This window comes from Bacillus cereus group sp. BfR-BA-01453 (assembly GCF_022662915.1).
GTDB lineage: Bacteria > Bacillota > Bacilli > Bacillales > Bacillaceae_G > Bacillus_A > Bacillus_A paranthracis.
In genome coordinates this window covers 1-57,671 of the sequence record NZ_JAKUEN010000015.1, presented here as the reverse complement: position 1 = coordinate 57,671, position 57,671 = coordinate 1, and the positions used below count along the sequence as shown (strand labels likewise).

Sequence of the window (57,671 nt, the reverse complement as noted above, 5' to 3'; positions counted from 1 at the left end):
ATCCATTCTCCCATAGGCAATCGAGCTAATATATGTCAGGCTAAACAATGTAAGGAATTGTAACAAGTAGTTAGACCGATCATTATTTTTTCTACCGTTATAAATTATTATAAATAGACAACTACTAATAAATATTAAGTAATATAACAACGGCATAAACAAATGATATGTAAATTGTTTATCACCCTTTTCATACATTACATTATATTTCCTTTCAGTTTCACCTTGTTGAACATGAATAGTTTGTACCTTTTCTACTCTAGAAAACATGTTTACAGATGAATTGAATTCCGGGGGTTCTCTATCTAAATTCTTTATAATATCTCCCCTCTTAATTCCTTGTTTTGCAGCCCATTTATCATCATCCAAATCTACTATTTGATAATTTCCATCTATCTTCTCTACTTCAATTCCCAGCATTGGATATTTAACAATAATAGTCGAAAAATAAACTACCAACAAAAAAGAAATAAGTATAAAATTTATTTCTTTTTTATAACTATGGATATTTTTCATCAAAACCCTCCCAGAATAAGAAATCTTGCGAGTATACAACAAAAAAAGGAGTTATCTATATAACTCCTTTTCAGAACTGCATTTGTTTATGGCCATAACATATTACGCAGTGTAGGCAGCGCCACTACTAATACAACAAAGCTAGAAGTCATATACTTGAAATATAAATTATAATTAACTTTTTTCATAATTAATACCCACTTTCTATTTTTTAATTCTATAATTTGAAATCGATATAATCTCTTTTAATATTATATTATAAATATATATATATTCTCCCGAAAAATATATGCGTCTTTCCGAAATTCTTTTTTCGGAAAGACGCATATATTAAAAGACCCCACACTACATTTCAAACTACTTCTAAAATCCCTTTTTACACATCCTCTTCCCTAACAAAATACACTTTCTCATAAGCTGGTCTTAATGTCGATTCATCCCTTTGATCAATTTCTTTAAAACAAGGGTTTCCTTGTTTTTTTCTACGATCTTCATATTCAGTACGCAATTTCGCTGTACGATTTTGTTGATTTTCAAAACTACTTTTTGATATTTCTAATTTCACAGCAAAGCCATTTATAAATCTAACAATAACATTTCCATCTTTTGACTCTTTATTACTTTCAATATAAAAATGAGACAACCAAGCGCACTCTTTTCTAGAGTAAGAATAAGTAGGGAAAAAATAAAGTTGATCTGTTGGACTAATCGCAATGGGTGCTTTATGTGTAATATGGGTTAACTCTTTCGTTCCTTCTTTTCTGCCTAAGAAACTAGAGCCATGCTTGCGGCAACTTCTTTCTATAATATCTAGAGGCTTTTGAAATACGAAAAAAGAATCTTCCATCTCAACAACTCGTGTAACGATTTTCTTTTCACTTAGAATAACAGGAAGTAAGGCCATTGTATTTTTATTTACCACATAGTTTTCAACATAACGTTCTACTTTACTTTCCATATTCTACTGTCTCCTTTTTTCCATTTATATTAGCAGCTGCATCTATAATTTTAGCATCTATGAAAAGGAAGTGGCTTACAGATTCCGCTTTTTTACAATACTTTATCATTTATCAAACACTCTTTAAATTATAAAATAATTATATAGTGATTTTACAATAAAAATCCTATATAAAATGTATTTATATTACCTATAAATATTTACAACCGCTTCCTCATTTCGCATCATTACGACAATTAACTTTGCTATAATTAAAATGAAAATCCAATATATGGAGGTCCGCTATGGAAGAAAAAGAAATACAACCAACAATTCACATGAAAAATAACAACATCGTAATCGTGAAAAACTCAGCTAGCATTATATTCGCTTTATTTTTCATTCTATTATTTTTTGCAAAGCCTTTTCGTAAATCGAAATGCTCTGAATACCCCTAGTAAGGAGCAAGAACAAATGTTAGAAACATCGTCTCAAGACGAACAAAATTCTAACAACAATGCTAACAAAAAAGATGTTACTCAAGGTCTATCTGGAAAAGATTTCCCTATTTCAACAGAGAATACAAATTTATAATTATTTACTATCATACGCAGCAAATGCTCTTGCTGAACTAATTCTTCTACAGAAACTAATACGCATTCCAGATAATTTTTCACCCGTTGTAACATAGAAAAAGAGATTTAGATATAAAAACAGGCTCTGGGAAAACTTTCTCCACAACCTAAAAAAAGGATGGCATTAGCCATCCTTTTTTCCATCATCAACTATAAAATTATAGTTTGATTACGTTTTTAGCTTGAGGTCCACGGTTACCTTCTTCGATTTCGAAGCTAACTTTTTGACCTTCTTCTAGAGATTTGAAACCTTCAGTTTCGATTGCAGAGAAGTGTACGAATACGTCGTTTTCGCCTGGAACTTCGATGAAACCGAAGCCTTTTTCGTTGTTAAACCATTTTACTTGTCCTGTTACTGCCATGATTATTTCCTCCTAAGAAAATACATTTTTTAAAATTTTTAGTTTTCCTATCTAAAAAAAGAATCCACACATTATCAAATACGAAACATAAACTAGTTCTCACATACTTTTTCTCGTTCGTTTTCAGCACTTGATAATATATGGATTGCTTAATTTAACTATTCAACTGATATTATCATAGCACATTAAAATAAAATGTACAATCTTTTTTGAAAATAACTGACACATTAAATCACGTATGCAATTATCAATATCTTATTTGAATAAAAATAAACAAGTCTTTCGAATGCCACTATATTCCTTTTTCTAAGTGTTAAAATGTAATCTAACAGTACTTACTGGAGGGGATGAAATGTCAAACTACACAAACGAAGAAAAGCTTACAGGGGGAAACGTCTCAAACGTATATCGTTCTAAAAATACTGTTCGGCGAGAATTGAAGCCAGACAGTGTAAAAATTCATAAGTTATTACAGCATTTAGAAAACAAAGGTTTTCATTACGCACCAAAGTTTTTAGGTATAGATGAGAAAAATAGAGAGATTTTATCTTTTATTGAAGGAGATGCTGGAAATTATCCTTTAAAAGAATATATGCGATCTAATGATGTGTTAAAAGAAATAGCACAGATGCTTCGCCTTTATCATGATGCTGTAAGTGACTTTCCGTTATTAGATGATTGGAAACCTATGGACCATACCCCAAATAATATTGAGGTTTTATGCCACAATGATTTTGCTATATATAACATTATTTTTAATAACGAGAAACCTGTAGGTATTATTGATTTCGATGTTGCTGCTCCTGGACCAAGAATTTGGGATATCGCTTATACACTGTATACTTGTGTGCCTTTAAGTAGAGTGTATTATACAGAATCAGGCGAGGCAATTCATTATGAATCGGCACAACATGCTGACCGTATGAAAGAAAGAATAAAATTATTCGTCCAGTCCTACGGTAAAAGTATGGATGAAGATTACTTAGGTATGGTACTACTACGTCTAGAAGCATTATGTACATATATGAAAAGAAAAGCAAACGAAGGCGACATAAATTTCCAAAGAATGATTGACGAAGGACATTTAGAGCATTATGAAAAAGATATGAAGTTTATTCGTGATCATGGAGCTGAGTGGATTTGATCATATTGTCTTTTTTGTCGGTAAGTCGATATCCTTTGTCGAATCGTTGATAAATTTTAAGTTATGATAGATATGTCGAAAAAAATCGTTTATATAACTTCATTCACACTTGAATGGTTTAGAAAATAACAAGGGGCACCATTTAAACAGGTGCCCCTTCCTTTTATTTCGTAAACTGCGCCTCTTCCGTAGATCCTTTTAATGCTGTCGTTGATGAAGTACCACCTGTAATCACCTGTGCTACTTCATCAAAGTAACCTGTTCCTACTTCTCGTTGATGGCGAGTTGCAGAGTAGCCGTATTTTTCTGCTGCGAATTCTGCTTGTTGTAGTTCAGAGTACGCTGCCATGCCGCGCTCTTTATAGCCGCGTGCTAATTCGAACATGCCGTAGTTTAATGAGTGGAATCCAGCAAGTGTTACAAACTGGAACTTATAACCGTAAGATGCGATTTCTTTTTGGAAGCTCGCAATTGTTTTCTCATCTAGTTTTTGTTTCCAGTTAAATGAAGGTGAACAATTGTATGCAAGCAATTTCCCTGGATGCTCTTTATGAATTGCGTCCGCAAATCGTTTTGCATCTTCTAAATTTGGTTCAGATGTTTCACACCAAACGAGGTCTGCATAAGGAGCGTATGCTAAACCACGTGCAATCGCTTGATCAAGACCTGCTTTCGTACGGTAAAATCCTTCTGGTGTTCTTTCTCCTGTAATAAACGCTTTATCAACAGGATCGATATCGCTCGTAATTAAATCTGCTGCATCCGCATCTGTTCTTGCAACGATAATTGTCGGCACTCCCATTACGTCTGCAGCAAGGCGTGCCGAAATTAAATTACGTACCGCTGTTTGCGTTGGTAGTAATACTTTTCCACCTAAATGACCGCATTTCTTCTCTGAAGATAATTGATCTTCAAAGTGTACACCAGATGCGCCTGCTTCAATCATACCTTTCATTAGCTCAAATACGTTTAATTGTCCGCCAAATCCAGCTTCTGCATCTGCTACAATTGGTACGAAATAATCTGTATCACCGCTTCCTTCCATATGCTGAATTTGATCCGCACGTTGAAGCGTTTGATTAATTCGTTTTACTACAGCAGGTACGCTATTTGCTGGATATAAACTTTGGTCTGGATACATATGTCCAGAAAGGTTTGCATCTGCTGCTACTTGCCATCCACTTAAATAAATTGCTTTTAACCCAGCCTTTACTTGCTGCATCGCTTGGTTTCCTGTTAATGCGCCAAGTGCATTAATATAATCTTCCGTATGAAGCGACGCCCACAGCTTTTCAGCACCGCGGCGCGCTAACGTATGTTCAATATCAATTGACCCGCGCAGGCGAATTACATCTTCTGCCGAATATGGACGTGTGATCCCTTTCCAGCGCGTATCTAACTCCCAGCTCTCTTGTAATTTCTCGATTCTTTCGTTTTTCATTTGTTCCATCCCCTTTTCATTTTTTATCCCACATTAACGGGCTGTAAGACTCCCACCTCAAAATTCAGCGAATACAAGGAAGTTAGGTCGGAGCCAACTGCCCGTAAAAGTCCGATTGGTGAGGGCTGATAATCAATGGGGATACCCCTCCCCTCACTGATTAAAGTTTCACTTTATAAAATTTCATAGCCCGGTAATGTTAAAAATGGTACGAATTCATCATTCCGAACGAGATTTGTAAATAACGTTGTCGCCTCTTGGAATCTCCCTTTCTTAAAGGCTTCTTTACCAATCTCTTTTTCTATTTTTGCTAACTCTTCTTCTTTTAGCTCTTCCATTAATTCAAGTGTAATATTACGGCCATCATTTAATTTTCCACCTTCATGGCGAATCCATTGCCATACTTGTGCCCTAGAAATTTCCGCTGTTGCTGCATCTTCCATTAAGTTATAAATTGGTGCTGCTCCCCGGCCGCTTAACCAAGATGCGATATATTGAATACCTACGCTAATATTCATACGAAGACCCTCTTCTGTAATCGTTCCCACTGGTACTTCTAATAAATCCTTTTCTGTAACATGTATCTCTTCACGTTTTCTAAAAATTTGATTCGGCGTTTTCATAATGTGATTAAATACTTCCATCGCGACTGGTACAAGTCCCGGGTGGGCAACCCAAGTCCCGTCATGACCGTCTAAAGCTTCGCGCTCCTTATCCGCACGTACTTTTTCAAAAGCTGCTTCATTTGCTTCTGGATTGTTTTTAATTGGAATTTGTGCTGCCATTCCTCCAATAGCTGGTGCATTACGACGATGACACGTTTGAATGACTTTCAAAGAATACGCACGCATAAACGGCGCCGTCATCGTGACTTGCGCTCTATCTGGAAGTAAAAATTCATTATGGTTGCGGAAACTCTTTAAAAAGCTGAAAATATAATCCCATCTTCCGCAATTTAACCCAGCAGAATGATCTTTAAGCTCATACAAAATTTCATCCATTTCAAACGAAGCGTGAATCGTTTCCAATAATACTGTTGCTTTAATCGTTCCGTTTGGAATACCGATATATTTTTGAGCAAATACGAAAACATCATTCCATAACCTTGCTTCTAAATGGCTTTCCATTTTCGGTAAGTAAAAGTATGGACCGCTTCCTTTTGCTAAAAGAGCTTTCGCATTATGGAAAAAATAAAGTCCAAAATCTACTAAGCTACCAGACATATTCTTTCCGTCAACTTGCATATGTTTTTCTTCTAAATGCCATCCTCTTGGACGCACAATTAATACTGCTGTTTTACTATTTAAACGATATTCTTTTCCGTTTTCATTTTTATGTGAAATCGTTCCCTTTACTGCATCTCGTAAGTTTATTTGACCTTCAATCGCATTTTCCCAAGTTGGTGAATTCGAATCTTCAAAATCCGCCATAAAAAGATGTGCTCCTGAATTTAAAGCGTTAATAACCATCTTTCTATCTACTGGGCCAGTAATCTCTACGCGGCGATCCTCTAAATCTTTTGGCAATTTGGCAATTGTCCAATCCGCTTCACGTATGTGCTTCGTTTCTTCTAAAAACTTCGGAAACTCCCCTGCATCAATTTTCTGTTGTTTTTTCACACGTTTTTGTAAAAGTTCTATGCGGCGCTCATTAAAATTTTCATGTAGTTCCTTTAAAAACCTAAGCGCCTCAGGTGTCAATATTTCGTTGTACGCTGGTAACATTTCTCCCACGAGTGTAACCCGTGAAGTTTGCGTCGACATATTAGCATCCCCTTCTTAAACTGTTTTATAACAGATTTGATTTTATGTTTTATATTATATAACAAATCTTCAGAAAAGGAAGTTTTTTTTGAAAAATTAATCGTTTTTTTCTAAAACTGTATTCTTTCACCGGCATTTCACATAAAAAAAGAAGCTAGTGTTATACAACACTAACTCCTCTTTATTATTTATTCAAACATTGCGTTAAATAAGAACTGTGCATATTGTTCACGTGTTACTTTCATGTTCGGAGAGAAGTTACCCTTCCCATCTCCTACTGAAATACCATTTGAACCTACTGCATTAATCGCATTTTCTGCCCAATGTCCCTTTGGTACATCTTTAAATTTTGCTGGCCCTTTTACTTCTAATCCAAATGCTCTCGTAAGAACTTGCGCCATTTCTGCACGTGTTAACGTATCTTTTGGTCTAAAGTTTCCTTTCTCATCACCAGTAAAGATACCTAATTCCGTTACTGCTAACACTTCAAAAGGAAACATCGTTGATTTATCATCAACAATATCATTATACGGGCTTTCTAGTTCCTCATCTTCACCAAATTCTTCATCAAGATTAAGTGCACGGTAAATTAAAGCTGCTACTTGTTCACGATTTACGTTATGTCCAAAACCGAACACACCATTTCCATAACCAAGCATAATCTCTTCTTCTGCTAAAGTTTGAATTGCTTCATAAGACCAATGTCCTGCTGGTACATCTTTAAAGAATGCCTGACTTGCTTGTTGTGGCTTTGCAGCTAATTCAGCTTTTGCTGTTGTCCCTTCAGCACTAAATGCCACTCCACCCATAATTGTTAAAGCTGTTGCTACTTTTAAAAACTTTTTCTTCAAAGTATTCTCTCCCTAAAAACATATTTTTTTCTAATATAAAGAATTAATGGAAGCGTAACAATATTATTTCCATGTGATTTTTGTCTAATTTATGAACTATATTTCATATACTTTTATTTACACTTTATTAACAATAAAGTTACTAAAACGTATATTTAAACAATAAAAAGTCACTTTATTCAATCTCTTCTTATCCAATAAAATCGAAAAACTAAATTACGAATAGAAAATCGATATAATTACAAATAATTTTAAATAAGAAAAAAGCGTGGAATTCCCGCGCTTTTTTCTTAATATATATTATATTGATATAACTTAAACGTCCTTATACTTTAACTTTCATTCATAATCTTCATCTTTTACTGGAAAATAAAAAACAGCTCTATTTAAAAACGTTGCATATTGCTCACGTGTTACAACTTTATTCGGTTCAAATCGCCCATTTCCTGTTCCTACTATGACATGATTAGACTGTAGTGCACTAATCGCATTTTTTGCCCAATGATTATTTGGTACATCTTTAAATGTATGGTTCTTCTTCACCTCAAATGTAAATGCATTCGTAAGAATTTGTGCCATTTCTGCGCGTGTTACTGGTGCAGTTGGTCTAAAGTTTCCTTTTTCATCACCTTTAAAAATACCATGCTCTGTTAATACTAAAATTTCATCTAAAAACATTGTTGCTCTCTCAGAAATATCTTTGTATGGATTTTTTAAAGGTCCTTCCCTTTTCAAATTCAATGTACGATACAGCACTGCTGCTACTTGTTCTCTTGTTACATTATCACCTACACCAAACTTACCATTTCCATACCCTAACATTACTTTATTGTATACTACATCCATTATATCGTCATATGCCCAGTAGTTTACTGGAACATCATCAAACACAATCATTTCTGGATATTCTTCTGCTTTTACGTTGGGAACATTCGTACTAACAAACAAACCACCCATAATAGTTACCGTTGCCATTATACGTAACATGTTCTTCTTCATTGCCCTCTCCCCTTTACCTCCATTTTAAAAAACGGAAAATAATAGACTGAAATCCTTTCCAATATTACATATGTTGCCTTTGCACCATTTATGCAATATATTACATTTAAAAAATCTATTATTGTGAAAATCACTACTAAAGGAGAGCCAATTCGCTCTCAATTTCAATTTTTATACCGAATTGTACGCAAACTAATTTTCTTTCCTGTATTCATGTAAAGGTGTTTCTATAATATAAATATTCTACTTTTTTCAAAAGAAATCCTTCACGTTTTAAGAGTTCATTTTCTAGACAAAAAATGCAATTATATCGACTTAACTACAACATACGACAATAGTAACCTCTCTATTAACAAAAGCTCATAATGAGCGAAAGATACCTCTTCCACAAATTATGAGCTTTCTCTTTATCTATTCCATTTTCCCTGGAGAATTATCAATTGATCGTTGTAAAAACTTTGCAAATTGCCCACGTGTAACGAGCATTTCAGGCTGGAACTTGCCATCTCCCGTTCCTACCGCTACTTTATTAGACTGCAATACGCTAATTGCATCCCTTGCCCAATGATTTTCTGGTATATCTGTAAATGTATGTGGACTCTTTGTTTTCAACTCATATGCTTTCGTTAAAATTTGTGCTAATTCTGCACGAGTCAATGTATCTTTCGGACGGAAATTCCCATTTTCATCTCCTTTAAAAATACCAAGCTGTGTTAAGCGTAAAATTTCGTAAGGGAACATGGTTGATTTCGCACTAATATCTCCATATGGATTTCCAATAGTCGCACTTCTTTTCACATGAAGTGCGCGGTACAATACTGCTGCCGCTTGTTCACGTGTTATATTATCTTCCGTCCCAAACTTACCATTTCCATAGCCATACATAATACGATGATATACTAAATTTGTAATTTCATCATATGCCCAATGATCTGTTGTTACATCATCAAACTTTATCATAATATTAGGACTAGATTTTTGGATAATACCTGTATTTGCAGACACACCATTTGCACCTACAAATATCCCTCCCATTAGTGCTAACGATGTCGCTATCTTTACTAGCTTTTTCATCTCTCTCATCTACCTTTTCCTTTATTTCCCTGCAAATTATATTATACAATAAATCTGAAAATTATAAATTCATTTTAACCTAATTATTTACAATTAAGAATATAATTTTTCTTCTACTACTATTTTTTCATCCTTCGTTTTTCGAAAAGTAAATGCCATTCCAATAAATATAAGAACAATTCCTACTATTTGCATACTAGTCGGTCTAAACCCGGTAAAGACTGTATCTAATAGTATTGCAACCGCAGGATCTAAAAACACTAATACAGAAATTAATCTCGTCGATAAATCTCTTAAACTGTCAAAAAATAAGTAATATACAAATCCCGTATGTATAAGACCTGTCGCTGTAATCATCATCCAGTTCATCTCTGTTAACCCTTGAAACTTGCCAAAGTCTACGAATGGTAGCAATAAAAATATACCTAAAAATGTTTGTAAAAATGTCATGGCATATGCGCTCGTATGCTGAATTCCTTTTCCTAGTAAAGTAGTAAAAGCATAAAATAGTGCCGCAAGTAGTGCCCATACCATGCCAGATGACATCAGTTTTTCAAGTGATAGACTTCCATCTACTCCAGCCACTAACACTGTACCGATAAAACAAATGACAATGGACAAAACAGCAAACATTGTAAGTCTCTCTTTAAATACGATACTACCAATCATTAATACGATAATGGGTGCTAGATGATAAACTGAAATTGCAATTGTAATCGACATAACTTCAAATGCTTTAAATAGAAATACCCAGTTAAAAACGAGAAATACACCGCATGCTAATATTTGCATGACTTCTTTTTTATTCCATTGCTCACTTTTATATTGTCCTGTTACGAGCCAACATAATGCTAAAAATATAGTCGCACAAATGCAACGAACGAATACTAATTCGAAAGACGGTAAACCTGTTTGAACAGAGAAAAATCCAATTGATCCGAAAATAGACATCGAAAGGATCATTTTTATAGCCGGCATTGATTTTGAATGAAACAAAATATTAACCTCCTAAATATTTCACTGAATATTCCATATATTATACACTATAATTTTCCAAAATTCGAATAACCCAAAAGAAAAGAAGCAGTACACTACTGCTTCTTTTCTTTTTCATATTGTTCAAACGCATGAATTCTTTCAAAAATTGGTGGGTGTGTATATAAGAAAAACTTTACTAACGCAGGCGGATTTACTTGGCTTAAACTCGTTTTTGATAAATATTGAAACGTCTTTACACCAGATTTTCCGTCCTTCGTCATATCTAGAGCGTATTGATCTGCCGCTCGTTCTTCTATACGAGAAACATAGTTTGTTGCTGGCTGTGATGCAAAAGAGAGTACAGAAGAAATTAAGAAAAATAACGGTAAAATTGAGAAACATGCTGCTTTTGAAATTTGCAGCGTATCCCCCCATTTTCGAATACACCTATTTATAATACGACTAATGAGGTACATTCCTATAAACGATAGCAACACATAACTGGCAACGCCCCAATATATATGTTTCATAACATAATGCCCCATTTCATGGGCCATTATAAATAAAATCTCTTTATCTTTTAATTGTTTAAGCGTTGTATCCCACATTACAATACGTGAATTAGGTCCTATTCCTGTTACATATGCATTTAACGCATTCGTTTTTTCCGACATATTGACTTCATATACATGTTTTGCTGGAATATCGGCTTTGTCTGCCATCGCTAAAATTTTCGTTTCTAACTCTTTATTTTTTAGCGTCGAAAAGTCGTCATACAGTGGATCAATAACGACAGGCTGTATAAATGTTAAAAAGATTGTAAACGGAACAGAGAGCGCCCATCCAGCTAACCACCATCTCTTTGGGAATTTACGGATAAGCCATAGCAGAACGGTAACTACGATTAACATCGTCGCATAACTCTCCCAAAAACCGATAACATGATCTTTTATCCAGCTTTGTGTACTTTGCGTTGAAATGCCGTAATCAACGGAAACTTTTCGGCTAATCCATTGCATCGGCAAGGCAAGGACTGTTGTAAGTAGTGATAAATAAAAGAAATAAATCGCAACTTGCAGGACACTTATTTTCGTCGTTTCCTTCGACCATTTCTCAAACTTTTTTGAAATACCGAGCACAAGTACAAATAATAATATAATCCATTCAAGAGGCGTCGCTAAAAAATACAATAAATTTTTCACGCGCGAATAATCTTGGCTTAGCGTAAGCTCTCTTGCATTCATAAACGTTTCTGGATCTGCACTCGTTCCTTTATACATGTCCGGAATCAGTTCATGACTCCATCCAAATAAATACCAATATATAAATAACGCAAACCCAACGTACAAAAAAAGCGACCACCCAATAACCTTCCTCACGCTATTCCCTCCTCTATGCTGCCTGTCTATTATTATTGTAAGTTCGTACATGCTAAATTAGAACAAGCTTATTATGCAAATTGCTCAAGAACCCTCTATTTACATAAAAAAACTCTTCTATATAAAGAAGAGTTTTACCTACCTTTAGACACTTTCTTCGGTTCATAATCTGGGATAAGAAATGTACTTACAACCCAACATATTAAACCAGCACCTTTTATATAGCGTATATATTCATAGTCCTGAAAAAATAACGTCGTGACAATAAGCGTAAAAAAACCGACTAAAACTAGTACATATCCTATTTGCTTCTTAGACAACATAACGCGCCCCCTTAAGGAAGTACATCCATTAATAAGCTAAAATCTTGCAGAGAAAAAGAACTATATTTCATAATACCTTGTACAGCTAAAAGTAAAATAAGGCCGGTCACACACATATAATTAACGCTTTCTTCACTCTTTTTTTCAGCAACTACGCCGCCACTAATACATAGAATTCCTAACAAATGGAGTGCTAAATATATAAAGAAATAAGCTTCCTCCCAGCGAAGAATAACATTGACTGTCGTTATTAGTACTATGCTAAGCACAATCAAATAAAAAAACTTATTTGATGATATTGTTTCATTCATATAATTTTATACATCCCTTTCAAATTTAGAATGAATGATGCTTCAAAGCTATAAAGTAAATGATTGTTTTCATACTATAAAACAAAAGGAAAGCCACTATTACTTTCTCGAATATTTTATGAACCCACATATACTTCTCTTCATTTTTTCTGAAGATGCGCTTCATCATTTCTTCTACTATTAGACCAAATATTAGTAAAACCCCTAGCACAATAAGAAGAGAAATAATATTTTCTTTTAAATGATTACTAGAGAACAAATAATACTCCGGAAACACAATCGTATCTACTACAGGTTGAAGCCAATGACAAACGCTTTTATCACACATATCTGTAATAGACGTAGCATCTATAATGTCTTTCAATATTTTTTCAATCGTCTTCTTCATCTCATTTACTCCCCACTACGTCTGAAAAGCTTTTTTCCGGCTCTACATATATAGCTGGCATTTCTTTATTCCAATATTTGCGGTTAACAAATAAAAAGATGAGTACTAAGTTTAATCCCGTTATAAAAATAATCAGCCCTGGAAAGAACGTCGTATAATTTGAGAAATCTGCCAAACTCATTATCTCTTCTTTATTTATTAGAAAAGAGACGCCGATTACAAGTGCATTGTTTAACATATGAATAGCAATTGGCATGAGTAAACTATTCGTACGAATATATACGATTGATAGTACAACGCTAAATACAATTGCACCTAGGAAATCAACATGTAACAATGCAAACAATATTGCTACAACAATGATTGCTATACTCGTTCCCCATTTTGCTGCGAAGCGTTGCAGTAAAAATCCGCGAAAAACAAATTCCCCAATAATTGGTGCGATGAATACGACCATAATAACTTGATAAACATATCCTCCAGTGCTATCCATAATCGGTTCGCGTAATGCGTTCATAATAAATGTCGGTGTAATCCATGCAAAGCTATACATGTACAAAATAAGATATCCATAACTAAACACGCATAACATGATCGTAATGTATAAAACTTGCACCAGGTTAAATGTTTCATTTCTATTAATAAATAATGAAAATGCAACACGGTGTTTTTTATAATCAAAATAAATCCAAGTAATCGGCAGGATATAGAATATAAGAATATTTATAAAAGTAGAATTTTGCATATGAAATGTATTTTCTATCAATTCATTACTGGCTCTTGCAACTACAGTTAATAGTGCAAATACAATTAAAAAATATCTAGCTCGCATCGTTTGAAACGGATTCACACTCATCTCCTCCCCTATGTTACTTTTATCATATCATTTGATTCTTAATTTTTTGAGAAAGAAAACCTTAAAATTTCCTTAAAAATTCCATAAGTTACCGAAAGATGATATGATATTCGAGGAAATTAGGAGGGATTTTTTATGTATGAAGCAAATATTTTGCTCGTTGATGATGAAACAGCAATTTTACAATTATTAACTACCATTCTTGAAAAAGAAGGTTTTTCTCATATTACAACTGCAACATCCGCTGAAATGGCTTTATCTCTTACTCAGCAAAACGATTACGATTTAATTATTTTAGATGTCATGCTTCCTGGACAATCTGGTTTTGATATTTGTCCAATCATTCGCCAAAAAACAGATTGCCCTATCTTCTTCCTCACAGCTAAAACATCTGATTTAGATAAAATATCTGGATTTTCACACGGTGCAGATGATTATATTACGAAGCCATTTAACCCACTTGAAGTGGTAGCTCGTATGAAAGCACAACTCCGAAGACATATGAAGCAAGTCATGCCACACGAACAAAAAGCACACTCTAGTTCATTTGGCAGATTTGAAATTGATCGATATTCCGCAGAGCTTACAGTAAATGGGCGTGTTGTCGAATGTTCCGCCCAGCTATTTCAGCTATTACTCTTCTTTTGCGAGAATCCGAACTACGTATTTTCAAAAGAAGAAATATACGAGAAAGTTTGGGGAGCACCTGCCTACAATGGCGATGACAATACCGTTATGGTCCACATTCGAAAACTACGTGAAAAAATCGAACAAGACCCAAGTAAACCAGAATATATAAAAACCGTTCGCGGGCTTGGCTATAAGTTCATTACAAAGTAGGGTGACGATATGAACTTTAATAAACGACTTATTATCCAGTTTATCATGCAACACGTATTTGTTTTAGTTACATTACTGATTGCTGTAGTAGCTGCATTCACGTATTTAATTTTTCTTGTTACGAGTACTTCATACGAACCGAACATTCCAGATGCTGAAAATTTTATGATTGCAAGATACATTTCTTCAGAAGATGGCGATATTTCGGTGAAAGCTGAAGTAAAAGACTTAATTAAAGAGAAAAATGATTGGATTCAAGTTGTAGAGGAAAACGGAAAAGTTCTCTATCACTTTAATACACCTAGTGACGTACCGACATCTTATACGAAAGCATCTTTATTCTCGTATATACAGAATCACATAGAAAGTCCTTATACATTTACATATTGGGAAATTGAATTAGAAGAAAAAAACGTACTTGTTATTTACGGTGGTATGTTAAAAAGCAATGCATTACTAAAAACAATCCAGAAAACGCACCCTTCTGTATCTACAGATTCGTTCACATTAACAGAAGAAGAAAAACAGTTACTTTCTAAAGAAAAAGCAACACTTCAAGTTTTTAATAGCGTTGGCGAAGAAGTATTCTCCTATCCAAACGGAAAGAAAAAAACATTTTCTGTTATACAAGCCGCTCTTAGCGAAAAAGAGCCGTGGAATCATAAGGAAAACACGTCTAGCTTTTATGACACAAATAGCAATCATCTTCTCGTTGTAACTGCCAAAAATGAGTACTACTACCCAGATGATGAAATAGACGATGTATTTGCTAAAAAGTTTCTAATCGGATGCGGATTAATCCTTCTTATCGTATTTGTTTATTTAGTCATTCTTTCTATTTGGTACGGTAATAAATTTGGAAAACCGTTATTACATGCGATGCGCTGGCTTAAAAACATAGCTGGTGGAAAGTACGAAGAGCCTGTTAGTAAAAAAGGAAAACCTATCAGGTTCAGGAAATCTGGTAAAGAAAAATGGTCATTCCGCTTATTTAGTGATGTGACGAATTCACTAGAGCACCTTTCTATTACACTGAAAAAAAATGATGCGATGAGGCAAGTACTGCAGCAAACACGTGAAGAATGGATTACTGGTCTAACGCACGATTTAAAAACACCACTAAGTTCTATATACGGCTACGCATTATTACTAGAATCAAAGCAGTACAACTGGACTGATCGTGACATTCAACAATTCGGCAGCGTTATGAAAGAGAAATCGCAATATATGACGACATTAATCGATGACTTAAGCTTAACGTATCAATTAAAAAATAACAGTCTTCCTGCGCAGCATGTAAACATTGAAATGAATCAATTCGTCCAAAAAGTATTATTACAATTCATTAATAATCCGACACTTCAAAATCAAAATATTGAATTCGTACCAAGCTCAAATAAAATTCAATATTTCATTGAAGAAAAATGGTTCCAGCGTATTATCGAAAACTTACTCGTAAACGCTGTAAAACATAATAATGAAACGACTAATGTCATCGTAAAACTTTCGCAAAACGCTACTTCATTCACACTATCTATTTCAGATAATGGAAAAGGAATGGATGATAAAACGAAAGAACTTCTATTTGAGCGATATTATAGAGGAACAAATACAGAAGAAAGCAACATCGGAACAGGACTTGGCCTCGCTATTACAAAGCAGCTCGTTCATGCTCATAACGGAACGATTTCTATCGATAGCGAACTTGGAAAAGGAACGACAATTATACTTGTGTTTCCGTTTCGTTCGTAGAAAAGGCGCTATGTGGCGTCTTTTCTTTTTCTATTTTGGGAGAGTTCAGCGGTATATGAAATTATATGATCGTTTTTTAAAGTGTTTTAGCGGTATATGAAATTATATCGGCGATTTTCTAGATATATCGACTTACCGACAAAAATCGGCATATACCGCAACCTATATGATAAAAGCGAACCACTCAGTGGCTCGCTTTTCTTTCTATTATTTCTTCTTCACCGGTATCCAAAGCTCTACTTGAGCGAACTCACTTTTATCTTCGTGGCAACGCTCATCGTATAATTCAAACTCTGTAACGCCGCAATGTTCATAGCCTGAATGCGGGAACCATTCTGAGAAAACAGCATTCCACGTTTGGTGAATAGACGATACCATTTCTTCATGAGGAACTTTCGGCGTTGTAAACACAGCATATGTTGCTGCTGGGAACGTGCGCTTTGCAATTTCATTTGGTACATTTTCAAAGTCTGTAACTTCCATTCCGATAATATAAGTGAAGTCCCCTGTTTCTAAATTAAAATCAGTACATAATCCAAGCTCTACCCATTGGCTCGTATCTTTACGATTCGGAATTGTCGTTCCAAGATCTTTTTGTAAATATTCTTGCCAAAATGCTGGGATGTCTTGATGGTTTTTCCCTTCTTTACTTGTCGTCTTCAGTTCATAACCTGCCACTAAAAATTCTGGTTTATTTACAATACGATATTCCATTTGTATGCCTCCTAAATACGGATTTAATTTTCTTTGCTTTACATTCACGCTGTAATACATTGGCGTTTCAATTTCTTGTTTTCGATATTCACTCGGTGTCATTTGAAATAATTTTTTAAAGGCTCTCGTGAACGTTTCATGAGATTGAAAGCCATGCTCAAATGCGATATCAATAATTTTTTCATCCGTATGAGAAAGTTGATAAGCTGCCCGGGCTAACCTCCTCTTTCGAACATACTCCATTACTGTATCACCTACTAATGCCTGAAATACACGATGAAAATGCGACTCAGAAAAACCTGCAATACGTGCTAAATTACGCAGCGTCTGTTTTTCCATTACATCTTCCTCAATATAATCAATGGACCTTTGAATTTGTGTTTCATAGCTTTCCATCTCTGTTCACCCGCCTTATATGTATTATGATAAAAGAGAATCCTATCCACTTCTTGACGTTTTTTACTATAATTCCATAAAAAATTGTAACTTTTTTATATGTATTTCGTTGTTATGTATGAAGGGAGGGAAATGTAGTGAAACGCAAACAATCATTAGAAGACATTTACTCCGAGCATATGCACGACTTATTTCGCTATCTTCTCTCCCTTACCGGAGATTCCCACTATGCGGAAGATCTCATGCAAGAAACCTTTTACCGAATGCTCGTCCATATTGACTATTATAAAGGAGAAGAAATTAGGCCGTGGTTATTTACAATTGCCTACAACGCCTTTATCGATTGGTATCGAAAAGAAAAAAGATATAAAACGACGACAATTACAGAATTCCATTTACCGAACGTACCAAGTACAGAGCACTCTTATTTTGTAAAACATGAGATTGCTAGTTGGTTAGACAATTTATCTTCTCTTCCCCTTGAAAGACGAAATGTCCTGTTACTACGAGATTACTACGGATTCTCATATAAAGAAATAGCAGAAATGACTGGTCTCTCACTAGCGAAGGTGAAAATTGAATTACACCGAGGACGAAAAGAAACGAAAAGCATAAAGGAGTGATATGGATGGGTTGTATAGAATTTAAAAAACTATGGGAGAAGTATGAAAACGGAACGCTTACGCAGGATGAACAAGAAGAGTTAGAAAGTCATATCGAGACTTGCGAAGAGTGTGAAGTATATTTGGATGAATTGCTTGCGAAGAGTGAACCGATAAAGAAAAGACTACCACCACAAAATTTGAAAGTCCCGTTTTGGAAAATAAAATGGAAACAGCGTTGGCAAACCGTTAGTTTTTTCCTTGCCGTTTGTATTGCAATCTATTTTGTTGGTCATTTTTCATCTGCTTTTTACTTCTATAATATGAAAAAATTAACTGAAGTAGATGAAATTCCAGCACTCGCACTAGAAGCAACCATTCCAAATAGTCGTTCCGCTGGAGGTAGTACGAAGGTTAAACCCTTTTTCCGTACAGAAACTGAAATGAATTTATTTAAAACGGTCGGCAAAAAAGAATTTCCAATTGGGACAGTAGCAACGCGTAGTTTCTTATCATCTGTAACTGTCAAAAATAAATCATGGGAAAACAAACCCTATTCCAAAAAACTTTCCTTTGTTCATCCAAAAATCAAGGAAGAAGCTTCTTTGAAAGAATCATCTAAAAAAGTTTGGGATACACTTGGAAAGATACATGAGGGTACCGTTGCAGAATTAGCGATATCTTTCGATAAAGTTTACACTTTACAAGAAGTCGAATCCATTCTATATAGCGCATTTGAAGCACAAGAAATGCCGCCTTCTCCTTTATGGTACGCCTTAGACACGGGACAAGAGAGAATAGATGAAGAAGATTTCATCCTAAGTGGCGGAGAAATTATAGGATTTTCAGAACATATAAATCTCCCTAATAATGAAGAAATACGACCAAAGATAAAAGAAGATGAAGTAATCGAAATGATGCGCATTCTTTCTGAGCATAAAGAAACTGTAAGTAAAACTACTCGGACTCCTGAAAAAGAACTGAATTTAGATAAGCGCTATGAGTATGTAAAAGATAACGGTGTGAAAGTATACGGCATGGTCATTACCGGACCGTCGAAAGAGTTATTAAAATTACAAAACTCACCGAATGTGCGTTATGCGACTCTTGGAGATATTGAGGTTTGGAATTGGTTTGATCAGTGATGTGAAAAAGTAGAGCATCACTCCTAGATGCTCTACTTTTTAATCCGAAATCACTTTCACATACATCCCTCTCACCGCTTTTTCATAAGCGACCTCACTCATCTTCCTTATGTTTTCTGAAACAACAGACGAGTAAATAACTTCACCTGCACGAAGTAACGGCGGATCAATAAGACGTACTTTATTGTTCTGATATAAATCATAATCATTTCTATCTTCTTTTACTTTTACATTCGGATGAACTTTGCTTAATAAAGCATGTACTTCTGGATTATTACATTGCTGCAATTTCGAAATAAGCTCATCATCTTCAAGAAGAAAATCATCTGCATGAATAACCTTCTTATGTAGAGCTAACTTTAGCGTTTTTGCTAACATATCATTTCCGTAACTATTCATTGGTTGCATAAAGAAATCGATGACTTCTTTGTAATACGTTTCTGTAAACCACTCTGCCATTTCGATGTTTTGAAGGACCATTTTTCCGTTTACTTCAATTACATCCTCTAAAAAACTGTGAGCTTCTTCTAAAGAAATATACCCATATGTATACATATCTCGTAACGTATAATCCACTCGATCTGCGCATAATTCGGGCGCTGACCTTTCCAGTAACGTCCACTTCGAATCATCTAACAAAATCTCTTCATAGTTATAGCCATACTTCGCAAGAATCGCTGGAATTTCTGAGTTTTTCACAACAGAACTAAATATCTCTTCATGATAACTTTCATTTCTATTATCAAAAACATAATCAATCACATGAGAAAAAGCAGTATGTGATACGTCATGCAGTAAACCTGCAATTTGTTCCTCTACTGAACCACCAAGTTTTTTAATTAACAACATAACGCCAACTGAATGATCAAAGCGCGTTACATTCCATTCCTTATTCACTAAATAACTTGCGCCAGTTTGATGAATACCTTTAAGTCTTTGCACAGACTTACTTAAAATTAATTCTTCTACTACTGGATCCACTTCAAGTTCTCCGTATAGTACATCTGATATGATCAATTGTAATCCCCCTTTATCTCAGCCGTCTCTTATAATCATACCTCTTTTATAAAATCGAAACCAATTAATATTTTAAATCTAAATATATTGATATTAAATTATAAATATTGTATATTATACATGTCTGTTATTTGTTTTAATTCATTTATTTTTATTGAGTGCTCCTTATATGGAGCCTTTTTTTATTTGTAAAAATAGAGAGCCATTAGCTCTCTATTACATAAATTTATTCAAACGTAACCTCCACCCGCACAATCTCCGACCTACTTCCAAGTCTAAGCGGTGGTCCCCAAAATCCGAAACCAGAAGAAACAATTGCGTGGAATGCACCTTTTTGTACGTATCCCCAGTCTAGTTCGTACATTCTTCTCGTTACAATATGGTTTGGTGCCATTTGTCCGCGGTGCGTGTGACCGGATAATAGTAAATCTACGCCAGCATCCGCTGCTTGTTTTAACTCAAAGGGTTGGTGATCCATTGCGATAACTGGCATCGTTTTATCTACCGTACTCATAAGATTTTCAAAACTTTGGCGGTCTCGTTCTGTTTTATCTCTTCTTCCAACGAGATAAAAGGCATCTTCAATGGTAATCACTTCATCTAACAAAATACGAATATCGATCTTATCCATCTCTTGTAAAAATTCTGGAACTGCTCGGCCGTAATATTCGTGATTTCCTAACACACCATATACGCCTAGTGGAGCTGTCATTTGTTTCATAATATGTCCCATATTTTTTTGAATGAACACACCTGGATGATCATCGATAATATCACCTGGCAGTAAAATAATATCAGGCTCCATTTCATTTACATGACGAACAAGCCTTTTCAAATGCGAAACGCCAGATAATTTACCGAAATGCATATCAGAAGCCATCGCAATGCGTAAACTTTTACGTCCCTCTACTTTTTTCGGGATGTGCACCTCGTACTTTCTAACTACTGGGCTATATGCGTTGAATACTCCGTACGCAAAGATAAAAATAAATGCAGCTAATACAGCCGCTCCTGTCCAAATAATTGCCGCTTCTTTCTCTACTGAAAACTGTAAAAGAAAGACTGTAATATTAGCTAACGGTAATAACATAAGCGCGTATTGTATAACCGCAAACCAAATTGAACCTATCGTTCGTAGGAAAGGCAAAAACTTAAACACTTGCACGAGAATGTACGCATACGAAATAAAGCCAACTATGAAAGCGTAATATCCCCAAGACTCCCAGCCAAATACCGCATGAAGCCAAACCCATCCGTTCCAGCCAATGTAAAACATAAGTAGTGTGTATATAATTAATATCGTAAATATATTGAGATAACGAAGATTCTTCACAACTAGCCTCCTTATTCATTTCTTCTATTATATCTTGTTATGCACTTATAGCGTAAATAATAAGCACAGCAATCTTCACAATAAAAACCTCTAACTGCTAGATGCAAACCTAACAATTAGAGGTGCAATTCAAAACAACATTACTTTTACAGATTTTCGTTATAGAAGCTTGTTAATTTTTTAACTGTAATTTTTACTGGTTCTGGTTGGTCATATAAATCGTAATGACTCGCACCTTCCACAACAAGTAAGTCTTTCTTCTCTGAAGCTGCTTTCTCATAAAGCTCATGACCATCTTTATAAGAACCGAATGCACCTTGCTTACTGCCGACAATAATTTGCAGCGGCTGCGTTAATAACGTATCTGCTAAATGGAACGCATCAAAACCAATTACCGATCCCATACTCGTAAAGTTTAACTTATTTGGCGAATTCACACTTTGACCTCGCGGCGTTATTTAACAGTAACAGCACCTTATCATTTCAAAAAAAATTACTAACTTTCATTATGGGTGAAATAGAGAAAAAACTAAACACAAACACATCAATAAATAAAAACATCGATAAACACATCATTTTAAAATTTTTAGGAACGGCTGTAATGGGCATTTTAGAATCTTACGTGTTAAACGAAATTGATAGTGATGTTGAGTGTGTTGCGACGCAAGTTGGGGAGTTGATGAAGAGGAATATATAACGGTTATGAAAAAGCGTACCCAGATTGTTGAGTGCGCTTTTTTTATCATCTCATATATTAATTGTATCAACATAATACAGCCTATCATCCATCTGAAAATACATAACAGATCCGCGGCTATAATAAGCAACAAATTGAATCGGTTCTCCTAATTCATTACGAAGATTCACATCATGCACATGATTATTATTTAAATCATAAACAACCAACTTTTTATCTTGCGTAATAAATACTACTTTGTCCTGAGCAACCGCAAAACTTTCCGACCGTATTTCCTTAATTACATTTATTTCATTCCAAGACATATGAAATTTTTTATCTTTCATTTGAACTAAAGGAAATTCTGAATAATAGAGCCAAACATCTCCATCTAGCACATTTATTGCATAACAATCAGCTATATAAGATATTTATAAAAAAGAAAAGCCGATATCAGCTCTTCTTTCTACAAATTATTTTTCATTTAATTTTCACCATTCATTTCCTCTGCTGTCCCAGGTTAAAATTCTTTTAGTTTTTTTTCAATATCTCTAGTTTTTTCTTCATATAAATATCCCTTTTTACTAAAAAATATGTTTTACACCCACCTATAGGAATATATTGCTCCAATGCTATTTGTCATCATAGAGTGTAAATGAATTAGCGGGGAATTGTTGTGTAAAATTAGAAGTATTGAGTTGTTCTATTGGTTCTTGAGATGTTTGTTTCATGTGTCGTTTTTCAAATGCTAATGTCTTCGTGCGTTCTACACCGTTGACAAGATCTTTCACTTTCGTAAAGAGGGATGTAAAAATGTCGTTAAATCAACACTTTTACATCCCTTATTTTCATAACCCTTTTAGACTTGTAAAATGTTTCGTATTTCTTCTATGCGTAAATTTGTAAACTTTGCAATATCTTCTATCAACATTCCATTTTTACTCATACCACGAATGAGTTGTATTTTCCCCTCTTCAATCCCTTCCTTACGGGCATGTGCATACTTTGCTGCCTCATCCATCAGAGCTTTTTCCCTTGCTTCATACGCTTGTCGAAAAGAAGAATCTTGACTCATACGTTCCCATTTATTCATTGCTTTTTGTAAAATCGGATCTTGGTTCATTGCAATATCCTCCAATGTTTGGGTTAATTGTTCATCTTCATTCGCTGGGAGTAATAATAACCAACGAACAAATGAATCCTCCCCGGGATTTACTTGTTCATTCCGCCACTGTTGCATAAGTTTTGGAAGCTCTACAATATGAACTTCAATATCATCACTCAATACTTTCTGTTGCTGTTGATTCCATAGGATTCCTATTGTATGGAATGCTTCATATTCAAGAAACATAACGAAATTCAACAAATTAATCGTGATGGTTTTCCGAAGAGAACTATACGGCATTCCCTTTTGAAGTTGGGATGTGTATAACCTTCCCCAGTAATACAAACTGCGCTTAATCATGTTGTGAGCATTATTCAACTGAATTTCAATATTTACTTTCGTACCTGTATCTAATGTAACTAAAATATCTAATATCGATAATTTATCTTCTTCATGTTCTCAATGCAAATGTGGATCTTCTAATTGTAACGCAACAATTGGCGATTTTAAAGAATCTCGTAACATTGCGTTTAAAAAAGCAATTAGAATGTCTTCATTTCCACTTGTACCAAATAATTGTTTAAAAGCGAAATCAATTCGTAAATTTACTAATTGTTGATTGGACATGGGTTTTCCTCTCCCCATCTCATAAGATGCTTTTCTTTTATTGTACATAAAACAGTGATACACATGCAAACGGGTTCTTATGTAAATATATAAGAGCCTGTTTATAGCAACATACAATAAAAAATCAGATTATAGAAGTAATAAGTTATTCAAAATTAAAAAGTGTATCCCAAAATCAAACTATTTGTTTAGATTTTGAAATACACCGAATCGACTTTACTTTTCTTTTTCAAAAATACCAGCTAAAAACAAACTAATTCCTAAAAAAACGAATATCACTATATTAATTTTGTAACCCAAGAGCGACATATATGAAGTAAAACTTATTAGAATGTTGCCTCTATAGATTTTGTTTCTTTTCCATTCTCTACAACTTTCACACTTGTACGGTTTCCAAATCCATCATATGTGTATGATTTAGTTGTTCCGTTTGGTAGTGCTTCATTTAATAATTGGTTAATCGGGTCATATACAAAATTTGTTTCTGTTACTTTTCCGCCAGCACCTTCATTTTTAATTTTCGTACGGGTACCTGATTGATCATATTCATAGCGTTCAGAAAGTAGAATACTATTTGAAGTACCTACTACTAAATCTTTAATTTTGTTCACATGGTCATAGTTAAATGTCGAACCTGAACCATTACCAGCTGTATACGTACGAACATTTCCTTGATCGTCATAATCAAAGCGATACGTTTGCGAGCCATCTGTCTATATAAAGAAAGAAGGTGTCTCCAAAAGAGCATTTTTAATGACCTTTTGAATCACCTTCTTCAGCAATTTTTTTCTCCTTAACCACTTGAATTACCTTTTCTATACTGTCTGCTACAAGCACGGGAGTCCACATTCCCTCTCCATGTTCAGCAGTGTACACCGCACACTCTATATCTTTAGTATCTACAAAAATAGGATCTCCTATATATGAATCTAAGCCAATTACAATCCAACCTTCTTGCCAAGATCCTTCTTCATCACTTATTAAACTTTCCCCACCATTGGTAATACGGAACCCAATCTGTCCTTCTTCTATTTCTTCGCTATTAAATAACTCTATTGTAATTTCTTCTCCGTCGCAATCTAACTCAATTTCATTATCTTCTAAACAATTTACACACTCTAAAAGCTGTTTTATTTTATTATGATACTCCAAGAAAAACATCCTTTCTCATTCTACTAATAACTTAAAATAATAATCAGTGAAGAAAATCCCCACTGATTATTACTTTACACTAAAATTTTACAAATTAATTTTCTTCAAACCTAAACTCTTTTCTCCAGCTGAATTTCGTTTTAATTGTACCATCTTAGTCGTTCATTAAATTTACTTATATTCGTATTGCCTCTTCTAATAATAAGTCTAACCATTCTTCCATGGTTCCTAGATCTCTTAAAACTTTCTTACTTCTTAAATGTAATTCTAATACTCTATTCTCTTCGCTAATAGCATATATTGTACCCAAATCCATTGAATCTGCAAAGACAAAATATGAATCAGGAATTTTTTTAGACGCATATAGTTGTTGAAAGCTATACAAATCAAACGGTTGAAAATATTCTTCCTCATCAGAAAGACCACCAATTTTTGGCTGCCCTGCTATTCGAACTAAATTTGCCAAAAAGCTTCCGTTCATAAGAGATAGTAGATATTTATATGGTTCTGGAAATACAGTTTCCATCTCATCTTCAAATACTTGAATTTCTTCTTTACTAAGGGGCGAGTTTACCACATTCATCCAATTAACTTTATCTATATTTCCAAACACCCTAGTTCCAGTTCTTACAGTTTTTTTATCCTTTCCATATACGGGTTCCAGTTTTTTTATAATTATATTTTGCATACTTCAAACTCCTTTTATCCATATCTCCTTCAAAACAATAAACTTTTATACCCATAGGCCAACTAGTGACTCACCTACTTTTTCCACCATGAAGACTTAAATGTTCTTTACGTGTGACAAACCTGATATTATTAGGATTTCCAGCATATTTAGGATATGCTTTAACACTTTTAATATGTTTACTGCCTTTGAAGTGCTAAGGCATTTAAAATAAAAAATGCAGCCCAAAATTAAACTACCTGTTTAAATTTTGAGCTGCACTGTATCTACAAATTATATTTAATTTATAAAATTTTTTCATGAAAAAGCTGTATTAATTTTTATTATCTTTCACCTGCATGTACAAATTGGCCATACAAAGTTATTTCTCGATTTTCATAATAAAGATCAATAATCTCAGCAGGAGAAAATACATGTTTTTCAATACATTCTTCCAATTTAAATATAGTAGCATCTATCGCCTCATGATAAAAACTTAAAAATACTATACCATCTTTATAAAATAAACTATCTTCAACAACATTTGATAATTCAAATTCTGATATATTAGTAAAGTTAATTTTTACTTTTTTCACATGACATGTTTCTTTGAAATTTACTGATTCATCCAAAATTATTTCTATCCCTTTTTGGATTGGACTGCTTTTTAAAGCATGTAATATATTTCGAGCCCCCTCTATATCAAATTTTAATACCAAATCAGATATTTCACCGACTAAGCTTAATTCTAGCTCTTCATCATCGAATAATTCAATATACTCTTGTAAGTTTTCTTTTGTATATGTTTGCACTTCTAATATTATCATTTCTTTTTCCCTTTCTTTGAACTATATCTAACATGTACATTTTTCTTAACAACTCCATTTTTCTTTAAAAATTCAAAATGTACATGAGGAAAACCATGTTGACCTGTTATATCATTTTTCTTTGCCCTAAACTGTCTAGTACCATCTGCACTTCTCCATTTTCCAGCACTTATTTTCACATGATTATCACCTAAAAATTTCCGTTTTTGCTGATTAATATTACTTGGAGTGATAGCTCTTCTTTTTTCAAAAATCTGCTTAGTATATCCTCTTACGGCACGATCATTTACAAAACCAACAGCTTTTTTAGCTGCTTTAACTCTTCCACCGCCAACAAATCCAATGGCACCTGCGGTCACAATTCCTTTCCAATTTGAACCTGATTTATATGCCTTATATCCATCATGCATTGCAAATCCTGCATTAATTGCAAACCAAGCTACATGACCATCAGGATCAACTTTCATTACAGGATTATTGTCCACATAAGTGTATCCATTCATCGTAACCGGATCATCTTCATCACCCGGATCAGGATCCACCGATAAGAACACACCATGATCTGGGTTGTAGTATCTCGCAATCAAGTAATACATACCAATCTCTTTATCATACATGTATCCCGCATATCCGAACGGATTGTCTGCTGCGATACCTTTTGCGTCGCTCTTTAATACGTTACCCCATGAATCATATTCATACGTTGCTACAACTTCCTTGTCTTGATTCGTCATCGCAACGACATCACCACGAGGATTGTAGTGATAGTATAACGTTTGTCCTTTTGACTTCATTGCTAGTCGTACGCCAGTTGTAGAGTATACATATTGACGAAGTACATTTCCATTTCCATCTGTCTCATATAATGGGTTAATACTGTCTCCATCATAGAAATAGCGTGTTACTTGACCATTTACAATCTTTTCAATACGACGACTATCATTATCATATTTATAAGTCGCAAATGCATTGCTCTCACCTTGTTTTGTGATAGCTACAATCTGATCGTCTTCATTCCATGTATACTTGTACTTTCCATCTGATGTACGATTTCCATTCGCATCATACGTTAACGATTCGTTTCCGAATTTTACAAGCTGATTTCCTTCATTGAATGTTGCCGCTATAGATTTTGTTTCTTTTCCATTCTCTACAACTTTCACACTTGTACGGTTTCCAAATCCATCATATGTGTAAGATTTACTTGTTCCGTTTCGTAGTGCTTCATTTAATAATTGGTTAATCGGGTCATATACAAAGTTTGTTTCTGTTACTTTTCCGCCAGCACCTTCATGTTTAATTTTCGTACGGGTACCTGCTTGGTCATATTCATATCGTTCAGAAAGTAGAATACTATTTGAAGTACCTACTACTAAATCTTTAATTTTGTTCGCATGGTCATAGTTGAAGGTAGAACCTGAACCATTGCCAGCTGTATACGTACGAACATTTACTTGATCATCATAATCAAAGCGATACGTTTGAGAACCGTCTGTTACACGAATGTTTTGATCTAACGTGTTGTAGTCATACGATACTTTATTTGTGTATCCGCCTTGCGTTACTGTTTGTTCTTTTAGTTTTTCTGTCTTACTGTTTGCTTTGTCGTGATATGCCCAATCAACTTTTCCGCCTCGGCTATCTGTTGCGCTTGTGACACGGTCTGCCTTGTCGTATGTTTTTGTACGTTCTACGCCATTGACATGGTCTTTGACTTTCGTAACTTGTCCATTTTGATCACGTTCAAATGTAAATGAATCTTTTCCGTTACGCTGTTCACCAATAACGCGATCTGCTGTATCATATACAGATTCTAGAATAGAGCCGTTTGGCATTTTTGTTTTAATCTTGTTTGCATTTTCATCGTACGTATTTTCAATACGACGGTTTAACGCATCGATATATACTGTATTTTTATTATCTACATCATATTCATATTTGTGTGTTTGCGTTTTCCCACCAAACATGACAGATTTCTCTGTTGTGTTTCCATTATGATCATAACGATAATTTACAGAAGTACCATTTTTCAATGTAACTTTTGTTAATAGATTATCTTTATTGTAATCATATAATTTTGTATTTCCTTTTTCATCTGTTTCGCTCTTTTTATTTCCTGATGCATCATATGTGAATGTATTCTTCTGGCCTTCTTCATCATACGTCGCAACAACATTTCCGTCGTTGTCATACTCGTTTTTAATAAGAGCGTTTCCTTCTAGTAAACGAATATTATCAAACCAAACTTTTCCTTTATTCTCTCTTCTAAATTGAAATAAAGTATTCCCCCTTATCCAAAGAGGCAATACTTTATCTACCTCTATCCCATTAATGAATCTCACAACAAAAAGGCACACAACCCATTCACAAAAGTGACCGTTGTGCGCCTTTATTTTCTCACTCTATTTCATTTATTTCTTCAACTTATCCGCCTTCGCAATAAATTGTGCTGCTTCCGCACGGCTTACCGCTTTATCTGGAGCCCAGCCATTATCTGTTCCAACTGAAATATTTTCTTGAATTAAAACATTGGCATACTTTGCACCCCAATGATTTTTTAAGTCAGCAAATTCTTTTGGTAGTTTTATATTTTCATTTCTTTCTAATTTATATGCATTTACTAACATAGAAGCCATTGATGCACGGTTAATTAACCCGCTTGGATTAAAGTTCCCCTTCTCATCACCTTTTACAATACCTACTTTTTCAACTGCTGCGATGTATGGTGTAGCCCAGTGATTTTGCGCATCAGGGAATGATGGCTTTGCATCTTTCTTAATTTCTAAACCTAAAACAGTTGCTAATATTTTCGCAGCTGAGCCACGATCGATATTTTCAGCCGGAGCAAATGTACCATCTGGCTTACCGTGCACTGCTTCTTTATCTACTAAATATTGAACTGATTCTTGTGCCCAAGCTGGTACATCAGAGAATTTAGGCTTCTGTTCAATTGCACTCGCATCGATTTCAAACTGTACTTGATATGTATGATCATATTTAATTGCTGGAATTAATATATGCATTTGCATATTATATTTTTTCGAAAACTCATCAATTTCAAATTGAACAACTTTCGTACCGTTATTTGCTTTATCTTCGGAAATTACTTTTACATCATGGAATGTCCCTATTTTATTTGGATTTTCTACTCTAAGATACTGAAAATAGCTACTATCTTGAACTGTTAACGTAACGATTTTTTTATCACCTTGAATCGTTACTTTTGGATTTTTTAAATATGTAGATGCAACTGATGTGTCATTCGTTTGATCTTTATAAGTCTTTAAAATAACGTCATATGTACCATCTGCTAGTTTGCTAGCTGCTTTCATTTCTACTGCCGCTTCTGCTTTCGCAATCGGTGCCATAATACCACTGAATGGAACTGCTAAAGTTGCTGCTATAACGAACGCATTAACATATTTTTTCTTAATCATTATCAACATGACCTCTCTCTTTATATGATTATACCCAACATAACCATCATATTGATAATGATTATCAATGTCAAATAAAAAATATCATTTCCTGCACAAATATGCCTTTCGTTCATTTTTAAATAGTAAATAATGCGCTGTATGAACTTTCCTTTCCAAATAATCGATAGAATACGTGCTCGATGGATCCACTAAATCACCTATCGCTCCTGAAAGATGATCAATGACTTGCTGCAAAACCTCTAAGTTTTTCTTCTCACTTTCAGCATTCATTTCATCCATAATGTCACAAATAAGATACTGCACTCGCCGTAAACGTAATTCCTTCTGTTCCACTTATATCTCCTCCTTATTAGTCATATTACGGTTTAAATATATGGCACCATTGCTTAACCAATGCTAAAAAATAGAAAGGCAACCATCTTCATAAAGATGGTTGCCCCTATATTTAAACTTGCATCGCTTTTTCTCTTAAAGCTCTTCTCAGCAACTTACCTGTCGTATTCTTCGGCAGTTCTGTTAAAAATTCAATACTCTTTGGTACTTTATATTTCGCTAAATGTAACGCACAGTAATGCATCAGTTCTTCTTCTGTTACGTTCGTTTGTTTCAGAACGACGTACGCTCTCACTGCTTCTCCTAAGTTTTCATCAGGAACACCGATTACGACCACTTCCGCCACTGATTCGTGCATGTACAATACTTCCTCTACTTCACGAGGGTATACGTTATAACCGCCAACTAAGACGATATCCTTTTTACGGTCAACGATATAGAAGTAACCTTCTTCATCCATTTTCGCTAAGTCTCCTGTATACAACCAGCCGTCTTTCAATGTCGCTGCTGTATCTTCTGGTGCGTTATAGTATCCTTTCATAACGTTAGGTCCGCGCACAATTAATTCCCCAACTGCACCAACAGGTACTTCTTCCCCAAGTTCATTTACAATTTTATTTTCTACATGCCAAATATTTGTACCGATTGATCCTGGTTTACGCGGACGATCGAGTGGGTTAAAACAAGTCACTGGTGATGCTTCTGATAAACCGTATCCTTCTGAAACGATAACACCAAAACGTTTTTCAAAGTTTTGCAGAAGAGCAACAGGCATGGATGCACCACCTGAAATGCAAAGGCGAAGCGTCTTCACATCTTCTGCGCTTGCTTCTTCGAATAAATATAAATAATTATACATTGTCGGTACACCGGCAAAAATCGTCGGTTCGTACGTGCGGCAAATACGGAATACTTCTTTCGGGCTAAATTTCGGTAACATCAAAATCGTTGCCCCGTTCACAATCGGTGCATTGACCGCCACTGTTAAACAGAATACGTGGAACATTGGCAGTGCCGCAACGACGCGATCATCAGCCGTATATTGTAAATACGACGCCACATCACTCGCATTACTATATAAATTTTTATGCGTTAACATAGCGCCTTTCGGTTTTCCAGTCGTGCCTGAAGTGTACAGAATAACCGCTACATCTTCTTCATCTAACCCTGGGCCTTCGTAAGTTACATCTCCAGCCCCTATCATTCTAGTAAACGTTTTCATTTTTTCAGTTTCTGTATGGTTAAAATCTGATGAGGTTTCGCATATGATGATGTTTTCAAGTGAAGGAAGTCTTGTTGTAAGAGATTGTATAACAGGTAGAAGGACGTCGAGTACGATGATTGTTTTTACATCTCCATTTTGTAAAATGTAATGCATTTCGTCTGCTGTATAAATTGGATTAACTGGAATAACAGTTGCTCCAGCTTTCATTGTTCCGTATAAACCGACCAAAAAATGTGGTGAGTTTCCAACAACTAATGCGACATTGTCCCCTTTTCCAATGCCCATCGCTGCTAAATTGCTAGAAAACCTTGTGACCATTTTGTTTAATTGGTCATATGAGACCGACTGATCCATAAATATATAAGCCGGTTTATCCCCCTTCTTTTTCGCCGTTTCAGCCAAAGATTGAACGAGATTCACACAAACCCCACCTTTATAAAATTTAGAATATTTAAAAATTCTAAATTAATTATATTAAAAGAAAATTAAAGTAGCAAGTGTTATTCCATTAACTGCATATAAACAGATCACCTCCTCTTCATTTACTTTGGAAGGATAAGGGAATTTTATTTACAAGTAATTTATGAAACTAGACCAAAAATCATTTTAGGATAATATGCACTCATCTTTTCTCTAAGTTTAGTAAGTTCCTCTTTATTTAACGTCGTATGCTCTCCAAACAAGTTAATCGCGTCCGCTCCATCTTCATGAAAATACACCGTAACATATAATGTCGGTAACCCTGCATTGTCTTCATCTATTGAAAAAACGACATCTGGTGTCTTATTAACAGTGCTGAATGTTTCATTTCTTTTCCACTTCTTATTTTGAAACATGTCTTGTATTTCCTGTATCTTTCGTCTGTTATCTGTATGCGTAAAATATATGACATTATCCTCCGCTGGTTTTCCAATAGATAAAAGTGTGCGACTTGAAGACGTTTCATCGTTACAGGCTGTCATTCCGATGACGAAGCTGAGTAGTAATACAACGTACATTACCCTTCTCATTTCGATCCGCCTCCTTTTGAATATATATATGCCTTAACGAGGGGCAAATGTCTTGTGATTTTATGGTGAATGAAATTATATCGGCGATTTTTCAGATATATCAGCGCAACTCAATTTATATCAGCGATTTTCCAAATATATCGGCCGTAACTCGAAATATATCAGCGATTTTTCTAATATATCGACTTACCGACAAAACACGACAATCTACGCAAAAAAAGAGGCTGCCCATTACGGCAGCCTCCCTCATTTTTAGAAGAATAAATGTAAGAAATCTTCTGTTGTAATATTACCGAAGTAGCGTTTAATATCTACGCCTTCTAAAGCTGTAGTGAATGCATCTTTATCAAATTGTACGCCTGTTAGACGTTCTTCAATATCGTGCACATCTAATGAACCGAAGAAGTCACCATAAATTTTACATTCTGTTACTGTTCCTTTTTTCACTTCCAGACGAACATCAACTTGTCCAACTGGGAAGCGGTGTGAATGTTGTAAGTTGAACTTCGGAGATTTTCCGTAGTTCCAGTCCCAATTTTGGTAACGTTCTTCAGATAGTTTATGGATTTCTTTCCAATCATGTTCTGTTAATTCGTACGTCGGAATTTCTGTTTCCCCTTCGAAAATTGTTTCTAGAAGAAGTTGTCTAAACTCTTCTGTCGTCATTTTTTCGTTTAAGAATTCTGTAATGTTCGCAACGCGGCTACGGATTGATTTAATACCTTTTGATTGAATCTTATCCATTTTTACTTTCAGTGCTGATACGACGTGATCGATTTCAGAGTCAAATAGTAACGTACCGTGACTGAACATACGACCTTTCGTTGAGAACTGCGCGTTACCTGAAATTTTTCTGCCTTCAGCTAAAATGTCGTTACGGCCACTTAGTTCTGCATTTACGCCTAATTTACCAAGCGCTTTCGTTACAGGCTCTGTGAATTTTTTGAAGTTGCTGAAACTGTCTCCATCATCTTTCGTAATAAAACTGAAGTTTAAGTTTCCTAAATCATGATATACTGCGCCTCCGCCTGATAGACGACGAACGACATGAATACCTTTTTCTTTTACGTAATCTGCATTAATTTCTTCTACTGTGTTTTGGTTTTTACCAATGATAATCGAAGGTTCGTTAATGTAGAACAGTAAATACGTTTCGTTAATATCTAAATTCTTCACACAATATTCTTCAATTGCTAAGTTTATTCTAGGATCTGTAATTCCTTTATTATCAATAAATAACATCGTATCACCTCATGAGTTCCATACGTAGCCACTATGCGCTAGCGTAATATGGCCACTGAAAATTTGTTTTGCTTCTGTTACTAAATCAGATGGGGTGCCTGTATGCGGTAAGTGCGTTAATAAAAGTTCTTTTACATTCGCATCTTTCGCAATACTTGCTACTTCTGTACTATTCATATGCCCTGCTTTTGCAGCCTCTTGATGTGCATACATATTACACTCACAAATGAAAAGATCAGCATCTTTTGTGAATGGAATAAATTCAGGAATATAACTGGAATCAGCGCTATATACTACAGCGTCATTACCTGCTGTAATACGCATCGCAAAGCATGTAACAGGATGAACAGTTTTTAAGAATGAAATCGAGAACGGTCCAATTTGAAGTGTTTCTTCTGGATTGTACGGGATTCCTTTCGTATGCGGTTCATGCGTTAAAGAATGGAATCCACTCTCATCAAACGTATGACCGTATATTGGTAATTCCGGTAGTTGCCCTTTTGTCGCACTTGTAATTAATCTTGCATATTGCAATACCCCAATGTCTGCAACATGATCGTGATGATAGTGCGAAAGTACAACTGCATCTATATCAGATGGTGTTATATATTTTTGAAGCTGTGCTAGTACACCACTACCACAGTCTACAAGTAAACGAAAACCATCGTGTTCAAACAAATACCCCGACGTTGCTTCTCCCGCTTCTGGAAAACCGCCCCAAAAGCCGACAACAGTCATTTTCATATGTATCCATCCTTTCTAAAACCGAGTAGAAATGCATGTTTCACTTACATTCTACATTGTTAACTATAATCCATTTCCTAAACTTTTTCATTAATTTTCAATTTTGTTATAAAACAGTTGTTGACTTTTGTTTTTTGTACTAATACAATGATAGTAAGAAATGGAAATGGAGGGATTGACATGATCGATCAACCAATGGAGTTTTTCAGAAATTTACCGACGAAAACTTGTGCGCACTGCGGGAAAGAAATTGATGAGCAACACGAAGCATACCATAACAAATGTGATGACTGCGTTCACGAAGAATAGTAGTTTGTGAACAGAAAAAAACCTAGCAGACATAGTCTACTAGGCTAATAACATCGTATCCTTCATCGTTGAACCTTTCACCAAGAGCTCCAGTTCAAACTCATACAATTCTTTTTTTCGATAATTTTTCGTATGGATTTTATCCATCATCAGGTCGACAACTTTTCGGGCCATCTCATCGATTGGCTGTTCAATTGTCGTAATACCTGGCTCTGTAATCTGTGATAAAATTTGATTATCAAAACCGATAACAGCGAGATCATCTGGAATGCTCCAGTCATGGCGTTTCGCCTCTGAAATAATTCCAGCTGCTACCTCATCGCCTCCTGCCAAAATCGCGGTAGGATTTTTTTTGTCCTTTAATACTTCATGGAATATTCGTTTTCCATCTTCCCAAGAGAAAGCGTTTTCAAGAAAATCAATCGCTTCTACTTGGCGGCTCTTCTCCGTTATGGCACGTAAAAAGCCCATTTTTCGCTGTTGGCTAACCACTTTGGTTTCGTTACCACGGCAAAAAATAAGATTACGATATCCTTGTTCTAACACATGCTTAGCAGCTATGTATGCTCCTTGCGCATGATCAAACTTCACTGTTGGAATATTTGCTTCCTCAATATATTCATTACATAACACGATTGGACCGTGTTGTAAGTATGGTTCTACATCTTCCCACGGATTTTCTAGTGAACATAGAATAATCCCATCTACTTGTTTCGTAGATAATAATTGTAAATACTCCATCTCTTTTTCCGGTAAATATCTTGTTTGACAAATAATCAGTTTATATTTATGTTCAGAAGCAGCAATCTCGATTGCTTCGATAAATCTACTGAAGAAAGGATTTGTAATCCTTGGAACTAGCACCGCAATTGTTTCCGTCTTTTGTTTACGAAGCCTTCTCGCCGCAGAATTAGGAACGAAGCCTAAATGCTTCATTGCTAATTGAACCCTTTTTTTCTTCTCATCTGAAACATATGGATGATTATTAATCACCCTAGAAACCGTTGTCCTTGATAACCCCGCTAATTTCGCCACGTCCTCTATAGTCGACACGAAATTCTCCCCCTTTGCATGAAAACGTTTTCTTAAATTGATTATATAGTATATTATTGGAAACTGCAATATGGGTTGTTATGATTTTACTATATTAATATTATACATAGGGAAAAGTCTGTTATTTACAGGAATATATACTACTTTGAGAATTTCACAATAAATAAAAATTACTCCCCCTTTCTCTCACTCAAAATTAAACTTACATACTCTTGTTTGACCACACGTCATGCCCTCACTTACCTCAAAAACAAATTTCTATCATACTTCTAAAAAAAGGTTTCTAATTTATACCGTTTAATTAATATTAGCGCTATGTAAATTTGGAACATTTCTTTATGTTTATAGGCAATAGGACAAGCATAAACTTGTCTTTTGAATATTTATATAGAAAGTACAAAATAATCCAATTGAACTGATTTATATGCTAGAAATGAAAAGGAGTTCATAAAAAAATGACAACTTATACAGTTAATGTTTATGGTATTTTCACCTTAGGATCTGCGTCCAGTAATAACCGAGAGCAACGTCGTACTAGATTAAATGATGACGTCAATAGAGCTAATGAAATCTGGAGGATTAATGGGGAGAATTGTATAAACTTTGTAGCAGCAGGAACATTTAATGCAAACCATATTACCATTAATGCAAGTGATATGTTAAGTGAAACGGCACTTGGACCAAACACCTCTACACGCACTTTAATCAACCAGGTGAGAAGTAGGAGAAACGGTGCTATTGGAATATATATCGTTTATCTAAGTGGAGATCATTTTGCAGATCGTGATAACAATGGTAACTTATTAAATGTTATTGGTTATGGTGGACCTCAATTATTGCGTTATAATAGTCCGAATGATTATCAAATCATTGGAGAAATAGTCATTACAGATGGTGGTTTTCAAACGAATGTATTTGCACACGAAGCTGGGCATAATTTACTAACTCGCATTATAACTGATCCTAACAATAACAATAATCAAATTTTTGATAATAGTGATCCAACAGGTCCATATAGAGAATTTGATCCGATAACAGGCGATGTAACATTCGAATCCCCCGGACATAGTGCGGATCCCAATAACATAATGTATCCCGTTGTAACTAATAATACTCAAATTGCAACAGAACAATGTGATATTGCTAGACAAAGTACCATTGTAATAGTACAAAACTAATACTAGTTCTACTAAAAAAGAAAGGGGACCACATTAAATATGATAAAGAAAAAAACAAAATCATTCCGTTGTTGTAATAACAAAAAACACAAAAATCATTGTAAAAAAAACAGCCATGAAGTGACTTGTATTGATAAGAATGATCCTAGATGGAAGTATAATGTTATTGATGACGACAATCCTGAAAAAAATTATGATATTTTCTATTTATAATTACCCTATAAAAAATAGGGGAAAACTCCTAAACTACTTTTAATTTCCTCACTATTAACTGTACCTACTAGATCTGTTCTATACCTTTATTTTCTAAGTAGTACCTCTTCCACTCTTTAAAAGGGTTCACTCGACTTTTACTAGATGATTCAATAAATGGCATACGCAACTAGTCTGCATTTTTTCTTGAGTAAATGGTGCAATTCAGACTGGTTGCTGTACCCTATAATAACCAAAATTAAAAATAATCCCCTGCACCATACCTAATTGATAAAACAACATCTAGAAGTAATACTTATCCTAGCTACTATTGACCATAATCCTATATAAGATTTCCTGTAGAACATCAAGATTAAATAATATATTGGTGCTGGATTTCATATTAATATATCCTTTATTAAATTTCACTCAATATAAAACCCCATCAATACATCATCTCCATAAGATCCATCTTCATATTTAATTTGATTCCTTTGTCTTCCTTCTTCTACAAATCCCATACGTTTATACACCTTAATCGCCCTGTCATTAATAGAAACTACACCTAAACAAACTTTCTCTAAACCTTCCTGCCCTTTAGCCCAGCTAATAAGGAATTCAATTAGTTCTGTACCAATGCCTTGATTACAGTACGCCTCCTTAATCCCCATTCCCATTGTGCCTGCATGTCGTAAGCGGTCTAGTTCATATCGATTGAAAATTAAAAAGCCAACCACTTTTTTATCTACTTCATAAACTATGTAAAGATTACCCTTTTCATTGCTTTTCCGTATCTTTTCTTTTTCTGCATCAATATCATTTGGTAATTTATTTGGAGATACTATAAAAAACTTTGTAGTAGTTTTCGATAATATAATTTCTTTTCTAATATCTATAATTGATTCCGCATCAATCTCTTTTGCTAAGCGTATCACTGAATCACCTCATACCTTTTTCTAAAAGCTACAAAGAAAAATAGATAACGTAAGGATTCCCCTTCTGATTCATTATTTTAACTCCTCCCACTTCGTCCAAACTTCTCTCCCATTTATACGGTACATATTATCCTCACGATCCATAAACCCGTGTACAATAAACTCGCGTCTAATCGTACAAAAATCGTCATGATATTGTTTGATGAATGCATTGATTTCTTTTTCCGTATACTGATTCTCCGCATTTAACTTGCTAATTAAATACTCTAACAATACTAGTTTTTTCTTCTTTTGACCTGGAATCGATTTTAAACGGTCCTCTTTATCAAAAAAGTTACGAATGGTCGCATCCCTAAATTTCATTTCACTGTCAGTCATTTTATTGTCCTCCATTGATTTTTATACAATAAGACTTTATTGTTTGTCTTTACTATTCTTCTTCATTCTTTCACTTACAACATCCATAAAGTAATACCCACTAATAAGCACATAGTAAACTACAAGTATTCCTAGTGCATCTTTCATATTTATATATATTTCTTTATGAAACAAGATAGGTGAAAGGGCGTAAACAAGAAAGATGATTAGCGGATTTAAGATAAAATAATAAGTAAGCTTTCCTTTCATCATATCAGCTCCTCTATTCTAGTTTTCTCTTTAAATTGTTGTAATTCCTTTTCTTTCGTTTCTATAGTTTTTAGACAGATTCATAGCCGAACTACAAAAAAATGCCCTGCATTACAATAAAAAAGCACCGGAAAGGTGCTTTTTTCTACGCTTCAATCGATTGATTTTCCGCAATATTTCTAAATTGTCGTTTGTGCATCCAAGTTAAGGAGGCAATTGTTCCAAGTGATAATGCAACGATGAAAATCATGAGTATTCCTATGTTTTGCCACATGAAGTTAAAGTCTCCACTTGATACGACTGCTTTCAATCCGGATACAGAGTATGTCATCGGTAACCAAGCATTGAATGGTTGTAAAAACTTCGGAATCAATTCTAGCGGGAATGTTCCGGCACTTGTTGTAAGCTGAATAATTAATGTGATGATGGCGATAAAACGTCCTGCATCACCAAATGCTGTTACTAAACATTGAATTAATGCGATAAACGCTAAACTTGTAACGATGCTAAAAAGTATGAAATACGGAATACTTTGTACTTCTACACCTAATCCGAATAGTAATATCACATCCGCTACTACCGCTTGAATAATACCGACTGATAGTAACACACCGAACTTACTAATAAACCAACTAAATCCTGATTTTGGAACGCCCACTGTATCACGTAATGGATATACGATAGATAATAATAATGCCCCAACGAATAAACCGAGTGATAAGAAGTACGGTGTAAATCCAGTTCCGTAGTTAGGAACTTCCGCCATTTTCTCCGTCTTCACTTTTACAGGACTTGCAAACATATCATACGTTTTATCTGTTCCTTTTACTTCACCAGTTTTCTCTGCTCCTTCGCCAAGTTTCTCAGCAAGTTCACCTGAACCGTCGTTTACTTTTACAAGGCCATCCGTTACTTTTCCTGATCCGTCTGCTAGTTTATTTACGCCGTCGATTAGCTGGGTTGAGCCAGTTGACATTTTATTTAGACCACCATTTAGCGTACCTATGCCAGTTGTTACTTGACCAGAGCCATCTGCTAATTGGGTTACTCCACCTGCCATTTGGTTTACTCCTACAGATAATGATCCTAAACCTCCTGTTACTTGCTTTGAGCCATCTGCTAATTTGGATACTCCTACAGATAATGTTCCTAAACCACCTGTTACTTGGCTTGAGCCATTTGCTAATTGATTTACGCCACCTGCCATTTGATTTGCCCCTGCAGATAATGTTCCTAAACCGCCTGTTACTTGGCTTGAGCCATTTGCTAACTGATTTACACCACCTGCCATTTGATTTGCTCCTGCAGATAATGCACCTAATCCACCCGTTACTTTATCCGAGCCATCTGCTAATTGATTTATCGCATCAATTAAGTGACCTGATTCGTTTTTTAATGTATTTGCCCCTTCTTTAGCATTATTTAATTTCACACCAAACCCTTGGAATTTTTCAACAAACCCTGTTTGTGCACTGGATAATCGCTCAATACCAACAGTTAAAGATTGTAATTCTGCTGGATTCGGTAATTTGCTTTGTCCATTACCTGTTTTTTGATTTATTTCACCTTTTAATTGTTTTACTTCTTCATTTAATTTATTTGTTCCGCCTGCTACTCCGGCAGCTTTTTGCTGAACTGTTGTTGTATTTTTTATGGCACTTGTTACGAATGGTTGTAACTGCTCTTGATATTCTTTTGGTAAACTTTCAATTTGCTTTTGTAAATTCGCTACATCTTGTGCTGCATTTTTTGCATCTCCTGCTGTTGATTGCGTAAGTTCATTTAACTGATTTACATTCGCCCCAGCTCCATCTATTTTCTCATTTACTGTACTCAATATAGCAGGGTCTTTTGACTGCATTTCCTCTAAAGCTGCAGTAGATTTTTGTACGTTACTACTTAAATCTTGCAATCCCTTTTGAATCTCTTGAGACCATTTTTCTAATTGGCTTTGCCCTTCAACAAGTGCTTCCATACCATTTGATAGGTCAGTTGTCCCTATTTTTAATTCACCGGATTTACTTACTAATTTGTTCAAACCCCCGGTCACTTTCTCAGATCCATCACGTAATTCATCAATTCCTTTTTGCATTTCACCTGTTTTGCTATTTAACGTATTTAAACCGTCTGTTACTTTTCCAGAGCCATCTATTAATTTTCCGATACCTGTCTGCATCTCACCGGTTTTACTATTTAACGTATTTAAACCGTTCGTTACTTTTCCAGACCCGTCTACTAATTTTCCGATACCTGCATTGCTATTTAATACATGTAAACCATCTGTTACTTTTCCCGATCCGTCTACTAATTTCCCGATACCTATCTGCATTTCACCTGTCTTGCTATTTAGCGTATTTAAACCATTTGTTACTTTTCCTGACCCATCTACTAATTTATTAGATCCATCTGCTAATTTCTGAACTCCATCCTTCATCTCTCCAGACTTCCCTTGAAGTGTATGAAGTCCATCTGTCACTTTACTTGAACCATCATGCAGCTCACTTGATCCGTCGTGTAGTTTGCTTGCCCCTTCCGCCCCATCTGCTAATCCTTTTGAGACATCTTGAATGGAATCAAACATTTTCTCTGCATATGTTTTCGTTAACGTACTTGCTACTTCACCTTTAATTTTTTCAATGGCTGTTCCGCCAATTTGTGAAGATAAGAAGTTTAAGCTTTCGTTTGGAATATATTCTAAGTTTAATGGTTTTGGTTCATCTTTTAATAATGTTGTAGCGTTACTTGAGAAGTCATCTGGAATGCGTACTAACATGTAATACTTTCTGCCTTCCATTCCTTTTTTCGCTTCTTTTTCACTTACAAACTCCCATTTAAAACTGGTATTATCTTTTAAATTATCAACAAGCCCTTTTCCGACCTCAATTGGTTTCCCATCAAATACTGCACCTTTATCTAAATTGACTACCGCCACTGGCAAATCATCTAACTGTTTATATGGATCCCAAAAGGCCCATAAAAACATACCTGCATATAAAATTGGTACGAATAAAACCGCGATAATTGGAATTAATATTTTTTTACTTTTTATAATTTGTGTGAACTCTTTACGAAGTAACTGATTTCCTTTCATCATTTCTCCCCCTTTTTAAAATGACCAAATTGTTCAATCGGTCATTTTTACCCAAACAAAAAGGCTATACTGATTCATACATATGCCTTATCTCCGAATTTATACTATGCAACTGTTTCTTAATATGAAGTGAATATTTCTATTATCCCTCCTAAATCAAATGTATGACCATTTCGTTCAATTGGTCACTTTTTATAATAATAAAAGGATTATCTTAGTTTGACAATCCTTTTAATAAATAAAGTTCAAATAATTCTGCAATTTTTTCTTTTTCTAGCGGTTCATGATTTTTTTCCCAATCAAAAATAAGCGATACGTATAAGCGAAGCATAATAAATGCTGTAATTTCTGGATCACATTTGCTAATTTCACCTTTATCAATCGCAATCTTTAAATACGATTGAATGACAGAAACGATTTCCACATCTACTTGTTGCATCACTTCTTGTACTTCTTTCGTTCCCATATCGCGCTCTTCTTGAATTAACTTAATCATGAGCTGATGTTCTTTTCTGAATTCTAATATGCTATATAATGCTCTATGTACATTTTCAAAAAATGAAACATCTGAACGAATTGCATTTTCTGCAACTTGCTTCATTTCTGTAATTAAATTAGAAATAATCTCGCCAAATAGCTCTTCTTTATTTTTGAAAAAAGTATAAATCGTTCCTTTTCCTACATTCGCTAACTTCGCTACTTGATCCATCGTTGTTGCTTTATAACCGAACGCTGAAAAAGACTTTGTTGCAGCCTCAATAATAGAACGTTTTCGATCTATCGCCACATCGTCACCTCCAAAAATGACTAATTGGATAATATAGTCAATTAGTACATCTTTGATATTACCACACGCTTACATTGTATACAAGTTCTCTTTTTTATTATTTCCATTATAAAAAATTCCAGTCAAGTTATATCATACTGTCCATAGTTTATCAGAAGAAAAGAGAAAAGGAAAAGGTGTTCTTGAGATATACATCTCTAGAACACCTTTTTATTATTTCAACATAGAAATCATAATCTTCTCTAACTCTTTCTTATTTACATTTTTATCAAATACTGCTTCTCCTTGACGCTCTAAACTATGATTAATAATAACCACTTGGTATGCACTATTTTTCCCTTTTGCTGGAACAATCATCTTCATACCTTGTAAATTACTATCCGAGTTATAAGTCGCGTAGAATATTTGATTACCTTCTAATTCGTACTGTTCAATGTTTTCTTCTACACCAAATAAAGCATGAAACGGATCTTTACTTTCTCCAAATACTTGTGATTGATAAATTGTATAGTTTCCTTTTCCGTTTGTATACTCTAATTCAATAATTAATTCAGGTCTTCTCTTAATAAAATAACCTACATTTTCATCCTTCAGATTGTATCCTTCAATTGTGTACGTTGGCTTCTTAATTTGAAAATCAACATGTTGTTGCGCTTCCTTTACCGTGTAATTTAAAGATTCGTATACTTTGTCATCAAATGGTTTTGCTTGATCATAAATTGCATATAATTTGTCACGATCGGCTTTTGATAAACGCTCTTCTCTAAAAAATATTGACTCGTAGTCAGAAACTCTCGGAGCACCTTTTTTCTGTATATTAATAATTTCTTTAGATAATTTTATGTATTGCTGGAACTCATCTTTTGTTAAAGCTTTTTCAGCTAAATATAAGTAATCTGTCTTTTCTTCATACACTCTTGCTGAATAATGATATTCTTTTTTCGCATTTTCTTCTGTACCATACAACATATCCACAGCATTTTGGAAAGCATCCTTTGACTGCTCTACTTTATCCTCTTGTTTTTCTTTCCCTTCCGTTTCACGTGCGTTGAATAAAGAAAGAGATGCTATAGCAACTATGACAATAACTCCAAGTAAAGAAAGACGATACGATTTCTTTTGGAACTTTTTAATCATAACGATTCTCCTTTTTAGTGTTCGTTTATTTCTACTTAAATTTGCTAGACTTGGTACTTGATAGGAGTAGTGTTCTAAAAGGGTAATAATTGTATGACCATATGCAATTTGCTCCTCTTTATCTATAAAAGTAAGCGCATATGCATCACAGGCTAATTCTTGATCTTCTCGCATACAAAAATAGGCGTACCAAAGAATCGGATTGAACCAATTTAATAGAATTAAGCTGTACATAATCCAATTTACAGCTACGTCGTTTCTCTTAATATGAGCTAACTCATGGTAAAAGACATATTGTAATTGTTGCTCGTTTAATACTTTCATATGTTTTTTTGATAGTAATACTTTCGGGCGAAAGAAACTAAACACAGTTGGACTCGCAATCTTTCCTGCTAAACGTAATGAAACTGCCTTCTTCATTTTCATAGACTGCTTACAGCGATTAAACACTGTAACGACTTGTTCATCCGTAATATCTGGTTGTTTCTTTATGTAAGAATATAAACGTCTATTTGTAATAAACGTGATGACTGCTAATACGATTACTCCAGCTAACCAAACATATAGAGCGATTTTGTATAAAGAAAGTGTAGTCTGTTGTTCCGCACTCGCGTTTACTTCAGGTTCACTATTTTTGATCACAGTTTCAGAATTTGTTTCTAATTCTACTGTCTGTTTTATCTCGTTATTCACTGTATTCTCAAGGGAAGATGTATTTTTTTGAATCACTTCCGACACACTAGAACTATAAGAAAGTAATGAATAAATGCTATAAGAGCTATCTGGTGACCATGGTAAAAGGAGTCGTATCATTAGTACGATCCACAGCATATATTGCCACCGGGGCGTTAACTTATTTTTGAATAGCACTTTTATACATAAAATAATTCCAACTAATATACTGGCCATAAGTGACGTTTCTATAAGCCAATCAAAAAAATGGGGAAGGTATACATTTATTAGCATGTCTATCATTGTTATCTATCCTTCCTCTTATTCTCCTCTGTCTTTTCATCTAAAATGCGTTTCAGTTCATTAATATCATCTGAAGACAATTTTTCTTCTTTTAAGAAATTAACAAGTAATGGCTTGAACGCTGCACCGCAAAAACGCTTCAGCAAAGATTTCGTTTCAACTTGTAAATAATTATCTTGTGATACTAACGGATAATAAGCATACATACGCCCTTTATCTTGGTGGTAAGAAACTGCTTCTTTTTGTACTAATCGATTAATTAATGTGCGAATTGTTTTCGGTTTCCAGTCCATTGCATCTTCTAGTTCTTCTATAATTTCATTCGCTGTTTGTGGAGAATTAGACCAAAGTACTTTCATAATTTCTAATTCAGCTTCAGATATTTTAGGTAATTGATTTGTCATAAACATTTCACTCCTTCGTATTACATTTGTAATCTACAATTAAGATTACAAACGTAATACTTAATTGTCAACCATATTTTAGAAAATAAAGTTTCAGTTAAACCTTACTTAACGACAACGAATTTCCCTTTTTTCAAATAATCAAATAAAAAAACAAGAAAATCCTTACATTTAATAGTAATATAGAAAATAGACAAGTTTATCAAAACAGTGGAGGCTTTTTCAGTCATGATGCGTGCGCTTCGTTTAAATATAAAGCAAGCTTTTTGTAATCGTGTTTCTTTAATTATTTTGTTTAGTGGATTCGTTCTTATTTGTATTTATCATTATTACTATGTCATTCGTTATTTAGGAGACGCTGCGAGCGGACCTATATCAACAGATATAAAATGGATTGGATTTCGTGATAATGAAATGGATGTTTATTTATTATTAATGCCAGTTATTGCGAGTTTCCCCTTTAGTACAAGTTACAATTCCGATAAGTCAGATGGTTTTAAACCGTTCGTGAGCAAAGGAATTTCGTTATTTCCTTATTCAGTAACGAAATATATCGTTACGTTTTTTTGCGGAGGATTTCTTTATACATTTCCGTTCATCTTATCATTATTATTTTGCAAATTAACAATTCCAGACGGAGAACCTATAGCTGGTTCAGGCATCATAAATGATGATGGAATGTTCGCAAACCTATATTTAGATGCGCCTCTCACTTACATTACGGTATATATCGGAATTAATTTTTTATTTGCAGGTTTAATGGCCCTCTTAGGACTTGCTGCATCTGCATGGTCACAAAAGGACTATATGGCGATTCTATTTCCATTTGCTGTTAACTCCATTCCGTACGTCCTGCTAAATACAATATTCCCTACAATAGGCGGAGCACCTATTCATTTATATGACCCAAAGCAACCATTGCAAGGCATGTCACCGTACATTTTAACGATGCAATGTACTTTCTTCCTTCTCGTTAGCTTACTTATGTATATACAAGGAGTAAAGCGGGATAGAAAAAAATATAGAAGAAGACTGCAAAAAAGAGATCGATGTAGAAAAGCGTTTCAAGCAATTTCAGACTAAATCATTGAACGAATAAGAGCGTAATTCCCTAAGTTAGCTTAGGGAATTACGCTCTTATTATCATTTACATGTATCAATCGTATATTTTCACTATTCATATCATCACCCTCCCCTTTACGGCATACCAGCCAATCCCCATAAAATAACGACCGCTACAAAATAAATCGCTTTAATACCTACCACTAAACATAATGAAATAATTGCATATTTACTTAATTCTCTTCTTGCGCCAATTAAAGTAAAAATAACTGCCAAACTAAATGTTATATAAGATGCCGCTGTATGTATTAAGTTATATGTAATATCTAAATTTTGCGTAAGTCCTATTACCTCCGCTACAAATTGAAGCATGACGATTGTACTAAAAAAAATTGCAAGCTGATTCATTAATTTTCCATTTAACCATGCTTGCATCTTCAACCTCCTCGTTAATAACACTGAATTTTCAAATAATTTTAACATGATTTTTACAGAAAAAGAACGCTCAGTATATCTCTAAGCGCTCTTTCTCAACTATTTAAGATGCCTTCTTCAAATCAATTTGAGCAAGTACTGGGTCGTGATCACTTACACGTCCATGCTCTTTCATAATGTTTGTGTTTAAGTGTACTGGATCTACGATTGTGTGCGGTGCGATGTTGTTTGTTACTAAAATATGATCTAGCACTTGTGCATTTCCTTCATGAATGTACGTGTAGCGGTTCTCTTTCGGCACTGTGTTTAACATATTTTTTAAGATTGTTCCTTCTAGTGCTTTTAGTGGTTTAGCAAACTCAAAATCGTTCATATCCCCTAACACCACAACTGGTGCATTCGTATTCTTTTTCTGAATATCTTGTACGAATTGATTCACTTCTTGCGCTAATTGAATTCGTTTTTCTTCACTTTTTAATACGAGCGGCTGTACTTTTCCAAATGGCGTTGCATCTCCTATTTTTGAGTTTAAGTGATTTGCAACGACGACAACGTTTTGTCCTTGGAACGTAAATTCTGCCGCAAGCGGTTTACGTGTACTTTCAAATAATGGGTTTTCGTCCCCAATGCGAACGACATTTTTATCAAGTAACTTCGGTACTGCTGCTAATTTCACGCGTGATGGATTGTAGAAGAAACCGACGCGAATATTCGCTCCTGGCGCTCCTCCGTCTAGATTATTATGTGGAGCAATTTCTACATACTCATACTTTGGCCCACGAATTTCTAAAACTGCATCAATGATACGTTTTGCGCTTAAAGAAGCATCTGTTGTACCGTCATTAATTGATCCATTGTTATCTTGCATTTCCTCTACACCGATAATATCTGGCATTTTTAAATTGTATTTAATAGAATATGCTAACGCCTTTACTTTTTCATCTGTTGTTTCTTTTTTATTCGCCGAGAAGTTTTCAATGTTATATGTAGCAACCGTTAACTTATCAAGACGAGGCTGAATATTTGCGCCTACTTGCTTAAATCCACCGTCCACTACAGTTGGTAATTCCGTTATTGGTGAAATACGGAACGAACCGTAATCATATCCGACTACCCCTGTTATATTTCCAGTGAAAGTATCTCCTACTTTTGCTACATAATCACGAGGTACTTTTACAGAAAGACGCTCTGGGTTTAATTGATTTTCATCTAATACAGGTGTGCCATATTTCGTTACGACTTTATTTCCGCCATTTTTCACGGTTACATATAAATTCCCGTTTTTCTGAGGTGCAATAATTTTTGGCGTTGGCATCGTAACACGCATACCTTCTATACTTTCATAAAAGTCGATTGCATCTTCATTTGGATCAAATAAACCAAATGCATCATTATCGATAATTTGATCAGGAATTTTCACACCGTTTTCTCCAAGTACAATCGGTGCTGGTAAAACTTGATCTTTTGCGATTACAGCAACGCGGCTCGCTTTAATTTCAGTCGTCGTTAAGTCTGTGTCAAATCTTTCTGCATATCCAGGCCCAACATATTCTTCTACTACTCCATCAACTTGAATAAGATCTCCTACCGCTACATTCGCATCCTTTTTGTACACATACATACCTTCTGAAGTAGCTGGATCATTATCTGGCTGATTGTCTTCTATATAAAAACCATTTTTATCAAGCGCTGTTACAACGCCTTCCACATTGTATACTTTCTTCTCGTTGTAAGGAGAAATATGTGATTTTCCTTGAATATCATGAATACGAACTGGCTCATTGTTTACGATAATAAATGAAAATGTTGAAACTGCTGAAGAAGTAAGCCCTTCTTTCTCTGCAATTGCTTTAATCACACTGTTTTCATTCACCATAATTTGTCCATTATAACGAACACTTTTATTTGTAGGGTTAGAACCATCTAACGTGTAATAGATTGTTGCTCCTTCTGTATTCGTTGTTAACGTTATCGCTGTTCCTTTCGCAACTTCTCCTCCACTAGGCGAAGCTACTACATCGCTAACACGGTTTTGTCCTTCCCCTTGAAACTTATAGGCTGTTACTGATTTTAAACCTGGGCTACTAAAATATAATTCAAGAGTCCCAGTCAAACTAACTTTCTTTCCGATATTTTCAGGATGATCTTTTACATTCACTGCTGCCCTCACATCGCCTTTTGGCAACTGAACAGGCATGATTTTGTCTGGATTCGTTTCATTTGGCGAATCAGCAATTGCTACGTTTGTATCATCAAACTTTGCTGGATCTTTCGTGTATTTAGAAGGACTTTGCGTATACCCAACAATGTATCCTTCTACTATCCCCTTTGTTTTCCCTTGCTGCTTAAATACTTGAATTGCTTTTTCTACTGACATAGAAGTAGTTTCTTCTGCCTTTGCTAAAGTTCCAGTAAATGAAAGCAATAGCAAGAATGATAAAAAGATACTTAACAATTTCTTCACAGCCATTTTCCTCTCTCTATTTCATATTTTCTCAGCATTTCTATCATAACAAATGATTCGTTATATAGAATGGTATTTCGACAAGTTTTACAAAAAATTAATCTGATTTACTCGTTTTCAAACTATAATACAAAATAATAATTTTACACTTTCTACGAATGCGTTTTATAATATGAAAGAGCAAAAAACAGAAAATATCGAAATTTTATTGGCATGGAAAATGAATTCATTTGAATAGGAGTGATTGGATGGAAGTGCAAACAGAAACATACCGCGCAGCTATGAATGGAACATTAGAACGTCATTTTTCAGATATGATTGCTGTTATACCGACTAGAATTACAATTGAGCAATTAAAACAGCGGCTAGAAACTATCGCTACTAAAGTTGATGAGTTAAAAATTGTTTATAGTGATGAGACAAGCCTTATCGTGGAGTTACATATGGACGATAAAGTCATACCGTATGAACTGCATATCGATGAGGCAAATGACCCAGAAGAATATAAAATGTACAATAGACAAGATTCTACAATCGTAGATCGTAATTTTGAAGATGCGGCTTTCGGTACTGAAATTTTCACCCGTACGCTATTTGTAGGCGATGTACTGGACTGCTTTTTCCAGCAGTTACAGTTTTTATGGAACCTCGCCCCAGATTTGTTATTTGTAATCGATTCAAGTGCAGCAATGAAGGTAATATCTAGAAGCTATATTGAATATCACGTTGAAAATGAATTATTACCTGACATTCCTGACTTGTACGTTATTCATTCTGTTTATGAAGACGATAAAGAAGGTGAGCCTACGCAATATTGGTTTCATACACACGGCCTTTTAAGAGCGGGCGTAACAGAAATAGAATTAATTATTCCAAATCGCATTTCTTCCTACTATGGCATTGGTGACCTCTTTCAAACATTTGCGAATAATGCCGTTGAAAATGGACAAGTCCCTATGAATGAGCCTATCGTTATCGCACATAGTCAGCAAGGTTCTATACATACCGTAGCTGTGCCGTGGGAAAAAGGTTTATCTTATATTGGGCATAAAACGAGGATGGATCAATTATCTTCAATTGAGGATGAAGAAGTGAAGCTACAGCCAATTGATGCACAAAACACATTCTTAGGCGGGATGGATGACCGAGATGAATACCATCAATCGCCATCTGTTCTCTTGTTCAAATTTGATACTTCAGAAGAATGTATCGAAAGCTTTTTCAAAGAACACGAGGAAGCTACAGGGCTCATGTTCTATAAAACAAATAGTGAAACGGCTCGTATGGCTTACAATGCAAAAAATACTTTCGGGTATTTCAGCAACATTTTTCAAATTGAACAATCAAATGAGGAGTTTCGTTTTCTCGCTAAGTTTGGCGTTTCCTATGAAGAGGGTAAAAGCGAGCATATGTGGTTTGAAATGCAACATATTACAGAAGACTTTATTCAAGGAATACTCATTAATGAACCATATTTTATAGAAGATATGAGTGAAGGAAATAGTTATCATTTAGATTTTGATGACTTAACAGAATGGGTTATTTATGCAGGAGATGCCGTTATAAAGCCAAATAACTTATATATGTTTATTGGTGAATAAGTAACAAAACGCCTTCAATATGATTGAAGGCGTTTCTCTTTATTGTGCGATTAATTCCGTATTCATTACTTTCTCCAAATGAGAGAGTACACGCTTTGCAGCCCTCTCACCTTGATCAATACAGTCCGGCAGACCAGAACCAGCGTAAGAACTACCTGCCAAGTATATACCTGGCAACTCTTTCTCCATAAATGTTGTGAGTTTCTTCATTCGCTCGTTATGGCCTACTGTATATTGGGGCATTGCTTCTTTCCAACGGCTTACGACTGTAAACTCTGGATCCTCTGTAATATGCATCGTCTTTCGTAAGTCTTCTAGTACAAGCTCCACGAGTTCCTCTTCTGTTTGCTCTACAACCGCTTCATCACCAGGTCGTCCAACGTAACATCGAAGAAGCGTTTTTCCTTCTGGCGTTGTATGTGGCCACTTTTTATGCGTCCACGTACATGCTGTAATTGTGTAATCACTATTTCGAGAGACAACAAATCCTGTGCCATCAATATCTCGCTGAATGGCTGATTTCGGGAAAGCCATTGCTACATTCGCAACTGATGTGGACGGAATGTTGCGGAAGAAACGAAACTGCTTGTACTGTGCAAACATAGATGGCAATACTTTATGTGAACTTGCCACTACGACCGCGTCCGCTTCTATTTCTTTTCCGTTACTAAGAGTAATCGTATAGTCATCACCCTGTTTTGCAACTTTTTCAATGCGAGTTCCCTTTATTATCGTACCTTCATGCATCTTTGCTTCGAGAGATTCTACGATAGATTCTAAACCTTTTTTCACTGTTTGGAAGATTCCTTTTTTCGGTTCAGCTTTCTCTTCTTTCGGAGCGAGCGTACGCATACCGAGTGAAATACTGCGATGTTTCTGCTCAATTTGATACATTTGCGGGAATGTTGACATTAAGCTCATTTCATCAATATCCCCTGCATAAATACCCGATAGTAACGGTTCTATTAAATTTTCAACCACTTCATTTCCGAGGCGATGTCTGAAAAAGTGCCCGAGTGATTGGTCAGATACTGGCTTTGACCTCGGCATTAATAGATCAAAACCAGCTCTTAGTTTACCAATTGGGGAGAACAGCCCGGAGAATAGAAACGGCGTAATTTGCGTTGGAATTCCCATCATTGATCCGCTCGGCATTTTATGTAACCGATTGTTTACGAGGATAAATGATTGACCGGCCTCATTATTTACAAGTTCATCGCCAAGACCTAATTCTTTCGCTAATCTAGCTGCACTTTCTTTTCGTGCTAAGAAAGAATCCGGTCCGCGTTCAATTGTAAATCCATCTTTTCGAACGGTTTGAATTTTTCCGCCAAGTTTACCCGATGCTTCTATCAGTAATGTATCAATCGGCAAGTTTTTTTCATGAATATTTTTTTGTAAGTTATACATTGCTGTTAATCCAGTGATGCCTCCGCCGATGATCACAACTTTTTTCCTCAAGCAGGCTCCTCCTTTCTTCTTACAGTACAGATTCTTTTTTCTTTAATACAACATCTGTTAAACAATCAATAAATGCGTCCGATGCATTTGGCATTTCTGGACGATAATATTTCGCGCCAATTTCATCCGTTACAACTTTACACTCAAAGTCGTTGTCATATAAAACTTCTAAATGTTCCGCAACAAATCCAACTGGTGCATATACGAATGAAGTATAACCGTGCTTTTCATTTAGTTCTCTCGTTAAATCTTGTACATCTGGACCAATCCAAGGATCTGGTGTGTTTCCTGCACTTTGCCAGCCTACTGCATAGTTTGCTACTTCAGCGCCTCTTGCAATATAGTCCGCTGTTTCATTTAATTGATCTGGATATGGATCGCCCATTGCGATAATTTTTTCTGGTAAGCTATGAGCTGATACGATTAATACTGCTTTTTCACGTTCTGCGTCTGACATACCGTTATATATACCTTTCACTGCATCAACCCAGTACTGGATAAATTTCGGTTCTTTATACCAGCTATCGATGCCATGAATTGTTAAGTTTCCAAGTTTCTCAGCTTCTTCTTGTGCTCGTCCAACGTATGATTTTACGCTAAACGTAGAATAGTGCGGCGCAAGAACAAGTGCGATTGCATCTTGTATACCGTCGTTATGCATATCTTTCACCGCATCTTCAATGAACGGTTCAATATGTTTTAAGCCAAGATACATATGGTACTCGACTTCATCTTGTACTTCATTTAAACGCTTCTCTAACTTTTTAGCTTGCTCTAATGTAATAGTAGCTAAAGGAGAAATACCACCAATTGCACGGTAACGCTCTGTTAAATCTTCTAGCATTTCAGGACTTGGCTTTCTTCCTCTGCGAATATGTGTATAGTAACGTTCAATATCTTCTTCTTTATATGGCGTTCCGTATGCCATTACAAGCAAACCAATTTTCTTTTTCATACAGCAATGCTCCTTTACTTCGCTAACTGCCCTTTAGAGTATTCATGAATAAATGTAGTTAAACGTTTTAATGTATTTGGATTTACTTCTGGGAATACACCGTGTCCTAAGTTAAAGATATAACCCGGCTGTTTCATCCCTTGATCTAAAATACCTTTTACATGTTCTTCAATAACAGACCATGGCGCAAGTAAGAACGAAGGATCCATATTACCTTGTACCGCCTTATGAACGCCGCGTGCACGTGCTTCTTCAATTGGTAAACGCCAGTCTAAACCGACTACATCAAGCGGTAAGTCGTGCCATTCATTTACTAAATGTGCAGCTCCTACGCCGTGCATAATCATTGGTACACCCATCTTACGAACTTCTGCAAAAATACGCTCCATTGCTGGTTTAATAAATACGCGGTAATCTGCTACGTTTACTGTTCCAACCCAAGAATCGAAAATTTGAACTGCTTTTGCTCCTGCGTTAATTTGCGCTTTTAAATATGTAATAACCATATCTGCTAGCTTATCCATTAAAGCAAACCAAGCTTTCGGCTCTGCATACATAAACGCTTTCGTATTATGGTAGTTACGAGATGGACCGCCTTCAATCATATAGCTCGCTAACGTAAATGGAGCTCCTGAAAAACCGATTAACGGTACGTCTAGCATTTCTGTCGTTAATAAACGAATTGTATCTAATATGTACGGTACGTCATCTTCTGGATTGATTTCCCCTAGTTTTTCTACGTCTTGTAAAGAACGGATTGGATTATCAATAACTGGGCCAATACCTGATTTAATTTCTACATCCACACCAATTGCAGGTAGTGGTGACATAATATCTTTATAAAGAATTGCTGCGTCTACGTTATATTGATCAACTGGCAGTTTTGTAACATAAGCACATAACTCTGGATTATGTGTAATTTCAAATAAAGAATACTTTTCTTTTATCTTTCTATATTCCGGCTGCGAACGACCTGCTTGACGCATATACCATGCTGGTACATAATCAGTACGTTCCCCCCTACATGCTTTTAAAAATGTCTCATTTATAGTTCTTACCAAGACCCTAGCTCCCTTCCTTACCACAATGCTTCGAATACGTTCGATATTTATCTTTTTTTACTATACAGCTTGTAAAAACAAAATGCATAATATTATGTACGTTGTTCATTAAATTGACACAAACATTCTTAAAAACGCTTACTATTTTCACAACATTCTTATTATAACACAGAGAAAAACTATGGTTTAGCTACTTTTGACTTTTCTCCTTCGCGATTCGTTTGTGTGTTATATGGTACAACGTAAAAACTCGGTTTTGAAAAGATGTTAACGAACTTTTCCTCATATTCCCCGGCACCATTTACAGTACCTACATGCGTATGAATTCCATTTTCCACTCTATAAATACGATACATAATTCTTTCATCTGGAAGTGGTGTCCAGCTTAATTTCGCTTTAAATAAACCGAAAGGGCTAAATGCTAATTTCATTTTCACATCTTCAATCTTGCGCAGCCGAATTGGAGCACCGATTGTTTCCACACCTTCCGGTTTCCTAAACTGCTCTTTCTGTTCTACATTTGCTTTCGTTAAAATTTTCTTAAACAATTTTGTTGCTGATGCACTTTCTCCTTGCAACTGATGCTCTTTATCTATGCGGTCATAACCAATCCAAACAGCGCCTACTAAATTTGGCGTATAGCCAACGAACCACATATCCCTCGCCCCATTATCGTCATTTGGTAAGGAAGTTGTACCTGTTTTCCCAGCTAACGCTCCGTTATATACACCGGCTTTCGCTGTCCCTTCCTTTACAACTCCTTCTAACATTTTCGTCATATACCATGCCGTTTGTTTCGAGAAAATTTTCGTTTCTACTTTTGGTGATTCTCCAATAACTGCGCCGTGTCTATTTAACACTTTATCAATAACGTGCGGCTCAATAATATCACCATTTGCTAAAAACGCACGATACATTTTCACAAGATCAAATGTTGAAACACCATTTTTCAATCCGCCAAGCGCTGTACTTAAGCCTGCATCAGCAATGTGAACATTTCCTTTCTCTAAATATTGCTTTCCTTCTTCTACCCCTAACTCATTTAATAAAGAAACTGCCGGTACATTTGCTGACTCTACAATCGCATCGTACATCGTCATTTCTTTCGAATACTCATGGTTATAATTTCGAGGTTCATACCCTTCAAAAGAATGTCTTTCATTCTTTAATAAAGAATACGGATTATACTTTTTCGTTTCGAGTGCTGGCGCATAAACGATAAGTGGTTTTAGCACAGAACCGGGCTGTCTTTTTGCAAAAACACGATTGAACCCTCTCGGAACGTACTTTCTTCCGCCAATCGCCGCTTTAATGCCGCCTGTACGATTATCCATTAATAAAAAAGCACCTTGTGCTCCCTCTTCTTTCCCAGGGAAATTCCTTGCATCTTGAAACTGGTTATATGCTACCTTTTGAATCTTTTCATCCATCGGTACAACAAACGTATACCCTCCGCGAAGTACTTCTTGATGAGACAATCCGTATAAACGTGCTGCTTCATCTATGACCATATCAATATACGGCATATATGCGAGCTCATTCTCATCTAAGTTTTTATAGAGAGCGATTGTCTTTCCTTGATAACGTACGCTTTCTTCGGCAGTCAAATAGCCTAGTTTATGCATAAGTGACAATACGAGATCGCGGCGTTCTTTACTCTTCTCTGGAGAAAAATAAGGTGAATAACCGTTTGGCGATTTCGGAAGACCTGCAAGCATTGCTCCTTCTTCTACTGTTAAATCTTCTACATTTTTATTAAAATACAACTTTGCTGCTGCTTGAATACCGTAAGCTCCATGGCCAAAATAAATATGATTCATATACATTTCAAGAATTTGTTGCTTCGTATATTTTTGCTCTAATTGAAGGGAAATTGCGACTTCCTTCAACTTGCGCGTAAATGTTTTTTCACGAGTTAAAAAGACGTTTTTAGCGAGTTGCTGCGTAATCGTGCTACCGCCTTCGACCTTCTCTCCAGCTAACGTGTCTTTATAAAGAGCACGAAATATAGACGGGTAATCAATTCCTTGATGCTCATAAAAACGAGAATCCTCTACCGCAACAAACGCCTGCTGCACGTATTTTGGAATTTGTTCGATTGGTACGAGGTCTCTATTTTCTACGTATAATTTCGTAATTTCTTTCCCTTTCTGGTCAACGATACGTGATGAAGAGTGGAAAACGAGCTGTTTTTCATCCATCATATAGCCACCAGCTAACACAATAAGTTTATAAAGAACAATCGCTAATAGTAGCGTTGCTAACCCACCTAATAAAGTCCACTTTACTTTCTTCATACACCGGCCTTCTTTCCAAATGATGGTACATTTATTATTTGAAAAAGAAGTATCTTTATGTATATAATCTTCGAAGTTTTTTAAGAGAGTTGATATAATAGAAACAAACGATTAAGGGGGCATTAAAATGAAGGCTATTATTTCATACGAAACACCTCTAGAACAAGCACATTTCACTGCAAAAAATGATGAAAAAAATATGTTTTATAAAGAAAATACAGAAGAATCTGTAGAAGGATCTCTTAGGTATGATGTACTAGACGCTGTTGGAGAATTTAAAGGACAACCTGGTTATATCGTTTGTAACAACATTTCTGTAACAGACGAAGGTCGCCCTGTATTTGAAAACCGTTTTAAAAACCGCGCAGGCCTTATTGAAAACGAACCCGGATTCCAAGCGATCCGCGTTCTACGCCCATTAAGTAACGATACATATGTCATCTTAACGATGTGGGAAACAGAGCAAAACTTTAAAGACTGGACAGAATCACGTTCATTCGAAAACGCTCATAAAAAACGCCCCGCACAAGCAGAAGGACAAGCTCCAGCGCATCCACATGCAGAACAGCAAAAGAGTATTTTCTCTCGTCCGTCATTTGTGACTACTTTTGATGTGTTAGTTTAAGTTTTGGAGTTTGGAGTTCGCGGTTGTCGGTACATGAAATTAATATCAGCGATTTTCCGGATATATCGGCGCAACTCGAAATATATCAGCGATTTTTGAAATATATCGATGATGTATAAAAGTATGTGTAAACATTTTTAGGCAAAAAATAAGGCAAAGTACCCCCTAGGTTTATCCAGAACCTAAAATGAAAGGAGACTTTGCCTCATGCCTAATAA

General features: G+C 35.3%; 53 protein-coding genes and 4 pseudogenes (1 of these 57 running past the window's edge). 12 read left to right on the top strand and 45 right to left on the bottom strand.

The window, feature by feature from the left end:
• Together MR070_RS22535 and MR070_RS22530 are read right to left on the bottom strand one after the other, a co-directional pair.
• Nucleotides 1–516, bottom strand: the 5' portion of a protein-coding gene (locus tag MR070_RS22535) for a sensor histidine kinase (RefSeq protein WP_242262042.1). The gene continues 1,770 nt to the left of window position 1, outside the view; 516 of the gene's 2,286 nt are visible here — the first part of the coding sequence; it begins with the start codon at nt 514–516; its stop codon lies off the left edge, out of view.
• A 376-nt stretch (nt 517–892) separates the two neighbouring features.
• Nucleotides 893–1,474, bottom strand: a complete 582-nt coding sequence (locus MR070_RS22530) for a competence protein ComK (RefSeq protein ID WP_000444425.1) — start codon at nt 1,472–1,474, stop codon at nt 893–895.
• A 393-nt stretch (nt 1,475–1,867) separates the two neighbouring features.
• Here MR070_RS22530 and MR070_RS22525 point away from each other — a divergent pair, with 393 nt between their 5' ends.
• Nucleotides 1,868–2,047, top strand: coding sequence for a hypothetical protein (locus tag MR070_RS22525; RefSeq protein ID WP_041184083.1), 180 nt, complete (start codon nt 1,868–1,870; stop codon nt 2,045–2,047).
• Between the two features lie 199 nt (nt 2,048–2,246).
• Here the strand turns inward: MR070_RS22525 and cspA are convergent, their stop codons facing one another.
• Nucleotides 2,247–2,450, bottom strand: coding sequence for an RNA chaperone/antiterminator CspA (gene cspA / locus MR070_RS22520; protein ID WP_000301522.1), 204 nt, complete (start codon nt 2,448–2,450; stop codon nt 2,247–2,249).
• Between the two features lie 352 nt (nt 2,451–2,802).
• On the opposite strand from cspA, the gene MR070_RS22515 reads away from it, so the two are divergent.
• Nucleotides 2,803–3,594: a phosphotransferase gene (locus tag MR070_RS22515; RefSeq protein ID WP_242262041.1), complete on the top strand. Its 792-nt coding sequence runs from the start codon at nt 2,803–2,805 to the stop codon at nt 3,592–3,594.
• Between the two features lie 163 nt (nt 3,595–3,757).
• On the opposite strand, the gene aceA is transcribed toward MR070_RS22515, so the two are convergent.
• The 11 genes from aceA to MR070_RS22460 form a co-directional block, all read right to left on the bottom strand.
• The gene (aceA, locus tag MR070_RS22510; protein WP_000787355.1) at nt 3,758–5,035 is read right to left on the bottom strand and encodes an isocitrate lyase; all 1,278 of its coding nucleotides are present in this window, start codon (nt 5,033–5,035) and stop codon (nt 3,758–3,760) included.
• A 173-nt stretch (nt 5,036–5,208) separates the two neighbouring features.
• Nucleotides 5,209–6,798 (bottom strand): malate synthase A, encoded by a 1,590-nt coding sequence (gene aceB, locus MR070_RS22505; RefSeq protein WP_242262040.1) that lies wholly within the window; start codon nt 6,796–6,798, stop codon nt 5,209–5,211.
• Nucleotides 6,799–6,986: 188 nt separating this feature from the next.
• Nucleotides 6,987–7,649 carry an S-layer homology domain-containing protein gene (locus tag MR070_RS22500; RefSeq protein WP_242262039.1) on the bottom strand — a complete coding sequence of 221 codons (663 nt, stop codon included), beginning with the start codon at nt 7,647–7,649 and terminating at the stop codon, nt 6,987–6,989.
• A gap of 339 nt (nt 7,650–7,988) precedes the next feature.
• On the bottom strand, nt 7,989–8,648 hold the full coding sequence (locus tag MR070_RS22495) for an S-layer homology domain-containing protein (RefSeq protein ID WP_242262038.1): 660 nt from the start codon (nt 8,646–8,648) through the stop codon (nt 7,989–7,991).
• A 411-nt stretch (nt 8,649–9,059) separates the two neighbouring features.
• Entirely contained in the window at nt 9,060–9,731 is a 672-nt protein-coding gene (locus MR070_RS22490) for an S-layer homology domain-containing protein (RefSeq protein WP_076869208.1), read from the bottom strand.
• Between the two features lie 84 nt (nt 9,732–9,815).
• Nucleotides 9,816–10,718 carry a DMT family transporter gene (locus MR070_RS22485; RefSeq protein WP_242262037.1) on the bottom strand — a complete coding sequence of 301 codons (903 nt, stop codon included), beginning with the start codon at nt 10,716–10,718 and terminating at the stop codon, nt 9,816–9,818.
• Between the two features lie 95 nt (nt 10,719–10,813).
• A complete protein-coding gene (locus MR070_RS22480; RefSeq protein WP_242262036.1) occupies nt 10,814–12,079 on the bottom strand; it encodes a M48 family metallopeptidase in 1,266 nt (421 codons plus the stop codon).
• 134 nt (nt 12,080–12,213) lie between these two features.
• Nucleotides 12,214–12,402 carry a hypothetical protein gene (locus MR070_RS22475; protein ID WP_029437804.1) on the bottom strand — a complete coding sequence of 63 codons (189 nt, stop codon included), beginning with the start codon at nt 12,400–12,402 and terminating at the stop codon, nt 12,214–12,216.
• An 11-nt stretch (nt 12,403–12,413) separates the two neighbouring features.
• Nucleotides 12,414–12,713: a hypothetical protein gene (locus tag MR070_RS22470; RefSeq protein ID WP_098923543.1), complete on the bottom strand. Its 300-nt coding sequence runs from the start codon at nt 12,711–12,713 to the stop codon at nt 12,414–12,416.
• A gap of 25 nt (nt 12,714–12,738) precedes the next feature.
• Complete coding sequence (locus MR070_RS22465) at nt 12,739–13,101, bottom strand: hypothetical protein (RefSeq protein ID WP_000750872.1); 363 nt, start codon at nt 13,099–13,101, stop codon at nt 12,739–12,741.
• A 1-nt stretch (nt 13,102) separates the two neighbouring features.
• Nucleotides 13,103–13,957 carry a CPBP family intramembrane glutamic endopeptidase gene (locus MR070_RS22460; protein WP_242262035.1) on the bottom strand — a complete coding sequence of 285 codons (855 nt, stop codon included), beginning with the start codon at nt 13,955–13,957 and terminating at the stop codon, nt 13,103–13,105.
• Nucleotides 13,958–14,092: 135 nt separating this feature from the next.
• Here MR070_RS22460 and MR070_RS22455 point away from each other — a divergent pair, with 135 nt between their 5' ends.
• Nucleotides 14,093–14,797, top strand: coding sequence for a response regulator transcription factor (locus MR070_RS22455; protein ID WP_000272701.1), 705 nt, complete (start codon nt 14,093–14,095; stop codon nt 14,795–14,797).
• A 9-nt stretch (nt 14,798–14,806) separates the two neighbouring features.
• Nucleotides 14,807–16,549 (top strand): sensor histidine kinase, encoded by a 1,743-nt coding sequence (locus tag MR070_RS22450; protein ID WP_001010469.1) that lies wholly within the window; start codon nt 14,807–14,809, stop codon nt 16,547–16,549.
• 207 nt (nt 16,550–16,756) lie between these two features.
• Here the strand turns inward: MR070_RS22450 and MR070_RS22445 are convergent, their stop codons facing one another.
• Nucleotides 16,757–17,659 carry an AraC family transcriptional regulator gene (locus MR070_RS22445; RefSeq protein ID WP_061659211.1) on the bottom strand — a complete coding sequence of 301 codons (903 nt, stop codon included), beginning with the start codon at nt 17,657–17,659 and terminating at the stop codon, nt 16,757–16,759.
• Between the two features lie 137 nt (nt 17,660–17,796).
• Here MR070_RS22445 and MR070_RS22440 point away from each other — a divergent pair, with 137 nt between their 5' ends.
• Together MR070_RS22440 and MR070_RS22435 are read left to right on the top strand one after the other, a co-directional pair.
• Nucleotides 17,797–18,282 (top strand): RNA polymerase sigma factor, encoded by a 486-nt coding sequence (locus tag MR070_RS22440; protein ID WP_000823976.1) that lies wholly within the window; start codon nt 17,797–17,799, stop codon nt 18,280–18,282.
• A 5-nt stretch (nt 18,283–18,287) separates the two neighbouring features.
• Entirely contained in the window at nt 18,288–19,406 is a 1,119-nt protein-coding gene (locus tag MR070_RS22435) for an anti-sigma factor (RefSeq protein ID WP_242262034.1), read from the top strand.
• A gap of 39 nt (nt 19,407–19,445) precedes the next feature.
• Here the strand turns inward: MR070_RS22435 and MR070_RS22430 are convergent, their stop codons facing one another.
• From MR070_RS22430 to MR070_RS22420, 3 genes and pseudogenes are all read right to left on the bottom strand, one after another.
• Complete coding sequence (locus tag MR070_RS22430; protein WP_242262033.1) at nt 19,446–20,423, bottom strand: HD domain-containing protein; 978 nt, start codon at nt 20,421–20,423, stop codon at nt 19,446–19,448.
• A 226-nt stretch (nt 20,424–20,649) separates the two neighbouring features.
• A complete protein-coding gene (locus tag MR070_RS22425; RefSeq protein WP_070805454.1) occupies nt 20,650–21,756 on the bottom strand; it encodes a metallophosphoesterase in 1,107 nt (368 codons plus the stop codon).
• A gap of 146 nt (nt 21,757–21,902) precedes the next feature.
• Nucleotides 21,903–22,211 (bottom strand): annotated as a pseudogene (locus MR070_RS22420) (alpha/beta hydrolase); the annotation flags it as partial.
• Between MR070_RS22420 and MR070_RS22415 the strand changes: the two are divergent.
• Nucleotides 22,181–22,453 carry a TetR/AcrR family transcriptional regulator C-terminal domain-containing protein gene (locus tag MR070_RS22415; RefSeq protein WP_313933834.1) on the top strand — a complete coding sequence of 91 codons (273 nt, stop codon included), beginning with the start codon at nt 22,181–22,183 and terminating at the stop codon, nt 22,451–22,453. The pseudogene MR070_RS22420 and the gene MR070_RS22415 overlap by 31 nt on opposite strands.
• A gap of 50 nt (nt 22,454–22,503) precedes the next feature.
• Here MR070_RS22415 and MR070_RS22410 read toward each other — a convergent pair.
• The 13 genes and pseudogenes from MR070_RS22410 to MR070_RS22350 form a co-directional block, all read right to left on the bottom strand.
• Nucleotides 22,504–22,854: pseudogene (locus tag MR070_RS22410) on the bottom strand (hypothetical protein); the annotation flags it as partial.
• Between the two features lie 437 nt (nt 22,855–23,291).
• Nucleotides 23,292–24,164: pseudogene (locus MR070_RS22405) on the bottom strand (Rpn family recombination-promoting nuclease/putative transposase).
• Nucleotides 24,165–24,493: 329 nt separating this feature from the next.
• Nucleotides 24,494–24,877: pseudogene (locus MR070_RS22400) on the bottom strand (hypothetical protein); the annotation flags it as partial.
• A gap of 37 nt (nt 24,878–24,914) precedes the next feature.
• Nucleotides 24,915–25,325 carry a hypothetical protein gene (locus tag MR070_RS22395; RefSeq protein WP_396021602.1) on the bottom strand — a complete coding sequence of 137 codons (411 nt, stop codon included), beginning with the start codon at nt 25,323–25,325 and terminating at the stop codon, nt 24,915–24,917.
• Between the two features lie 166 nt (nt 25,326–25,491).
• The gene (locus MR070_RS22390; protein WP_242262031.1) at nt 25,492–26,004 is read right to left on the bottom strand and encodes an SMI1/KNR4 family protein; all 513 of its coding nucleotides are present in this window, start codon (nt 26,002–26,004) and stop codon (nt 25,492–25,494) included.
• 323 nt (nt 26,005–26,327) lie between these two features.
• Entirely contained in the window at nt 26,328–26,810 is a 483-nt protein-coding gene (locus MR070_RS22385; RefSeq protein WP_242262030.1) for a hypothetical protein, read from the bottom strand.
• On the bottom strand, nt 26,807–29,203 hold the full coding sequence (locus MR070_RS22380; RefSeq protein ID WP_242262048.1) for an RHS repeat domain-containing protein: 2,397 nt from the start codon (nt 29,201–29,203) through the stop codon (nt 26,807–26,809). Before MR070_RS22380 ends, MR070_RS22385 begins: the two co-directional genes overlap by 4 nt.
• An 18-nt stretch (nt 29,204–29,221) precedes the next feature.
• Entirely contained in the window at nt 29,222–30,247 is a 1,026-nt protein-coding gene (locus MR070_RS22375; RefSeq protein ID WP_242262029.1) for an S-layer homology domain-containing protein, read from the bottom strand.
• Nucleotides 30,248–30,331: 84 nt separating this feature from the next.
• Entirely contained in the window at nt 30,332–30,583 is a 252-nt protein-coding gene (locus tag MR070_RS22370; protein ID WP_139896054.1) for a hypothetical protein, read from the bottom strand.
• A 112-nt stretch (nt 30,584–30,695) separates the two neighbouring features.
• Entirely contained in the window at nt 30,696–32,228 is a 1,533-nt protein-coding gene (locus tag MR070_RS22365) for a fatty acid--CoA ligase family protein (protein ID WP_242262028.1), read from the bottom strand.
• Between the two features lie 161 nt (nt 32,229–32,389).
• On the bottom strand, nt 32,390–32,818 hold the full coding sequence (locus MR070_RS22360) for a hypothetical protein (protein ID WP_242262027.1): 429 nt from the start codon (nt 32,816–32,818) through the stop codon (nt 32,390–32,392).
• Nucleotides 32,819–33,070: 252 nt separating this feature from the next.
• A complete protein-coding gene (locus MR070_RS22355) occupies nt 33,071–34,060 on the bottom strand; it encodes a lipoate--protein ligase (protein WP_242262026.1) in 990 nt (329 codons plus the stop codon).
• A 9-nt stretch (nt 34,061–34,069) separates the two neighbouring features.
• Complete coding sequence (locus MR070_RS22350) at nt 34,070–34,804, bottom strand: MBL fold metallo-hydrolase (RefSeq protein WP_000784662.1); 735 nt, start codon at nt 34,802–34,804, stop codon at nt 34,070–34,072.
• Between the two features lie 180 nt (nt 34,805–34,984).
• On the opposite strand from MR070_RS22350, the gene yhfH reads away from it, so the two are divergent.
• Nucleotides 34,985–35,113, top strand: coding sequence for a protein YhfH (gene yhfH, locus MR070_RS22345; RefSeq protein ID WP_000567010.1), 129 nt, complete (start codon nt 34,985–34,987; stop codon nt 35,111–35,113).
• 39 nt (nt 35,114–35,152) lie between these two features.
• Here yhfH and MR070_RS22340 read toward each other — a convergent pair whose 3' ends face one another.
• Nucleotides 35,153–36,166 carry a LacI family DNA-binding transcriptional regulator gene (locus MR070_RS22340; protein WP_000103718.1) on the bottom strand — a complete coding sequence of 338 codons (1,014 nt, stop codon included), beginning with the start codon at nt 36,164–36,166 and terminating at the stop codon, nt 35,153–35,155.
• Between the two features lie 455 nt (nt 36,167–36,621).
• On the opposite strand from MR070_RS22340, the gene MR070_RS22335 reads away from it, so the two are divergent.
• Entirely contained in the window at nt 36,622–37,344 is a 723-nt protein-coding gene (locus MR070_RS22335) for a hypothetical protein (protein WP_000214840.1), read from the top strand.
• A gap of 617 nt (nt 37,345–37,961) precedes the next feature.
• Here MR070_RS22335 and MR070_RS22330 read toward each other — a convergent pair.
• From MR070_RS22330 to MR070_RS22300, 7 genes are all read right to left on the bottom strand, one after another.
• Nucleotides 37,962–38,471 carry a GNAT family N-acetyltransferase gene (locus MR070_RS22330; RefSeq protein ID WP_138322332.1) on the bottom strand — a complete coding sequence of 170 codons (510 nt, stop codon included), beginning with the start codon at nt 38,469–38,471 and terminating at the stop codon, nt 37,962–37,964.
• A gap of 72 nt (nt 38,472–38,543) precedes the next feature.
• Nucleotides 38,544–38,849, bottom strand: coding sequence for a DUF2087 domain-containing protein (locus tag MR070_RS22325; protein WP_044792668.1), 306 nt, complete (start codon nt 38,847–38,849; stop codon nt 38,544–38,546).
• 36 nt (nt 38,850–38,885) lie between these two features.
• Entirely contained in the window at nt 38,886–39,101 is a 216-nt protein-coding gene (locus MR070_RS22320; protein ID WP_139895632.1) for a hypothetical protein, read from the bottom strand.
• Between the two features lie 142 nt (nt 39,102–39,243).
• Nucleotides 39,244–42,189 carry a YhgE/Pip domain-containing protein gene (locus tag MR070_RS22315; protein ID WP_242262025.1) on the bottom strand — a complete coding sequence of 982 codons (2,946 nt, stop codon included), beginning with the start codon at nt 42,187–42,189 and terminating at the stop codon, nt 39,244–39,246.
• Nucleotides 42,190–42,403: 214 nt separating this feature from the next.
• Entirely contained in the window at nt 42,404–42,976 is a 573-nt protein-coding gene (locus tag MR070_RS22310) for a TetR/AcrR family transcriptional regulator (RefSeq protein WP_000963375.1), read from the bottom strand.
• 213 nt (nt 42,977–43,189) lie between these two features.
• Nucleotides 43,190–45,088, bottom strand: coding sequence for a M56 family metallopeptidase (locus tag MR070_RS22305; protein ID WP_242262024.1), 1,899 nt, complete (start codon nt 45,086–45,088; stop codon nt 43,190–43,192).
• Nucleotides 45,089–45,090: 2 nt separating this feature from the next.
• On the bottom strand, nt 45,091–45,492 hold the full coding sequence (locus MR070_RS22300) for a BlaI/MecI/CopY family transcriptional regulator (RefSeq protein ID WP_044792665.1): 402 nt from the start codon (nt 45,490–45,492) through the stop codon (nt 45,091–45,093).
• A 228-nt stretch (nt 45,493–45,720) separates the two neighbouring features.
• On the opposite strand from MR070_RS22300, the gene MR070_RS22295 reads away from it, so the two are divergent.
• A complete protein-coding gene (locus tag MR070_RS22295) occupies nt 45,721–46,575 on the top strand; it encodes a hypothetical protein (RefSeq protein WP_044792664.1) in 855 nt (284 codons plus the stop codon).
• A gap of 114 nt (nt 46,576–46,689) precedes the next feature.
• Here MR070_RS22295 and MR070_RS22290 read toward each other — a convergent pair whose 3' ends face one another.
• Nucleotides 46,690–46,989, bottom strand: a complete 300-nt coding sequence (locus tag MR070_RS22290) for a hypothetical protein (RefSeq protein WP_001149497.1) — start codon at nt 46,987–46,989, stop codon at nt 46,690–46,692.
• Between the two features lie 103 nt (nt 46,990–47,092).
• Nucleotides 47,093–49,459, bottom strand: coding sequence for a DUF6359 domain-containing protein (locus MR070_RS22285; protein ID WP_242262023.1), 2,367 nt, complete (start codon nt 49,457–49,459; stop codon nt 47,093–47,095).
• 242 nt (nt 49,460–49,701) lie between these two features.
• Here MR070_RS22285 and MR070_RS22280 point away from each other — a divergent pair, with 242 nt between their 5' ends.
• A complete protein-coding gene (locus MR070_RS22280; RefSeq protein ID WP_000453730.1) occupies nt 49,702–51,054 on the top strand; it encodes a DUF4026 domain-containing protein in 1,353 nt (450 codons plus the stop codon).
• Nucleotides 51,055–51,093: 39 nt separating this feature from the next.
• On the opposite strand, the gene hemY is transcribed toward MR070_RS22280, so the two are convergent.
• From hemY to MR070_RS22260, 4 genes are all read right to left on the bottom strand, one after another.
• Nucleotides 51,094–52,515: a protoporphyrinogen oxidase gene (gene hemY, locus MR070_RS22275; protein WP_242262022.1), complete on the bottom strand. Its 1,422-nt coding sequence runs from the start codon at nt 52,513–52,515 to the stop codon at nt 51,094–51,096.
• Nucleotides 52,516–52,534: 19 nt separating this feature from the next.
• Nucleotides 52,535–53,470, bottom strand: coding sequence for a ferrochelatase (gene hemH / locus MR070_RS22270; RefSeq protein ID WP_000726775.1), 936 nt, complete (start codon nt 53,468–53,470; stop codon nt 52,535–52,537).
• A 14-nt stretch (nt 53,471–53,484) separates the two neighbouring features.
• Complete coding sequence (gene hemE, locus MR070_RS22265; protein WP_242262021.1) at nt 53,485–54,531, bottom strand: uroporphyrinogen decarboxylase; 1,047 nt, start codon at nt 54,529–54,531, stop codon at nt 53,485–53,487.
• Nucleotides 54,532–54,710: 179 nt separating this feature from the next.
• Nucleotides 54,711–56,828 (bottom strand): transglycosylase domain-containing protein, encoded by a 2,118-nt coding sequence (locus MR070_RS22260; RefSeq protein WP_242262020.1) that lies wholly within the window; start codon nt 56,826–56,828, stop codon nt 54,711–54,713.
• Nucleotides 56,829–56,955: 127 nt separating this feature from the next.
• On the opposite strand from MR070_RS22260, the gene hmoB reads away from it, so the two are divergent.
• The gene (gene hmoB, locus MR070_RS22255; RefSeq protein WP_000644069.1) at nt 56,956–57,453 is read left to right on the top strand and encodes a heme-degrading monooxygenase HmoB; all 498 of its coding nucleotides are present in this window, start codon (nt 56,956–56,958) and stop codon (nt 57,451–57,453) included.
• Nucleotides 57,454–57,671 lie beyond the last annotated feature (218 nt).

Coding starts and splice junctions, on each gene's coding strand:
- MR070_RS22530 (WP_000444425.1), bottom strand. CDS start 1,474: ATGGAAAGTAAAGTAGAACGTTATGTTGAAAACTATGTGGTAAATAAA.
- cspA (WP_000301522.1), bottom strand. CDS start 2,450: ATGGCAGTAACAGGACAAGTAAAATGGTTTAACAACGAAAAAGGCTTC.
- MR070_RS22515 (WP_242262041.1), top strand. CDS start 2,803: ATGTCAAACTACACAAACGAAGAAAAGCTTACAGGGGGAAACGTCTCA.
- aceA (WP_000787355.1), bottom strand. CDS start 5,035: ATGAAAAACGAAAGAATCGAGAAATTACAAGAGAGCTGGGAGTTAGAT.
- aceB (WP_242262040.1), bottom strand. CDS start 6,798: ATGTCGACGCAAACTTCACGGGTTACACTCGTGGGAGAAATGTTACCA.
- MR070_RS22495 (WP_242262038.1), bottom strand. CDS start 8,648: ATGAAGAAGAACATGTTACGTATAATGGCAACGGTAACTATTATGGGT.
- MR070_RS22490 (WP_076869208.1), bottom strand. CDS start 9,731: ATGAGAGAGATGAAAAAGCTAGTAAAGATAGCGACATCGTTAGCACTA.
- MR070_RS22475 (WP_029437804.1), bottom strand. CDS start 12,402: ATGTTGTCTAAGAAGCAAATAGGATATGTACTAGTTTTAGTCGGTTTT.
- MR070_RS22470 (WP_098923543.1), bottom strand. CDS start 12,713: ATGAATGAAACAATATCATCAAATAAGTTTTTTTATTTGATTGTGCTT.
- MR070_RS22465 (WP_000750872.1), bottom strand. CDS start 13,101: ATGAAGAAGACGATTGAAAAAATATTGAAAGACATTATAGATGCTACG.
- MR070_RS22460 (WP_242262035.1), bottom strand. CDS start 13,957: ATGAGTGTGAATCCGTTTCAAACGATGCGAGCTAGATATTTTTTAATT.
- MR070_RS22455 (WP_000272701.1), top strand. CDS start 14,093: ATGTATGAAGCAAATATTTTGCTCGTTGATGATGAAACAGCAATTTTA.
- MR070_RS22450 (WP_001010469.1), top strand. CDS start 14,807: ATGAACTTTAATAAACGACTTATTATCCAGTTTATCATGCAACACGTA.
- MR070_RS22445 (WP_061659211.1), bottom strand. CDS start 17,659: ATGGAAAGCTATGAAACACAAATTCAAAGGTCCATTGATTATATTGAG.
- MR070_RS22435 (WP_242262034.1), top strand. CDS start 18,288: ATGGGTTGTATAGAATTTAAAAAACTATGGGAGAAGTATGAAAACGGA.
- MR070_RS22395 (WP_396021602.1), bottom strand. CDS start 25,325: ATGTTTTTCTTGGAGTATCATAATAAAATAAAACAGCTTTTAGAGTGT.
- MR070_RS22390 (WP_242262031.1), bottom strand. CDS start 26,004: ATGCAAAATATAATTATAAAAAAACTGGAACCCGTATATGGAAAGGAT.
- MR070_RS22385 (WP_242262030.1), bottom strand. CDS start 26,810: ATGATAATATTAGAAGTGCAAACATATACAAAAGAAAACTTACAAGAG.
- MR070_RS22375 (WP_242262029.1), bottom strand. CDS start 30,247: ATGATTAAGAAAAAATATGTTAATGCGTTCGTTATAGCAGCAACTTTA.
- MR070_RS22360 (WP_242262027.1), bottom strand. CDS start 32,818: ATGAGAAGGGTAATGTACGTTGTATTACTACTCAGCTTCGTCATCGGA.
- MR070_RS22355 (WP_242262026.1), bottom strand. CDS start 34,060: ATGTTATTTATTGATAATAAAGGAATTACAGATCCTAGAATAAACTTA.
- MR070_RS22350 (WP_000784662.1), bottom strand. CDS start 34,804: ATGAAAATGACTGTTGTCGGCTTTTGGGGCGGTTTTCCAGAAGCGGGA.
- yhfH (WP_000567010.1), top strand. CDS start 34,985: ATGATCGATCAACCAATGGAGTTTTTCAGAAATTTACCGACGAAAACT.
- MR070_RS22335 (WP_000214840.1), top strand. CDS start 36,622: ATGACAACTTATACAGTTAATGTTTATGGTATTTTCACCTTAGGATCT.
- MR070_RS22325 (WP_044792668.1), bottom strand. CDS start 38,849: ATGACTGACAGTGAAATGAAATTTAGGGATGCGACCATTCGTAACTTT.
- MR070_RS22320 (WP_139895632.1), bottom strand. CDS start 39,101: ATGATGAAAGGAAAGCTTACTTATTATTTTATCTTAAATCCGCTAATC.
- MR070_RS22315 (WP_242262025.1), bottom strand. CDS start 42,189: ATGAAAGGAAATCAGTTACTTCGTAAAGAGTTCACACAAATTATAAAA.
- MR070_RS22305 (WP_242262024.1), bottom strand. CDS start 45,088: ATGATAGACATGCTAATAAATGTATACCTTCCCCATTTTTTTGATTGG.
- MR070_RS22300 (WP_044792665.1), bottom strand. CDS start 45,492: ATGACAAATCAATTACCTAAAATATCTGAAGCTGAATTAGAAATTATG.
- MR070_RS22295 (WP_044792664.1), top strand. CDS start 45,721: ATGATGCGTGCGCTTCGTTTAAATATAAAGCAAGCTTTTTGTAATCGT.
- MR070_RS22290 (WP_001149497.1), bottom strand. CDS start 46,989: ATGCAAGCATGGTTAAATGGAAAATTAATGAATCAGCTTGCAATTTTT.
- MR070_RS22285 (WP_242262023.1), bottom strand. CDS start 49,459: ATGGCTGTGAAGAAATTGTTAAGTATCTTTTTATCATTCTTGCTATTG.
- MR070_RS22280 (WP_000453730.1), top strand. CDS start 49,702: ATGGAAGTGCAAACAGAAACATACCGCGCAGCTATGAATGGAACATTA.
- hemH (WP_000726775.1), bottom strand. CDS start 53,470: ATGAAAAAGAAAATTGGTTTGCTTGTAATGGCATACGGAACGCCATAT.
- MR070_RS22260 (WP_242262020.1), bottom strand. CDS start 56,828: ATGAAGAAAGTAAAGTGGACTTTATTAGGTGGGTTAGCAACGCTACTA.
- hmoB (WP_000644069.1), top strand. CDS start 56,956: ATGAAGGCTATTATTTCATACGAAACACCTCTAGAACAAGCACATTTC.